Origin of the sequence: Streptomyces longispororuber (assembly GCF_024448165.1) — a bacterium.
GTDB lineage: Bacteria > Actinomycetota > Actinomycetes > Streptomycetales > Streptomycetaceae > Streptomyces > Streptomyces longispororuber_A.
Genome location: NZ_JAMOLN010000065.1, coordinates 1 through 44,223, shown reverse-complemented (window position 1 = coordinate 44,223; position 44,223 = coordinate 1). Strand labels below are relative to the sequence as shown.

The window sequence follows — 44,223 nt, the reverse complement described above, 5'->3', positions numbered from 1 at the left end:
CGCGCCCTCCCGATCGCCCCGGCCACGATCATCATGGCCCTGTTCCTCGCGGGCCCGATCGCCTACTGCGCCTACATCGCCTTCACCGACCTGCAGCTCACCGGCCAGGCCGAGTCGTCGTTCGTCGGCTTCGACAACTTCCGGGCCGCGTTCAAGGACGACGCGTTCCTGAACGCGGTCTGGCTGACGCTGGTCTTCACGTTCCTGTCGTCCATCGTCGGCCAGAACACCCTGGGCCTGGCTCTCGCGGCGCTGATGCAGCGCGCCTCGAAACCGGTGCGGACGGTCACCGGCGCGGTCGTCGTGACGGCCTGGGTGCTGCCGGAGGTGGTCGCCGGCTTCCTGCTGTACGCGTTCTTCCGCCGCGAGGGCACCTTGAACGCGATCCTCGACTGGCTCCATCTGCCGGGCCAGAACTGGCTGTTCACGCTGCCGATCCTCGCGGTGTCGTTCGCGAACGTGTGGCGCGGCACCGCCTTCTCGATGCTCGTCTACTCGGCGGCGCTCTCCGAGATCCCGAAGGAGATCACGGAGGCCGCCGAGGTGGACGGCACGAACGCCTGGCAGCGGCTGTGGCACGTGACGCTGCCGATGATCCGCCGCTCCATCGGCACGAACCTGATGCTCAACACCCTGCAGACGCTGTCGGTCTTCGGTCTGATCTGGGTGATGACCCGGGGCGGTCCCGGCAACCACAGCCAGACCCTCCCCCTGTTCATGTACGAGCAGGCCTTCCAGAAGAGCATGATCGGCTACGGCACGGCGGTGGCGCTGCTGCTCCTGGTGGTCGGCTCCCTGTTCTCGCTGGTCTACATGCGCCTGCTGCGCACGGAGGCATAAGTGACCCGCCGCCGCACCAGAAACCGGCTCACCGCCGACGCGACGCTGATCCTCGTCGGGATCACCTTCGCGCTCCCGCTCGCCTGGGTCGTGCTGTCGTCGCTGGACGCCGACGCGAACCTCAAGGTGAAGTTCCCGTCCCACGCCACGTTCGACAACTTCGACGCGGTCCTCAAGCCGGACATCACGTTCACTCCGCTGCTCAACTCGCTGATCCTGTGCGGCGGCGCGACGGCCCTGACGGTGGTGTGCGCGGCGCTGGCCGCGTATCCGCTGTCCCGCTACCGCTCGCGCCTGAACAACCCGTATCTGGCGACGATCCTGTTCGCGACGTGTCTGCCGATCACGGCGATCATGGTTCCGGTGTACGCGCTGTTCGTGCAGGTGAACCTGATCGACACGATGTCGGGCACGATCTACTTCTTCGCCGCGTCCCAACTCCCGTTCGCCATCTGGCTGATGAAGAACTTCATGGACGGGGTGCCGAAGGAGCTGGAGGAGGCGGCCTGGACGGACGGCGCGAACACCTTCCAGTCGCTGGTGCGGATCGTGCTGCCGCTGATGGGGCCCGGGGTCGCCGTCGTCACGGTGTTCTGCTTCGCCATGATGTGGGGCAACTTCTTCGTCCCGTTCATGCTGCTGCTCTCCCCCGACCAGATGCCGGCGTCGGTCAGCATCAACGACTTCTTCGGCAACCGCGGGACGGTCGTGTACGGCCAGCTCGCCGCCTTCTCGATCATCTACTCGACGCCGGTGATCCTGCTCTACGTCCTGGTGTCCCGGCGCTTCGGCGGCGGCTTCGCGCTGGGGGGTGCGGTGAAGGGCTGAGGGCGCGCGCCGGCCTGTACGTTCCTACGACATGTGACGCAAGACGAACGCACCGTAGCCAAGCGGCCCGTTCGCCCCTACTTTGTGCCCGTGCAGCACACCGCCGCGGCGAACCAGCCCACCCCGCCGTTCAACGCTCCCGCCGCCCGCCGCCTCCGTGAGGCGCTCGGGATGGCGCCGGGGCACGTCGCCTACGGCATGCGCGCCTCCTACGGGCTCGCGCACATCACGCCGGAGATCATCATCGCCTGGGAGCGCGGTGAGGCCGCCCCGACGGCGGCCGAACTCACCGCGCTCGCTGGGGCGCTGTGGTGCTCGCCGGGTGAACTCATCGGCGCGGCCCGCACGTTGCGCGAGCACCGGCTGGCGCACGGGATCGCCCCGGAGGACGTGGCGCGGGCCGTGGGCATGGAGATCCACTCGTACCTGCGCATGGAGGAGACGGGCGAGTGGCGGGGCAACGACCGCCAGTCGAGTGCGCTCGCCGAGATCCTGCGGCTGACGCCGCGCGCGTTCGCCACGGTCACCGGGCGGGACGGGCAGCTGGCGGACCTGCTGCGCAGCGCGGCGACGACGCGCTGGCAGGGGTACGTGCGTCCGCTGACCCGGCTCGTGCCGGTGCAGCGGCGGGAGGCGGACGACGTCCTCCACGAGATGCATCTGGAGTACCAGGCGCTGATGGCCGCGACGCTGAGCTGGGGCGGCGGTTCGTCGCCGGGCTCGGGGGACGCGGGGCGGGAGTTCCTGGAGCGGATCCTGGACGAGTTCTGGTCCAGGATCCGCAATCCGTAGGCGCCGTACGGGAGTCGGGCCGCGGCGGCCCGGGGGCCGGCTAGAAGACCGACTCGGCCTCGTCCATCCGGTCCTTGGGGACGGTCTTCAGCTCGGTGACCGCCTCGGCGAGCGGCACCATCGAGATGTCGGTGCCGCGCAGCGCCGTCATCCTGCCGTACTCGCCGCGGTGCGCGGCCTCCACGGCGTGCCAGCCGAAGCGGGTGGCGAGGACGCGGTCGTACGCGGTGGGGGTGCCGCCGCGCTGCACGTGGCCGAGGATGACGGGCCTGGCCTCCTTGCCGAGGCGGCTCTCCAGCTCGTAGGCGAGGGCGGTGCCGATGCCCTGGAACCGCTCGTGGCCGAACTGGTCGATGGCGCCCTTGCCGTAGTCCATGGTGCCGTCCTGCGGGTGCGCGCCCTCGGCGACGCAGATGACGGCGAACTTCTTGCCGCGCGAGAACCGCTCCTCGACCATCTTGACCAGGTCGGCCGGGTCGAAGGGGCGCTCGGGCAGGCAGATGCCGTGGGCACCGCCGGCCATGCCGGACTCCAGGGCGATCCAGCCGGCGTGCCGTCCCATGACCTCGACGACCATCACCCGCTGGTGGGACTCGGCGGTCGTCTTGAGGCGGTCCATCGCCTCCGTGGCGACACCGACGGCGGTGTCGAAGCCGAAGGTGCGGTCGGTCGCGGAGATGTCGTTGTCGATCGTCTTCGGGACGCCGACGACGGGCAGACCCGCGTCGGACAGCATGCGGGCCGCGGTCAGCGTGCCTTCGCCGCCGATCGGGATGAGGACGTCGAAGCCGATCTCCTCGGCGAGCTGCTTCGCGTTCTCGCAGGCCGCGCGGAACTTGTCGCGCTCCAGGCGGGACGATCCGAGGATGGTGCCGCCGCGGGCGAGGATGCCGCTGACCGCGTTCAGATCGAGCGGTCGGTAGCGTCCGTCGAGCAGCCCCGCGTAGCCGTCCTCGAAGCCGAGCACCTCGTCGCCGTAGTGCGTGACGGCGCGGTGCACGACCGACCGGATCACTGCGTTGAGGCCAGGACAGTCGCCGCCTGCGGTGAGAACTCCGATACGCATCGTGCTGTGTCTCCTGCTCGCTTCTGATTCGTCTGAGCCACTGCGATTCTTCCACGACGCGAGGGGCATCGCGTTCGGGCGAGGCCATCAGAGGCGCTTCGTCCCGTGCGGATCGGGCACTGGGGCCCTGCTGTACAGGCCTTTTGTCCGGCGGGCGACCTAGCCATGCCCAGAGGTATTGTCAAGAGGGCACAGCTTTCGTTACGGCCATTTTTTTCGGCCCTGAGCAGGGACTGCGGCCCTGCGCGGGGGACTCTACGCAGGAGGAGCACGCGTGACGCGCAGCGTGTACGTGACCGGGATCGACCGGGGCGACGGCCGCCAGGTCGTCGAGCTGGGAGTCATGGAACTCCTGACCCGTCAGGTCGACCGGGTGGGTGTCTTCCGCCCGCTCGTCCACGACGGTCCCGACCGGCTCTTCGATCTGCTGCGGGCGCGCTACCGCCTGTCGCAGGACCCGGCGACGGTGTACGGCCTCGACTACCACGAGGCGTCCGCGATCCAGGCCGAGCAGGGCACGGACGAACTGGTCTCGCAACTGGTCGACCGGTTCCACGAGGTGGCCAGGGACTACGACGTGGTGCTGGTGCTCGGCACGGACTTCGCGGACACCCAGCTCCCGGACGAGCTGGCGCTGAACGCGCGCCTGGCGAACGAGTTCGGCGCGTCCGTGGTGCCCGTGGTCGGCGGCAAGAAGCAGACCGCCGAGTCCGTGCGCGCCGAGGTCCGCAACGCCTACCGGGCCTATGACGGTCTGGGCTGCGACGTCCTCGCGATGGTCGTCAACCGGGTGGTGCCGGAGGACCGGGACGAGATACACGAGCGGTTGACCAACCGGCTGCCGGTGCCCTGTTACGTGCTGCCCGACGAGGCCGCCCTGTCCGCGCCGACCGTCGCCCAGATCGCCCACGCGCTGGGCGGCACGGTGCTGCTCGGCGACGACTCGGGGCTGGCCCGCGACGCCCTCGACTTCGTCTTCGGCGGCGCCATGCTGCCCAATCTCCTCAACGCCCTGACACCGGGCTGCGTCCTCGTCACCCCCGGCGACCGCGCGGACCTGGTGGTGGGCGCGATGGCCGCGCACAGTGCGGGCACCCCACCGATCGCGGGCGTCATCCTGACCCTGAACGAGCGGCCCGGGGAGGCGATCCTCAAGCTGGCCGACCGGCTCGCGCCCGGCACCCCGGTGATCGCGGTGACCGGCGGCTCCTTCCCCACGGCGGCCGAACTCTTCGCCATGGAAGGCAAGTTGAACGCGGCGACGCCCCGCAAGGCGGAGACCGCCCTGGGGCTCTTCGAGCGGTACGTCGACACGGCGGGCCTGCTGAAGACGATCCAGGCCCCGTCCTCCGACCGCGTCACCCCGATGATGTTCGAGCACAAGCTGCTGGAGCAGGCCCGCTCGGACAAGCGACGCGTGGTCCTCCCCGAGGGCACCGAGGAGCGCGTGCTGCGCGCCGCCGACGTGCTGCTGCGCCGCGGGGTCTGCGACCTGACGCTGCTCGGCCCGGTGGAGCAGATCCGCAAGAAGGCCGCGGACCTCGGCGTCGACCTCGCCGACTCGGAGCTCATCGACCCGCAGAGCTCGGAACTGCGGGACCGCTTCGCCGCCAAGTACGCGGAGCTGCGCGCCCACAAGGGCGTCACCGTGGAGCTGGCGTACGACGTGGTCGCCGACGTGAACTACTTCGGCACGCTGATGGTCCAGGAGGGCCTGGCCGACGGCATGGTGTCGGGCTCGGTGCACTCGACGGCCGCCACCATCCGGCCCGCCTTCGAGATCATCAAGACCAAGCCGGACGCCGCGATCGTCTCGTCGGTCTTCTTCATGTGCCTGGCCGACAAGGTCCTCGTCTACGGCGACTGCGCGGTGAACCCGGACCCGAACGCCCAGCAGCTCGCCGATATCGCCACCCAGTCCGCGGCCACCGCCGACCAGTTCGGCGTGGAGCCGCGGATCGCGATGCTGTCGTACTCGACCGGCACCTCGGGATCCGGCGCCGACGTCGACAAGGTCCGGGAGGCCACCGAGCTGGTCCGGGAGCGCCGCCCCGACCTGAAGATCGAGGGCCCGATCCAGTACGACGCCGCCGTCGAGCCGTCGGTCGCCGCCACCAAGCTGCCCGGCTCCGAGGTCGCGGGCCAGGCCAGCGTGCTGATCTTCCCCGACCTCAACACCGGCAACAACACGTACAAGGCCGTGCAGCGCTCGGCCGGCGCGATCGCCGTCGGCCCGGTCCTGCAGGGTCTGCGCAAGCCGGTCAACGACCTGTCGCGCGGCGCCCTCGTGCAGGACATCGTGAACACCGTGGTCATCACCGCGATCCAGGCCCAGACCCCCTCCGAAAGGGCATGACACCCGTGGCAGCGTCCCGCGTCCTCGTCCTCAACTCCGGCTCGTCGTCGGTGAAGTACCAGCTCCTCGACATGCGCGACGGCTCCCGGCTCGCCGCGGGCCTCGTCGAGCGCATCGGTGAGGAGACCTCCCGGCTCAAGCACACCCCGCTGCTCGGTGGCGGCAGTGAGGCGCGCGAGCAGAACCGGCCGATCGCCGACCACGAGGAGGCCCTCAAGGCGGTCGCCGCCGAGCTGGCGCAGGACGGGCTCGGCCTGGACTCCCCCGAGCTGGCCGCGATCGGCCACCGGGTGGTGCACGGCGGCAAGTTCTTCACGCAGCCGACCGTCATCGACGACGCGGTGCTCAAGGAGGTCGAGCGGCTGATCCCGGTGGCGCCGCTGCACAACCCGGCGAACCTGACGGGAATCCGCACGGCGATGACGCTGCGCCCGGACCTGCCGCAGGTCGCCGTCTTCGACACCGCGTTCCACACGACGATGCCGGAGTCGGCGTCGCGGTACGCGATCGACGTGAAGACCGCCGACGAGCACCGCGTCCAGCGCTACGGCTTCCACGGCACGTCGCACGCGTACGTGTCGCGGAAGACCGCCGAACTCCTCGGCAGGGCGCCGGAGGAGGTCAACGTCATCGTGCTGCATCTGGGCAACGGCGCCTCCGCGTCGGCGGTGCGCGGCGGGGTGTGCGTGGACACCTCGATGGGTCTGACCCCGCTTGAGGGCCTGGTGATGGGTACGCGTTCAGGAGACGTCGACCCGGCCGTCATCTTCCATCTGATGCGGGTGGGCAACATGTCGGCGGACGAGATCGACGTCCTGCTCAACAAGAAGTCGGGTCTGATCGGGCTCTGCGGTGACAACGACATGCGCGAGATCCGGCGGCGGATCGACGAGGGCGACCAGGAGGCGCAGCTCGCCTTCGACATCTACGTCCACCGCCTGAAGAAGTACATCGGCGCGTACTACGCGGTGCTCGGCCGGGTGGACGCGCTCGCGTTCACGGCCGGGGTCGGCGAGAACGCCGCGCCGGTGCGGGAAGCTGCGGTCGCGGGCCTGGAGGAACTGGGTCTCACGGTCGACGGCGAGCTCAATTCCGTACGTTCCGACGAGGCCCGGATCATCTCGCCCGAGTACGCCCGGGTGGCTGTCGCCGTGGTGCCGACCGACGAGGAGCTGGAGATCGCGCAGCAGACCTACGCGCTGGTGGCTCCCCCGGAGGTCCGCAACGCCTGAGCGCACGCCCGCCCATTTGTAGATTCCACCAGACGGAATATTCCGTAGCGAAACAAACCGATAGGATCGCCCCCATGCGCCGTTCCAAAATCGTCTGCACGCTGGGCCCCGCCGTCGACTCCGAAGAGCAGCTCGTCTCGCTGATCGAAGCCGGCATGAACGTGGCCCGCTTCAACTTCAGCCACGGCACCCACGCCGAGCACCAGGGCCGCTACGACCGCGTCCGCGCGGCCGCCGAGAAGACGGGCCGCGCGGTGGGCGTGCTCGCCGACCTCCAGGGGCCGAAGATCCGCCTGGAGACCTTCGCCGAGGGCCCCGTCGAGCTGGTGCGCGGTGACGAGTTCACCATCACCACCGAGGACGTCCCCGGTGACAAGTCGATCTGTGGCACGACGTACAAGGGGCTTCCCGGTGACGTCTCCAAGGGCGACCCGGTCCTGATCAACGACGGCAACGTCGAGCTCAAGGTGACCGACATCGACGGCCCCCGGGTCAAGACGATCGTCATCGAGGGCGGTGTCATCTCCGACCACAAGGGCATCAACCTGCCGGGCGCGGCCGTCAACGTGCCGGCCCTGTCCGAGAAGGACATCGAGGACCTGCGCTTCGCCCTGAGGATGGGCTGCGACATGGTCGCCCTGTCCTTCGTGCGCGACGCCAACGACGTCAAGGACGTCCACAAGGTGATGGACGAGGAGGGCCGCCGGGTCCCCGTCATCGCCAAGGTGGAGAAGCCGCAGGCCGTCGCCAACATGGAGGGCGTCGTCGCGGCGTTCGACGCGGTCATGGTGGCCCGTGGCGACCTCGCCGTCGAGTACCCGCTCGAGAAGGTCCCGATGGTGCAGAAGCGCCTCGTGGAGATGTGCCGCCGCAACGCCAAGCCGGTGATCGTCGCGACCCAGATGATGGAGTCGATGATCACCAACTCGCGCCCCACGCGCGCCGAGGCGTCCGACGTGGCCAACGCGATCCTGGACGGCGCCGACGCGGTCATGCTGTCCGCCGAGTCGTCCGTGGGCGCCTACCCGATCGAGACCGTCAAGACGATGTCGAAGATCGTCAAGGCGGCCGAGGAGGAGCTGCTCAGCAAGGGCCTGCAGCCGCTCGTGCCCGGCAAGAAGCCGCGTACGCAGGGTGGTTCGGTGGCCCGTGCCGCGTGCGAGATCGCGGACTTCCTGGACGGCAAGGCGCTGATCGCCTTCACGCAGTCCGGCGACACGGCCCGGCGGCTCTCCCGCTACCGCGCCTGCCAGCCGATCCTGGCGTTCACCACGGACGCGTCGACCCGCAACCAGCTGTCGCTGACCTGGGGCGTGGAGACGTACGTCGTGCCGCACGTGGACTCCACCGACGAGATGGTCGAGCTGGTCGACGCCGAGCTGGTGAAGCTGAACCGCTTCAACGACGGCGACACCGTGGTCATCACGGCCGGTTCGCCCCCCGGCGTCCCCGGCACCACCAACATGGTCCGGGTGCACCACCTGGGCGGCGGCGAGCGCGACTGACCCGCCTCCCCCGCACGAACGCCGAGGGCGCCCCCTGTACGAGACAGGGGGCGCCCTCGGCGTCTGTGGCGCGTACGGTCAGCTGTCCTCGACCGTGGTGTGCAGGCCCGGCACGTGCAGGGTGCCACCGAACTGCGCGGCCTGCGTGACCTTCACGTTGGTGAAGTACAGGATCGGCAGGTTGATCGGCGGCGGGTTCTTCGCGTTGAACGTCATCGGGATGAGCCCGAGCAGATTGCCCGAGAGCTCCTCCGTGTACATCGTCGTCTTCCCGTTGCGGATCGTGGACGTGGAGCCCTTGTCCGCGCGGATGTGGAAGTACTTGCCGTTCGGGCCCGCGGCGATCTGGTGCAGATCCCCGATGTCGGTCCCGTCCGAGATGATGTACTTCATGACGCGCTTGGTGCTGCCGTCGGCCATCCGGACGTCGACGAGGCCCTTGTAGTCCGCGCCCTTGAGCAGGAGCGAGCTGGCCTCCAACTTCCAGGTGGTGTCCGGCAGCTGGGCCGGGGTGTCCTCGTCGGCGCCGGCCGCGTCCGTGGCCACCGGACAGTCGTCCGGTATGCCGCTCGCGCTCGGCGACGGCGTGGCCGCGTCCTTGGCTTCCTCGGCGGCCTTCGCGGCCTCCTCGGTCGCCTTGTCCAGGCCGTCCTTGGTGTCCTTGACGGCGTCCCCGGCCTTGTCGGTCGTGTCCTTGACCGTGCCTTCGACCGTGTCGACCGTGTCCTTCACCGCGTCGCCCACGTCCTTCGACGCGGTGGACCCGGATGCGGACGGGGACGGAGTCGGCGTGGCCGTCTCCTTCTCGTCCGGCGTGAGCAGGTCCTTGAGGGCGTCGCCGACGCCCAGTGGATCGAGCGGGTTGGTGGTCTTGGACGGCGAGGGCGTCGGCGTGGCCGCGTCCTTGCCGTCGTCCGAGCCGGAGCCGGTCCCGCCGGTCGCGGACGGAGCGGGAGTCGGGGTGGCCGTCTCCTTGTCGTCCGAGCCGGAGTCCGAGCCGGAGCCCGTACCGGTGTCCTTGCCGCTGTCCTTGCTCGCCGAAGCCGACGGCGAAGGAGTCGGCGTGGCCGTCTCCTTCTCGTCCGGGGCGGTCTTGCCGTCCTTCTCCGCCTCGATCGCGTCGGCGCACGCCTTGTAGTCGTCCGCCGAGAACTTCGTCGGATTGTCCTTGGCCGACGCCAGCGTGGGCGTCAGACCGAGGCCCATCAGTACGGCCGTGGGCATGGCCGCGATGGCTATCGCCTTGCCCGCGGGCATGTGCAGCCTGGTGAACAGATGCTTCCTCGGTGCTGCATGCCGCGGCCCGGTTCTCGCACGGGACTCCATCACGGAGTCCTCGTGGTGCACCTCGTCAGCCGGCACGGTGCCTCCCGTTCGTCCCGTTGTCCGGGCTCGTCCCTGACACGTCGTCGTTTGCGCCCGCGACCTGGTAAGTGGCGCCCTCGATCGGCGGCACCGGAGCGGCGTCGTCCGACCCGGTCCCGACACCGCCGGGAGCGGCCGTCGCGGCCTGCGGCCTGCCCGGCGCCCAGGAGATGCCGAGGGCACCACCGAGCAGGGAGAGCAGGAAGCCGATGACGAAGCCACCGAAGTTGGAGACCACCAGGGAGACCAGGGCGAGAAGAATCGCCGCCACACCCGCGAACACCCGGGAGTGCGGCTGGAACCACATCGTCAGGCCGAGCACGACGAGCAGGACGCCGATGATGAGCGAACCGGCACCGGCCGTGGTGGCCATCCGGATCGTCATGCTGCCCAGCGTCAGGTTCGCGTACGGGAAGTACATGATGGGAATGCCGCCGAGGATCGACAGCAGACCACCCCAGAATGGGCGCTGACCGCGCCACCCTCGGAACGAGTGGCGCATGTGACCAAGCTTCGTGCCCAGTCCTGCGTGCGCTTCGGCGCTCATGTCGTACAGCTCCTCGGGAATGGCGTTGTTCTGTGGTGACGGTGGCTGTCCGGATACGGGCACGGGGACGGCCCGGGGTCTTCTCCCTTGCGCCCCCGCGCCCGGCCGTTCAGCGCATCAAATGCCAAGACCCGGGCCCGCGAGCGGACCCCGACGGCCTAGTAGCACTCGTGCTTGCCCTTCTTGACGCTCATCTTGAGGCCCGAGAGCTTGAAGGTGCCGGCCGTGGTGGCCCACGCCCGCTGCTGGACGTTCTCGAAGTGCACCGAGTCGGCCTGCTGGGCGAACGAGTTCGGGTCGGCCTTGTCACCCTTGGCGATGCCAGGGCCCTTGGCCGCGTCGCCCGCCGCCACACCGATGTCGATGTTCTCGAAGGTCGCATCGGCCTTCAGGTCATCGGCGTCGATGTAGAGGGTCTTGGCCTCCACGGGGTTGCTCTTGTCGGCACCGGCCGACAGCTTCATCGACACGTCGCCGAAGACCGGGACGGGCACAACCACGGACTGGCAGAGGTTGTTGATCGTCGCGGACTTCATGCCGACGACGGCGACGGGGTGAGTACCCGTCTTACCGGAGTCGATGGCCCCGTACTGGACGAAGCCCTTGCCATCGAGCGAGTCCGCCGTCACCTTGAACGACTGACCCGACACACTGAACGATGCCGCGAGCGCACCCTGGGACAGGGCCACGCCTATCGCGGCAGTCGCCGCGACGCTCGGCACCATGACTACGGCGAACCGCTTCCATCTGGTTCCGCCACGAGTCACGGAATTCATGACTGTTCCTCCTTCTCGGACGTACATCTCCGGCCCTGACTGCCCCTTGCGGCGGCTCAGCCGGGCAGGGATGGGAGAAGTGCTACGTCCTCGGGAAGGAGAGCGCCCGCATCGGAGGCGCATCCGCACCTTGATCACCGGCGATCACCCCCGAGCGACAACCACTGGTCGCACCTGAGCCATCACGCGCAACCTGCCGGACAGGCCCAGCCGGACGGCTGAGACCCCCCTGTCCTAGGCCGGCGGCGCTCCCCTTGGTTCGCCGTCGACCTGCCCGGTGGGGACCCAAGGACCCCACGTCCCGAATGGCTGTCGGACGGTGGGGAGTGGACCGAGCGTGCCCGATCGTGGTGCATTCCCGTCGCTCGCACAAGGGGGTTCGTTACTCACGGGTAACGGACGGATAACCGAACCACGACCGCCCGGCATCGGGCGGCAACGCTGGGTGCTGTCAAGGGAGTTTCGAAACCGGTTGAATCCGGCACAGAATCGGACAGAAGAAGGCCCTCGACTTACTCCAAGTAACAGCGGCCGCGATTACCAAGTTTTGGTAAAGCGCGGCCGCTGTGTGCCCCTGGGGGCAGAACTTTCACCCCGGCACCACAAGCCGTGGCGTTTAAGAACAGGTCACTGACGGCTCAGAAGAGAACCCGGGCCAGAGCCGTACGCGCCGTGGTCACGCGCGGGTCGTCGCCCCCCACGACCTCGAACAGTTCGAGCAGACGGACGCGCGCCGCCTCCCGGTCGTCGCCGGCCGAGCGGGCCACCGCGTCGACGAGCCGGCCGAAGGCGTCCGCGACGTGACCGCCCACCAGGTCCAGGTCGGCGGCCGCGATCTGCGCCGGTACGTCACCGGGCTTCTCGGCGGCGTCCTTGCGCACGGCCTGCGGGTCCAGGCCCTGCACGCGCTGGAGCAGTTCGGCCTGGCCGAGGCCGAGCTTGGCCTCGGTGTTGCCGGGGTCGTCCGAGAGCACGTTCTTGTACGCCTGGACGGCGCCCGCGAGGTCACCGGCGTCAAGGGCCTGCACGGCGGCTTCGAGCAGTGCGTCGTACGGGCCGGCCGGAGCCTCCACGACCGGTTCCGGACCCTCCGCATCGGTGTCGACCGCGATCCCGGTGAGGCCGAAGCGCTCCTCGGCGACCTGGATCAACTGGTCGAGCGTGCCGCGGATCTGGGCCTCGGGCGCGGCGCCCTGGAAGAGCGGCAGCGCCTGTCCGGCCACGACGGCGAAGACGGCCGGGATCCCCTGGACCCCGAACTGCTGCATCAGCATCTGATTGGCATCGACATCGATCTTGGCGAGCACGAAGCGGCCGCTGTACTCGGCGGCGAGCCGCTCAAGCAGCGGGCTCAACTGCTTGCAGGGCTCGCACCACTCGGCCCAGAAGTCGATGACGACGGGCACCTCGGTGGAGCGCTGCAGTACGTCGCGCTCAAAACCCGCTTCGTCTACGTCGATGACAAGGCTCGGCGGGGGCACGGCGGAAGGACCGCCGCCCTGCCGGGCCGCTTCGGCGCGCGCCTGCTCCGCCTTCGCCCTGGCCTCCTGGGCCGCCTTCACCGCGGCGAGGTCGACGACTCCGCTCATGGACATGTTCCGTGGCTGCATGCGTACAGTCTCCCCCTTCCGCGGACGGTTGTGGGCCGGGTCCGCCTCCGTGACCTCCCGCCGGATTGCGAGGTCTACGGAGCGGACTCGGCCGGGTGCTCGGCGCCGGGTCCCCACCCGGCACCTGTGGTTGCCGCTCGTCGTGGCCGGCCCGGGGTGCAGAACCGGGGCGGTCGTACGAGTTCGCGCTTTCGCTACGGGTCGTAGCGTAACTGTCGTGGGGTGGCCCGTGGGCCGCGAACCCGGTGATCTGCCTCACGCGGCGCGCGCGGAGGCCTTTCTTCCTACCGGCCGGTATGGTCGTCGACCATGCAGAGCCACACGCCCTCCCGTACAGGTCGCCCCCGGTCCGCCGCCGCGGACGAGGCGATCCTGGAGGCGACGCGTGCGGCCCTGGTCGACCTCGGCTGGTCGAAGCTGACGCTGGGGGACGTGGCGACGCGCGCAGGGGTCGCCAAGACGACCCTGTACCGCCGCTGGGCGGGCAAGAACGAGTTGGTCGTGGACGCGGTGGCGGTGCTCTTCGACGAGCTGGAGCTGCCCGACCGCGGCTCGCTCGCCGCCGACATCGAGGGCGTGGTGCTCCAGTTCGCGGCGATCCTGGACCGCCCGGAGACGAAGACGGCGCTGATGGCGGTCGTCGCGGAGTCGACCCGGGACGCGCCGCTGCGGGAGCGGATCCGTACGTCGATCGTCGACCGGCAGAAACGTCTTGTCCTGGAGGGGCGGGCGCGCGCCGAGCGGCGCGGCGAGCTGCCCGTGCCGGCGGATCCGTGTGTGGCCGCGGAGACGGCGGACCTCATCTTCGACGTGGCGGCCGGGGCCGTGGTGCACCGGACGCTGGTCAGCGCGGAGCCGGTGGACGCGGACTGGGTCCGCCGCTTCACGGCCCTCCTCCTGGGCGGCCTGGCGGCGGCGTCCGAGTAGGAGCCCGGCGCGAGGGGTCCGTGGGTCGGCTGCGGGCCGGTGGGGCTTCTCGCGCAGTTCCCCGCGCCCCTGGAGCATGCGGCTCCGCCGCAGCCCCAGGGGCGCCCCATGAGATGGCGCACGCAGTGCGCATCTCAGGGGCGCGGGGAACTGCGCGAGCAACCACGACGAGAGCCGCAGACAGCGAACAACCCGTCGCGACCACGGCGCGAAGCCGTGCCTTAGGGGGCGCGGGGAACTGCGCGAGAAGCCCCACGCACCCGCGCCCGGCGAACAACAGATGCGGCCACGGCGCGAAGCCGAGACCCGTACCGGGCGGGCGCTAGAACCCGGCCGGCTCCGTGTACACGCCCCATTCATCACGCAGCACACCACAGATCTCGCCGAGCGTCGCCTCCGCCCGCACCGCCTCCAGCATCGGCCCGATCATGTTGGACCCGTCACGCGCCGCACCGACCATCGCGCCCAGCGCGGCCCGCACCTTCGCGTCGTCCCGGCCCCCCTTCCGGTCCCCCAGGGCCCGCACCTGCTCCCGCTCGACCTCGTGGCTGACCCGCAGGATCTCCAGGTCGCCGGTGACGGAACCGTGGTGGACGTTGACCCCGACGACCCGCTTGTCGCCCTTCTCCAGGGACTGCTGGTACTGGAACGCCGACTCCGCGATCTCGCCGGTGAACCAGCCGTCCTCGATGCCGCGCAGGATGCCGGACGTGATCGGCCCGATGGGGTGCTGTCCGTCCGGGTGCGCCCGCAGGCCGCGCTCCTTGATCTGGTCGAAGATCTTCTCGGCGTCCGCCTCGATGCGGTCGGTGAGCTGCTCCACGTACCAGGAACCGCCCAGCGGGTCCGCGACGTTGGCGACGCCGGTCTCCTCCATGAGCACCTGCTGCGTGCGCAGCGCGATCTCCGCCGCCTGCTCGCTCGGCAGCGCGAGGGTCTCGTCGAGGGCGTTCGTGTGCAGGGAGTTGGTGCCGCCGAGCACGGCGGCGAGGGCCTCGACCGCGGTCCGTACGACGTTGTTGTACGGCTGCTGCGCGGTCAGCGAGACGCCCGCGGTCTGCGTGTGGAACCGCAGCCACTGCGCCTTCTCGCTCGTCGCCCCGTACACGTCCCGCATCCAGCGCGCCCAGATCCTGCGCGCCGCGCGGAACTTGGCGATCTCCTCGAAGAAGTCGACGTGCGCGTCGAAGAAGAAGGAGAGGCCGGGCGCGAACACGTCCACGTCGAGCCCGCGGCTCAACCCCAGCTCCACGTAACCGAATCCGTCGGCCAGCGTGTACGCCAGCTCCTGCGCGGCCGTCGAGCCCGCCTCGCGGATGTGGTAGCCGGAGACCGAGAGCGGCTTGTAGGCGGGGATGGCGGTGGCGCAGTGCTCCATCAGGTCGCCGATGAGGCGCAGGTGCGGCTCGGGCTGGAAGAGCCACTCCTTCTGCGCGATGTACTCCTTGAAGATGTCGGTCTGGAGCGTGCCGTTCAGGACGCCGGGGTCGACGCCCTGGCGCTCCGCCGCGACGAGGTACATGCAGAAGACGGGGACGGCCGGGCCGCTGATCGTCATGGACGTCGTGACGTCGCCCAGCGGGATGTCCTTGAACAGGACCTCCATGTCGGCCGCCGAGTCGATCGCGACGCCGCAGTGGCCGACCTCGCCGAGCGCGCGCGGGTCGTCCGAGTCGCGGCCCATCAGCGTCGGCATGTCGAAGGCGACGGAGAGTCCGCCGCCGCCGTTGGCCAGGATCATCTTGTAGCGCTCGTTCGTCTGCTCGGCGTTGCCGAACCCGGCGAACTGGCGGATGGTCCAGGTCCGGCCCCGGTACCCGGTCGGGTACAGACCGCGGGTGAACGGGTACTCGCCGGGCCAGCCGATCCGCTCGAAGCCTTCGTACGTGTCCCCGGGCCGCGGCCCGTAGGCGGGGTCGACCGGATCTCCGGAGAGCGTGGTGAAGTCCGCGTCACGCTTGCGGGCCTTGTCGTAACGGGCCTGCCAGCGTCGGCGGCCTTCCTCGATCGCGTCAGCGTCCATACCCTCGAATTTACTAGGACGTCCTAGTAAATGTCGATGGCCCACGGCGAAGGATCACCCCAGGGGGGCCGTCCTCAGCCCCGCAGCGCCGCCAGATGCGCGCCGCGCACGTCCGCCGTCTGCCCCTGCACCAGGAGGAACAGGCCCTCGCGGGCGAGCCGCTGAGCGGGCGCGGAGAGGCCGAGCGCGCGGCCGCCGCCGGCCACGACCGCGGCCGTGGTCGCCGCCCGCATGAGGTCGTACGCGCGCGTCTTCACGACCAGCCGGTCCGTCAGGCACTCCCCCGCCGGCACCTCGTCGACCAGGGCGTACGCGGCGCGGCGCACGGCGTCGAGTCGTCCGCGCAGGACGTCCGCGGTCTCCTCCGCCCCGTCGTCGCCGGACGCGTCGAGCAGGTCGAGGGCGGCCCGGGTGACGCCGAGGACGGCGGGGTTGGTGTTGGTGTTCTTGGGGCGGTCGGCCCGCGCCCACTCGTCGTACGGCTGCCGGATCACGACGGCGTCGGCCGGGACCGTGAACCCGTCGAGGGTCAGGCCGACGGTGCGGGTGCCGGTGAGCGCGGCCATCCGGAGCGGCTGGGTGGGGGTGAGGCCGGGCTGAGCGCGCGGTTCGGCGACCGCGAAGACGACCTCGCCGCCGTCCGTGGCGCCGCCGAGCAGGAACACGTCGTTCAGGCCCCAGCCGGTGTACCAGGGCACGCGCCCGTCGAAGCGCAGACCACCGCCGGGCAGCGGGGTCGCGCGGACCGGCAACTCCGGGAAGGCGCGCAGATGCGAGAAGGCGACACCGGCCAGGGCCGTGCCGTCGGAGAGCGGGCGCAGCCGGCGCTCGCGGGCCGCGTGCGCGCCGTCGGCGAGGAGGCGTACGGGGGTGTGGTGCTGCGCCTGCACGAAGAACGTGGAGCAGCACGCCCCCGCGAGGATCTCGGCGACCTCCCGGCCGACGGCGGCGGGGGCGTCCCAACCTCCGTACGCGGCGGGCGCGTTGACGCCGAGTACGCCGGACGCCTTGACGGCGTCGATCGCCGCGCGGGTGACACCGTCGCGGTCGTGCGCCTCGGCGGCAGGCGCGAGCACCCCCTCGGCGAGCCGGTGGGCGGCGTCGACGAGGGGGTGTCGCACGGCGTTCGGATCAGGCCTTGGCGAGGTTCGCGCCGTCGTCGGCGACCTTGGCCTCCAGCTCCGCGGAGACCTTGCGCTCCACGAAGAAGGCGGCGGTCGGGATGGTGCCGGCGATCAGCACCCACAGCTGCTTGCCGACCGGCCACTTCGCCTTGGAGCCCAGGTCGAAGGCGAAGACCAGGTAGACGACGTACAGCCAGCCGTGCGCGATCGCGATGACGCGCGTGAGGTCCGCGGCGCCGTCCATGCCGAGCGCGTACTTGGCGATCATGCCGAGACACAGGAGGACCAGGAGCACACCGGTGACGTAGGCCATGATCCGGTAGCGGGTCAGCACGCTCTTCTTCATGGGTCGAGCGTAACCGCCCGTTTTGCTCGATCTTGAAGCGGGCCCGGTGGCCCTCGTCACTCGTCGTCGAAGTCGCTCGCCGCCACCCGCAGCGGGCGCAGCATCGCGAAGATCTCGCCGCACTCGTCCGCGTCGTACACCCCGAGGCCGAAGTCCATCGCCATGAGGTCGCGGGTGGCGGCCTCGACGACCTCGCGGCCCTTGTCGGTGATGGTGGCGAGCGTGCCGCGGCCGTCGTTCGGGTTGGGCCGCTTGTCGACGAGGCCGGACCTGACCAGGCGGTCCACCGTGTTCGTCACGGACGTCGGGTGGACCATGAGGCGCTCGCCGATCTTCGACATCGGCAGCTCGCCCTCCTTGGAGAAGGTGAGCAGGACCAGGGCCTCGTAGCGCGCGAAGGTCAGTCCGTACGGCTTGACGACCGCGTCGACCTCGCCGAGCAGGATCTGGTGCGCGCGCATGATCGAGGTGATCGCGGCCATGGACGGCACGGATCCCCAGCGCTGCTTCCAGAGTTCGTCGGCGCGGGCGATCGGATCGAAGGCAAGACTGAGCGGCTTCGGCACGTCCCCGACCTTACCGGCCGGTCATATGGTGGTCAGCCCCGTCTCGCCCTTTGGCCGATCGTCGCACCGCTCCACCGGTGCGGTGCGACGGCAATCCCCGGGACCGGTGATCCCTTATGCAACGATTGCCGGAATTGCCCGCGCTCCGAACCAGGGGGCAGGATGCCCGTCCCGTCCGTCCGCACACCGGCCCGCACCACCCGCGCCCTCGCGTTCGCGGCCGCCGCACTCCTCCTGTCCGCCCTCGCCACCGGCTGCTCCGACGACACCGGCGGTGGCCGCGACTCCGCGGCCGAGCCCGCGGGCCAGACCGCCCCCACCGGCTCCGCCGACTCCTCCCCCTTCTGGGTCGACCCCGCATCGGACGCCGCCGTCCAGGCCGACCGGTGGCAGCGGCAGGGCCGCGCCTCGGACGCCGCGGTGATCCGCCGTATCGCCCAGCACCCGCAGGCCATGTGGGCGCCCGGCGACTTCCCCCGGCCCGCGATCGCCACGGCCGGCGCGCAGGCGAAGAAGACGGACAAGACGCTGGTCCTGGTCGCGTACAACATTCCGCACCGGGACTGCGGGCAGCACTCCGCGGGCGGGGCGCACACCCCGGACTTCTACTACCAGTGGATCGACGCGTTCGCGGCGGGCATCGGCGACGCGAAGGCGGTCGTCGTCCTGGAGCCCGACGCGCTCGGGCACATCGTCGACGGCTGCACCCCGGCCGAGTACCAGGACCAGCGCTACGAGCTGATGTCGGCGGCGATCGACCGGCTGAAGAAGCAGCCGCACACCAAGGTGTACGTCGACGCGGGCAACCCGGCGTGGATCCCGGACGCCGCCAAGCTCGTCGAACCGCTGCGCCGGGCCGGCGTCGCCCGGGCCGACGGGTTCTCCCTGAACGTCTCCAACTTCCAGACGGACCAGGCGAGCCGGACGTACGGCCGCCGGCTGTCGGAGCTGCTCGGCGGCGCGCACTTCGTGGTGGACACCAGCCGCAACGGCGCCGGCCCGTACGCCGACGGCGGCGCGGACGCCTGGTGCAACCCGCCGGGCCGTGCCCTCGGCTCCGCGCCGACCACCGAGACGGGAGACCCGCTGATCGACGCGTACCTCTGGGTCAAGCGGCCCGGCGAGTCGGACGGCACCTGCCGGGGCGGACCCGGCGCGGGCACCTGGTGGGCGGAGTACGCGCTGGGGCTCGCCCGCAACGCGCAGTCCTGAGGTCCCGCCCGGTCCCGCCCGGGACCGGCCTACTTCACCTGGACCCACTTGGCCTGGGACGAGACGCCGTCCGCGTCCGTCACGAACAGCATGTACCAGCCGGGCGGGACCAGCGCCGTGTCCGTCGGGACGTCCACGGTCACCTCGCCGTTCCCCTTCTTCAGGCCCAGGTCGATCGACCGCTGCTCCACGTCCGTCGTGTGCGTCACGGCGGACGGGCGCATCAGGCGCGCCTTGACGATCCGGTCGGCCTGGGCCGTCCGGTACGTGGCCCGGTGGTCGTCCGGCAGGGTCTCGGGACCCGCGCCGATGACCGGGCGTTTGTCGCCGCCCCGGTGCAGGGCGGGCGGCGTGAAGATCTCCATGCGCTGCTCGAAGTGGCCGAGCTTGGTGTTCTGCTCGTTGTCGAAGAGCGGATCGGAGCCGAAGGTGGCCACCCGGCCGTCGGGCAGCAGCAGCGCCTCCGAGTGGTAGTTGCGGCCGACCCGGGGGGACGCCGCCTCGTGGAAGGCGTTGTCCTTGGGGTCGTAGAACTGCGCCTTGAGGATGTTGCTGGCGCTGCGGCCGCGGTAGTCGGAGGAGCCGTTCGAGGTGAAGACGGAGTCGTCCGGCATGATCACGCTGTTCAGGTAGCGCGTGCCCTGCGGCAGCCGGGGACCGGTCTTGAAGGACGGGTTGTCCTCCTTGAGGTCGATGACCGCGGTGCGCGACGTGGCCTTCTCGGACTCGCCGACCCCGCCGCCGCCCATGATCATGACCTTCTGGTCCTGGGCCGGCGGCAGCAGCAGGGACGCCGACGTCTCCGTCTGGTCCATGTCGGCGAGGCCCGGGACCTTCTGGAACTTGTTGGTCTTCAGGTCCCACAGCCCCGGCTCGCGGCCCTTGTCCGCGGGTCCGTACCCGGCGTTGGACGCCGGGTAGAAGAGCTTGCCGCCCTTGGTGAGGAAGAGGGCGGGATACGTGGGGAAGTAGCGCTTGGGCCCCATCGTCCACTTCTTGGTCTTCGGGTCGTAGATCTCGTTGTCGCCGGGGTCGATGACGCCGACGTCGTCGAGGCCGGAGACCGCGAGGACCTTGCCGTCCTCCAGACCGACGAGCGTCGGGTACCAGCGGGCCTTCTCCATCGGGTCGACCGGCACGTACTTCTCGGCGACGGGATCGAACTCGTAGGCCGCCTTGATCCCCTGGAAGTCCTGCTTGTCCATGGTGATCTTCTCGGAGAGCCCGTACGTGTTGTCCGCGTCGTCGCCCTTGAGGCCCTCGATCTCGTACTGGGCCTGCTTGTCGGTGACGAACTGCTTGCCGCCCGTCGCCGCCTCGACGAAGACGCGGGCCTCGCTGGCCTTGATCTTCGTCTTCCACGGCTGCATGACGCCGGCCCGGTTGTACGTGATGTCGAAGCTGCGCTTGGCCTTGGGCACGGTGACGTCGAACTTCGAGACGTACTCGACGCCCGACGGCGAGCGGAACTTCGTCCCCTTCTTCAGGACGATCGGCTTGTCGGGGTTCTCGTTCTTGACCCGCATGCCGCCGCCGGCCTTCTTCACCTCGCCGTCGAGCAGCTCGTAGCGGGCGGTGCCGCCCGCCACCAGGAGCCGACCGTCGGGGAGCTGGGCGTGTCCGGAGCAGAAGAAGTCCACGGGCGTGGCGATCTTCTTGAACGTGTTCGCCGTCGGGTCCCACAGGATGGTGTCGAAGGACCCGGCGTCGAACTTCTTCTGCTCGTTGCCCGAGCCCGCGACGATCAGCACCTTGCCGGTGTGCAGCAGGGCCGCGTGGATGGCGTTGGTGCGGAACTCCTTCGGGATGCCGACCGACGACCACGAGCCGTACTTGGCCTTGTAGCCGGGCTGGGCGATCTTCCAGTCGTAGTACTGCTCCGACGCGAAGTTCCAGGCGGCCGGGGCGTTGAGACCGACGAGGAGGGCGATGCCGCCCGCTCCCAGGACCGTCTTCTTCATGCGTTTGGAAGGGCTGTACGCCTTGAACGCCATGGATCAGTTCCCTCCTGTGCTCGTCGTGCTGGAGACCCGGGTGGGGGCGGGCGGCGCGGGGGCCACGGCCCGGGCCTGGGCCGGTCCGGCCTGGGCGGCGCGGGCGGCGCGGCGCTGGGTGACGGCCCACACGGCGACCGGGGCGAGCGCGATGCACAGGGCGAGCACCGCCCAGGTGCGCATGGCGACGTGGGTGTGGACGAGGACGACGGACGCCGCGAGGGACGCGGCGAGCACGGCCGCCCAGAAGAGGTGGATGCGGAAGGTCAGCAGCCGGTCGGGGCTGGCGTCGCCGCCCTTGGGGGTGACCACGAAGCGGCTGGGGCGGCGCAGCAGGGCCGCACCGAACGACTTCAGGTAGATGGGCGCGGAGATCGCCGACATCGCCATCCCGGCGAGGCCGCCGGACCCCTCCGGCTCGTGCGGCGAGACGTTGTGCCGCCGGTTCCAGAGGTAGAGGCCGATCTGCAGGGCGGCGGCGTCGGAGTACAGCATCAGCCAGACGGACGCGGAGACCTCGGTGCCGGACGCGCCGAACCACAGGAACAGCACGCAACTCAGCACGCCGAGGAACCAGTTGACGGCCGTCATCGGGTAGTAGAAGAGCATCATCGTGTACGAGAACAGCCGGCCGGGCGGCATGCTGAAGGGCGCCTTCCAGTACTGCTTGAACAGCGTCTCGTACGTGCCGCGCGACCACCGCATCTGCTGCGTGAAGAAGTCGGTCCAGGACGCCGGGCCCTCGCCGACCGCGAGCACGTCCGGGGTGTAGACGGAGCGCCAGTTGTGGCCGGTGGCCGGGTTCTTGTGGCGGTGGATCTCGAAGCCGGTCGCCATGTCCTCGGTGATCGAGTCGACGAGGCCGCCGATCTGCTTCAGCGCGGAGATCCGTACGACGTTGTTGGTGCCGACGAACATGGGGGCCCGGTAGCGGTTGCCGGCCCGCTGGATCAGCGCGTGGAAGAGGAACTGCTGGGACTCGGCGGCCTTGGTGACCGGCGCCGTGTAGTTGCCGTAGACCTGCGGGCCGACGACGAAGGCGACGTCGGGGTCGCGGAAGTACCCCATCATCCGCTCAAGGAACTCGGGGAGCGGCACGTGGTCGGTGTCGACGGACGCGAAGAAGTCGTAGTCGGCGCCGTGCATCGCGAGCCACGCGTTGTAGTTGCCGTGCTTGGTGCGGGTCTTGTGGGGCCCCTTCTTCTGGTTCCACTCCGGGACGCCGCTGCGCGTGAAGTGGCGGACGCCGAGCTCGGCGCAGAGGGCCTTGGCCGCCGCGTCGTCGCCCTCGTCGAGGAGCCAGACGTCGAACGGTCCGTCGTGGGTGATCCGCACGGCCCCTTCGAGGGTGGCGCGCACCATCGCGAGGGGTTCCTTGCCGGGGACGTACGTCGTGAGGAACGCGACCCGGGTGCCCTGTTCGGGGACGACCGGTACGGGGTCCCTGGCGACCAGCGTCGCGTGGGCGATCGAGGTGACGTTGACGAGCATGAAGAGCCCGATGAGACCGATCGAGACGAGCATCACGATGTCGAGCTCGACGAGCCAGCGGTCCCCGCCCTCGCGCTCCACCCAGTGGGTGGGCCAGACGAGATAGGCGAGCAGCACTCCGGTGAGCAGAGGCGCGAGCGTCATCAGCAGGACGGCTCGTATTCGGTGCGGCTCACGAGAGAGGAGCGATATGTACTGCACCCGGTAACCACCGTCGCGGGGCGGCTCGGTGAGCGGCCCGGCGAGTCTGCTGTGGGTGTCGTAGTCGTAGCCCTCAGGCCGCACAGCGCCCTCCAGGTTCTGGTGATCGAGCGTATCGATACCCTCACAAAAGGTGACTTTCGTGGGCGTGTCGAACCAGAAGCGGCGTACGAGTGAGGTATGGGGGAACGCGGGTGAATCTGCGGGCCGGTGGGGGCTGATCGCGCAGTTCCCCGCACCCCTGACGGCATGCGCTGCGCGAGAAGCCCCACCGGCCGGCGGACCGGGAACGAGCCGAGATGAGCGGACGGAGCCGGAAAGACCCCGCCCTACGCGGAGAGGTGGCGCTCCACCGTCTCCACCTTCGAGGTCAGACCGTCCGTCACCCCAGGACGGACATCGGCCTTCAGCACCAGAGAAACCCGCGGCGCCCGCGCCTCCACCACGGCGACGGCACGCTTGACGACGTCCATGACCTCGTCCCACTCACCCTCGATCGAGGTGAACATCGCGTCGGTGCGGTTGGGGAGGCCCGACTCGCGGACGACCCGCACCGCGTCGGCGACGTACTCCCCCACGTCCTCACCGACCCCGAGCGGCGTCACGGAAAAGGCGACGATCATGCGTTCACGACCCCTTCCTTGCGCGCGCGGGACGCGATCACCGCGTCCTCGGCCTCCCGCTTGAGCTTGCGCTCGGCGAAGAAGCCGCCGGTGGGCAGCACGGACAGGACGAAGTAGAGCGCGGCCGTGCCGATGCCCCACTTCGCGCGGTTCCAGGCGTCCGCCCAGAAGATCACGTAAAGCACGAAGAGCACGCCGTGCACCATGCCCATCACCGGCACCGCGTTGAAGTCGGTGGTCCGCTTCAGGACCGAGCAGACGAGCAGCAGGATGAAGGAGACGGCCTCGGGCGCGGAGACCAGGCGGAGGCGGCGGAGGGCGGAGGCGGTCTTGATGTCCACGGGGCACCTTCGGCAGAAGCGGCGGCTAAGGGCGGTCAATGATCTTGTGAATGTGCGCACAAGCGTTTGCCCATTGTGGCACCCGTGGCTTCGGACCCTGTCGGCACCCTCCCCCGGGCGGCTACCTTCGACCTCGTGGCAACGTTCCGACTCCAGGGCAGCAAGATGCTGGCCGTCGACATGACGGGCGACAGCGTCAAGGCGAAGAACGGGTCGATGGTCGCGTACGACGGCCGGATGGCGTTCAAGAAGCTGAGCGGGGGTGGCGAGGGGATACGGGGGATGGTGACCCGCCGCATCACGGGCGAGCAGATGACCGTGATGGAGGTGAAGGGTCAGGGGACCTGCTGGTTCGCGGACCGGGCGAGCGAGATCAACCTGGTCGGGCTGACCGGCGACAAGCTGTACGTCGAGGCGAGCAATCTGCTGTGCACGGACGCCGGGCTGCGCACCGGCACGTCGTTCACGGGGATGCGCGGCGCCTCCCAGGGCAACGGCCTGTTCACGACGACCGTGGAGGGCCACGGCCAGGCCGCGATCATGAGCGACGGCCCGGCGGTCGTGCTGCGCGTCAGCCGCGACTACCCGCTGACGGTCGACCCGGGCGCGTACATCGCGCACCAGGGGAACCTGCACCAGTCGTTCCAGTCGGGCGTCACCTTCCGCACGATCATGGGGGAAGGCGGCGGCGAGGCGTTCCAGATCCGGTTCGAGGGCGACGGGCTCGTCTATGTGCAGCCCAGTGAGCGCAACACGATCGCCGGGGACGTGTGACATGACCTTCCGCGAGATCAACTCGAAGATGATCGAGGCGACCGTCGTCCCGGGGCAGCGCCTCTACAGCCAGCGCGGCGCGATGCTCGCGTACCGGGGCGAGGTCTCCTTCACCCCCAACGTGCAGGGCGGGCAAGGGGGGTTGATGTCCATGATCGGGCGGCGGGTCGCGAACGAGGCGACGCCGCTGATGACGGTCGAGGGCAGCGGGACCGTGCTGTTCGGGCACGGCGGCCACCACGTCCAGGTGATCACGCTGTCCGGCGACACCTTGTACGTGGAGGCCGACCGGCTGCTCGCCTTCGACGGGGCGCTGCAGCAGGGGACCATGTTCATGGGCGCGCAGGGCGGCGTCATGGGCATGGTGCGCGGCCAGGTGACCGGCCAGGGCCTGTTCACGACGACGCTCAAGGGGCACGGCGGGGTGGCCGTGATGGCGCACGGCGGGGTGATCGAGGTGCCCATCACTCCGAACAACCCGGTGCACGTCGACCCGCAGGCGTACGTCGCGCACCACGGCGACGTACGCAACAAGCTGTCCACGGCGCTCGGCTGGCGCGACATGGTGGGCCGGGGCAGCGGCGAGGCGTTCCAGCTGGAGCTGAGCGGGAGCGGTGCGGTGTACGTCCAGGCCTCGGAGGAGAAACTGTGACCGGCCCTGTGGTCTTCGACCCCATGACGTTGCCGGTGGACGACAACGTCAACGCGTACACCTTCTGCGTGGAACTCAAGAGCGGTCAGTGGTTCCTGCAGAAGGGCAAGATGATCGCCTACTACGGGCGGATCGACTTCAACGGCATCGGGCACGGCCGGCTCGACCGGCTCGTCCGTACGTCGTTCCACTCCCCGCTGCACGCGAGCGACTGGGTGGTGGCGGAGGGCAGCGGCAAGATGCTGCTCGCCGACCGGGCCTTCGACGTGAACTCGTACGACCTGGATGACGGCAATCTGACCATCCGGGCGGGCAATCTGCTCGCTTTTCAGCCAACTCTCGCGCTCAAGCAGTCGATCGTGCCGGGCTTTCTGACACTCATTGGCACCGGCAAATTCGTCGCGGCTTCAAATGGTCCCGTGGTCTTCATGGAGCCGCCTATCCGCGTAGATCCACAGGCCCTCGTCGGCTGGGCCGACTGTCCGTCACCTTGCCACCATTACGACCATGGCTATCTGACGGGCGTGATCGGCGGTCTACGTGCGATGACGGGCATCGGCGGGGTCTCCGGCGAGGAGCACCAGTTCGAGTTCGTGGGCGCGGGGACGGTACTGCTGCAGTCCAGCGAGGCACTGATGCCCGAGGTGGCGACGGGTGACGTACCTCACCAGGCAGGAGTCCCCGGCGGTCAAGGAGGGCCGGGCTCCGGTCAGTCACCGGCACCGCGCCTTCCCGGACAGCTCGGCGACCTCCAGCGTCGCTTCGGGCTGTGAGCGGTAGTCTGCGGAGTGTGACGTCGAACGCGTGACCCCATTGCGTGCTCCGCTTGGCGCCGCAAGGTGGGAGGCGTCACAGCCCCCACATTCGTTCGCCTTTCAACTTCTTAGGTAGAATCGATTCCATGGAGACCGAGACGGCCACCCCGTGGCTGACCGACGAGGAACAGTGCGCCTGGCGCACCCACCTGGAGGTCAACCGGCTGCTGAACTACCAGCTGGAGAAGGACCTCCAGCCGTTCGGCCTGACGATGAACGACTACGAGATCCTGGTGAACCTCTCCGAAGCGGAGGACCACCGGATGCGGATGAGCGACCTGGCTGCGGCGACCCTGCAGTCCAAGAGCCGGCTCTCGCACCAGATCACCCGGATGGAGAACGCGGGCCTCGTCCGCCGCGAGAACTGCGAGTCGGACCGGCGCGGACTGTACACCGTGCTCACCGACTTCGGTTTCGAGACCATGAAGAAGGTCGCCCCGCACCACGTGGCGTCCGTGCGTCAGCACTTCATGGACCTCGTCCCCGCGGAGTCGCTGAGTAGCCTCCGCGAGGCGCTCACACCCATCGCCGAGCACCTGCGTTCGCAGCGCGGCAAACCGTGACCATTGCGAAGACCTGAGCATCCGGAGGACCGCCGACCTCCTCCGTGACGCTCCCTACTAGAGGATGGGCAGCCCGAGTTCGAACAGGGCCCCGCCCCCCGGCGCGGTGCGCACCGTCAGCGTGCCGCCGTGCCGCTCGGCCACGTCCCGGGCGATGGCGAGTCCCAGACCGGCCCCGCCGCCGTCCCGGGACCGCGCGTCGTCGAGCCGTACGAACCGCTCGAAGACCCGCTCCCGCTCCCCCTCCGGTACGCCGCCACCGTCGTCGGCGACCGCGAGGGTCACCCACCGCCCGTCGGTGCCCACGGTGACGTCCACCGCGGTACGGGCGTGGCGCTGCGCGTTGTCCACCAGATTCCCCAGCACCCTCGCCAACTGGCCCCGTGATCCGGCGACTTGAGCGGATCCCCGCGCCGTCACGGCGACCGGGACCCGGTCGCCGACGCGCTGCGACAGCTCCTCGCGGACCAGGGCGACCAGATCGACATCGCCGCCGCCGGGCTGCTCGCCCGCGTCCAGCCGGGCCAGCAGGAGCAGATCGGCGGCGAGCTCCTGCAGCCGCACGGTGTCCTCGACGGCGCCGTCCACATCGAGCAACTCCGGGTGGGCGGCGCCGACTTCGAGCTGCGTGCGCAGACTGGCGATCGGGCTGCGCAGCTCGTGCGAGGCGTCCGCGACGAACCGCCGCTGACGGTCCACCGAGTCCTCCAGGGCCGCGAGCGTCTCGTTCGTGGTCCGGGCCAGCCGGGCGACCTCGTCGTGCGTGTCCGGCTCGGGCACCCGGCGGCCCAGGTCCTGGGAGGCGGTGATGGCGGCCATCTCGGTACGGATGCCCTCCACCGGCCGCAGCGCGCGCCGGGTCACCAGCCAGGTGACGCCGCCGACGACCACGAGCAGCACGGGGAAACCGATCAGCATCGACGTCAACGCCGTGGACACGGCGCTCTGTTCGGCCGCCAGCGGGGCGCCCGCGTACACGGTCAGCGTGCCGTACGCGGTGTCCTCGACCTCGACCGCGGCGAACCGGTAGTCGGCGCTGTCACCGTCGACGGTGGCGGTGCCGTCGGCGTACTCGGTCGTGTCCGAGACCTTGCCACGGCCGCCGTCGTCGTCACCCGCGTCGTCATCGTCGTCGCCGCGGCCGCCGTGGTCGTCGTCGGTGACGGCCGCCTCGGGGCGTACGGCACCGGTGCCGGTGCCGGTGATCCCCTCCAGGTCGTCGGACGCGGCCACCAGCCGTCCGTCCTCGTCGACGACCTGCACCGGCCGGTCGTCGGTGTCCAGGTCGAGGGCGTCCGGCGCGGTGCCGGTGGCCAGCTGCGTGGCGACCTTGCGCGCACCGGAGTCGGCGGCGCTGCCCGCCTGCCCGGTGAGGTTGGAGCGCAGCGCGAGCAGCACGGCCGTGCCGGCCGCGACCAGGGCGACCGCGACGACGAGGGTCGCGGCGAGGGCGGCGCGGGACCGTACGGAGCCGAAGACCCGTCTCATCGCGGGACCTCCAGGCGGTAGCCGGCGCCGCGCACGGTCCTGATCAGGGAGGCGCCGAGCTTGCGGCGCAGCGCGCTGACGTACACCTCGACGATGTTCGGGTCGCCCTCGTAGGCGAAGTCCCACACGTGCTCCAGGATGTCGCCCTTCGACACGACCTCCCCGGCGCGCACGACGAGCTGCTCCAGGACCGAGAACTCCTTCGCCGTCAGGGCGACCTCACCGTCGTCGGCGTGCGTGACCCGGCGGGCGGCGGTGTCCACCGCGTACGGCCCGACCGTGTGCACCGGTGACGCGCTGCCCGCGCTCCCCCGGCGCCGCAGCAGCGCCTTCACGCGCGCGACGAGCACCACGTACGAGAACGGCTTCGTCAGGTAGTCGTCCGCGCCGGTGTCGAGCCCCTCCGCCTCGTCGTACTCGCCGTCCTTCGCGGTCAGCATCAGGATCGGCACGTCGTGGCCGGCGGCGCGCAGGGCGGCGCAGACCCGGTAGCCGTTCATGCCGGGCAGCATGATGTCGAGGACGACCAGGTCGTACGCCCCCTCGCTCGCGCGGTGCAGCCCCTCCGAGCCGTCGTGGACCACGTCCACGGCGTAGCCCTCGGCGGTGAGCCCCTTGGCGAGCGACAGGGCGAGCCGCTTTTCGTCCTCGACAATCAGCAAGCGCATGCGGCCAGGGTGGCAGGTCGAACCTGAAGCCTTCTTCAGGCTCCTTCAGCGGGGCTTCAGGATCACTCGGGCAGGTTGGTTCCCGTCGGACACGAACTCCGCAGAACGACAGGGAGACCCTCATGAAGCGCCGTACGACCGTCATCTCCGCCATCGCCGCCGTCGCCCTGCTGGGCGCGGGCACCGCCACCGCGGTGGCCGTCTCGGACGACGACCAGCCGTCGAGGTCGACCGTGCGGGTCACCGACGACGGTGTCAGCGACGCCCGGGAGAACGCGAACGAGGCGAAGGGCGCGAAGATCAAGGCCGAGGACGCGATCGCCGCCGCCCTGAAGCACACGTCGGGCGTCGCGGCCGGCGCCGACCTCGACTCCGACGACGGCCGCCTGGTCTGGGACGTCGACGTCATCGGCTCCGGCTCCACCTGGCATCACGTCGAGGTCGACCCCGGCACGGGCAAGGTCCTCGGGTCGCACGTCGAGAAGGCCGATGACGACGGCGACGGCGACGACGCGGCCGAGGCGGCGCGGGTCGCCGACGCGCTCAAGAACGCGTCGACGTCCGCCTCGGACGCCGCCCGGGCCGGTGCCGCCAAGGGCACGGTGACCTCCGTGGACGCGGACGACGACGGGTCGGTCCGGGTCTGGGAGGTCGAGACGACCTCGGCGGACGGGACGCAGCACGACTGGCACGTGGACCTCCGGTCGGGTGCGGTGACCGCGGATCGGTCGTCGGACGATCACGGTGACGACGACTGACGGTTGCCCCGCACCGGGGTGCGGTCTCGGGGCTCCGCCCCGGGCCCCGCTCCTCAATCGGCGGAGCTGCTTGATCGGCTGCCCCTTGGGCGGGCTGCCGCCTGGGGTTGCAAGGCCGCCGCCGGTGCCGCGTCGCCCTTCGGGAGCAGCGCCGCCGCCAGGGGGGCCAGGGCCGCCGCCGCGAAGCAGAGCGGGAGCGGGGCGTGGCCCACCAGGAGGCCCACTCCCGCCGTGCCCGCCGAACTGCCCGCGTTCAGCGACGTGTTGACCCACGCCCCGGCCTGCGTACGGAAACCGTCGTCCACTGACTCGTCCGCGATCAGGTACGCCGTGGTCAGGGCCGGCGCGACGAAGAGGCCCACGCACGCCGCCGCCAGGGCCAGCGCGGGCAGCCCGGGCGCGAGCGCCGCACCCCCGAGCGCCGCCGCCAGACCCGCGGCCAGGAACGGCAGCCGGGCGCGGGCCGTCCCGCGCCAGTCGACGGCGCCGTTGAGCAGTCCGCCCACCGCGCTGCCCGCCGAGAGCGCCGCCAGGATCCACGCCGCCGAGCCGCCGCGCCCCCGCTCCTCCGCGAACGCGAGGACGAGCAGATCGGCCGCGCCGAGCGCGATCCCGACCCCGAGCGTCACGACCACGGGCTGGCGCAGGTCACGCGCGATCTTCCCGCGGGCCGTCCGCCGGCCCCCGGCCTTCGGCACCGGCGCCACCCCCGCCACCGCGGGCGAGGTGACGAACGCCAGCGTCCCGACGGCCACGAGCCCGGCGCTCAGGGCGACGCCGAAGGCGGCCGGCGCCCACAGCACCAGCACCCCCACGAGCAGCGGTCCGCACACCAGGAGCAGTTCCTCGGCGACCCCGTCGAGGCTGTAGGCCCGCTGCAGCAGCCGCCGGTCGGACAGCAGCCGGCCCCACACGGTGCGCATCGTGGGCCCGAGCGGCGGGGTGAGCGCCCCGGTCGGCAGGGCGAGCGCCACGAGCAGCCAGCCTGGCGCCCCGGGGCGCCAGGCGACGGTGGCGAGGACCGCGAGCAGCGCGGCGTACGACAGGGCCATCGGGGGCAGCGCGCGGCGCGGCCCGTACCGGTCGATGAGCAGGGCGCGCAGCGGTGACAGGAGCACGCTGGCGGCGCCGTAGAGCGCCATGACCGCGCCCGCGACGGCGTAGGAGCCGGTGGCGGCGGTCACGGCGAGCATCAGGGAGAGGGCGACGGTCCCGTACGAGAGGCGCCCGAGCAGGGCGGCGCCAAAGGTGCGCAGGGCGTACGGGGTCCGCAACACGGCGGCGTACATGGTGGGTTTCCTCCGGAACGAAGCATGCGGGGAGAGCTCAACGGGGCGTGGACGCACCGGAGTTCTCTATGCACGGAGGAAAGACATGGCCGCACCGTAACAGGGTGCGGCCGGAACGGACAGGGGGTCAGGAACCGGTGAGGCCCTCCACCAGCTCGTCCGCCGCCCGGTAGGGATCGAGCTCACCGGCCACGATTCGCTCGGCCAGCGCGCCGAGCCGCCGGTCGCCGGAGAGGTCGCCGATGCGCTCGCGCAGGGCGGTCACGGCGATCGTCTCGACCTCGCGGGCGGCCCGCGCCGCCCGGCGCTCGGCGAGCACCCCGCGCTCCTCCATCCACGCGCGGTGCTTCTCCAGCGCCTCGACGACCTCGTCGATGCCCTCGCCGCGCGCGGCGACGGTCTTCACGATCGGCGGCCGCCAGTCGCCGGGGCCGCGGGACTCGCCGAGCCCCAGCATGTGGTTGAGCTCGCGGGCGGTGGCGTCCGCGCCGTCCCGGTCCGCCTTGTTGACCACGTACACGTCGCCGATCTCCAGGATCCCGGCCTTCGCGGCCTGGATCCCGTCGCCCATGCCGGGCGCGAGGAGCACGACGCTGGTGTCCGCCTGCGAGGCGATCTCGACCTCGGACTGGCCGACGCCCACGGTCTCGACGAGGACGACGTCGCAGCCCGCCGCGTCGAGCACCCGGATCGCCTGCGGCGCGGCCCAGGCGAGGCCGCCGAGGTGGCCGCGGGTGGCCATCGAGCGGATGTAGACGCCCGGGTCGGAGGCGTGCTCCGACATCCGCACCCGGTCGCCGAGCAGGGCGCCGCCGCTGAACGGCGAGGACGGGTCGACGGCCAGCACGCCGACCCGCTTCCCGGCCCGCCGGTACGCGCTCACCAGGGCCGACGTCGACGTCGACTTGCCGACGCCGGGCGATCCGGTGAGCCCGACCACGTACGCGTTGCCCGTCAGTGGCGCCAGCGCGGCCATGACGTCACGCAGCTGCGGGGACGCCCCCTCCACGAGCGAGATCAGCCGGGCCACGGCCCGCGGCCTGCCCTCCCTCGCCTGGGCGACCAGCGTGGGGACGTCCTGCATCACAGCTCCGTTCGCTCAAGCCACAATCCACAACCACCGGGGACGGGGTCGGCTACGCCTTGGGTACCCGCACGACGAGCGCGTCACCCTGGCCGCCGCCGCCGCACAGCGCGGCCGCGCCGATGCCGCCGCCCCGCCGCTTCAGTTCGAGGGCGAGGTGCAGCACGATACGGGCGCCGGACATCCCGATCGGGTGACCCAGGGCAATGGCGCCGCCGTTGACGTTCACCTTTTCCGAGGACACCCCGAGGTCCTTCATTGACTGCACGGCGACCGCCGCGAAGGCCTCGTTGATCTCGATGAGGTCGAGGTCCTCGACGCCGATGCCCTCCTTCTTCAGGGCGTGCTGGATCGCGTTCGACGGCTGGGACTGGAGGGAGTTGTCCGGGCCCGCCACGTTGCCGTGCGCGCCGATCTCGGCGATCCAGTCGAGGCCGAGCTCCTGCGCCTTGGCCTTGCTCATCACGACCACGGCGGCGGCGCCGTCCGAGATCTGCGACGAGGTGCCGGCGGTGATCGTGCCGTCCTTGGCGAAGGCCGGGCGCAGCTTGCCGAGCGACTCGGCGGTCGTCTCGGCGCGGATGCCCTCGTCCTTGCTGAAGAGGACCGGCTCGCCCTTGCGCGGCGGGATCTCGACGGGCGTGATCTCGGCCTCGAACAGGCCGTTCTTCTGCGCGGCCGCGGCCCGCTGGTGGGAGAGGGCGGCGACCTCGTCCTGCTCGGGGCGGGCGATGCCGAGGCGGGTGTTGTGCTTCTCCGTCGAGGCGCCCATCGGGATGTTCTCGAAGGAGTCGGTCAGACCGTCGTACGCCATCGCGTCGAGCATCTCGACCGCGCCGTACTTGTAGCCCTCGCGGGACTTCGGCAGCAGGTGCGGGGCGTTGGTCATGGACTCCTGGCCACCGGCGACGACGACGTCGAACTCACCTGCACGGATGAGCTGGTCGGCGAGCGCGATGGCGTCGAGGCCGGACAGGCACACCTTGTTGATGGTGAGCGCCGGCACGTTCATCGGGATCCCGGCCTTGACGGCGGCCTGACGTGCCGGGATCTGCCCTGCCCCGGCCTGCAGCACCTGGCCCATGATCACGTACTGCACCTGGTCGCCACCGATCCCCGCACGGTCGATGGCGGCCTTGATCGCGAAGCCGCCGAGGTCGGCTCCGGAGAAGGACTTGAGCGAGCCGAGCAGACGGCCCATGGGCGTCCGCGCGCCCGCGACGATCACTGAGGTGGTACCGGTCGTTCCTGACATGAGGCACGGCCCCTTGGAGATGAGGAGTGAACGAGGGTTTACTCGAATGTACTGAGCGGTACCCCGCACGTCATCGGCGCGACGGTGTGATCGCGCGCACGTTGCGTAATCACCGTGGATCGCGCTGCACTTACAGCATGCTGACGCGAATCGACCACATCGGGATCGCCTGCTTCGACCTCGACAAGACCGTCGAGTTCTACCGGGCCACGTACGGCTTCGAGGTGTATCACTCCGAGGTCAACGAGGAGCAGGGCGTGCGCGAGGCCATGCTCAAGATCAATGAGACGAGCGACGGCGGCGCCTCCTACCTCCAGCTGCTCGAACCGACCCGCGAGGACTCCGCGGTCGGCAAGTGGCTCGCCAAGAACGGCGAGGGCGTGCACCACATCGCCTTCGGCACCGCGGACGTCGACGGGGACGCGGCCGACATCAAGGACAAGGGCGTACGCGTCCTGTACGAGGAGCCCCGCCGGGGCTCGATGGGGTCGCGCATCACGTTCCTGCATCCCAAGGACTGCCACGGCGTGCTGACCGAACTCGTCACCGCCGCACCCCAGGACTCGGCGGAGCACTGACCTCCACATACTCGGGCCGGTAGGGTTGGGGGGCGACTGCCGCCTCCAACGGGCAGTCGTGGGCCGGGGTCCGGGTATCGGGGGACGAGGTCGGGGCAGTCGGACGGCAAGGCGAAGGTCCGACAGCGCCGTCTTGTTCGATCTGACACCATTCCCCGGGGGCCCCGTTCGGCGGACGGACGGGGCTCGTAAGGAAGAACTTGCGACCAGGGGACGGATGGGACCGCGCAGTGCGGGGCTACGAGAGCCAGGACGGCCGGCGGCCGGCTGAGACCGACCATCTCTCGCGGTTCGAAGCCGAGATGGAGCGGCTGAAGACCGAGCGGGAGAAGGCCGTCCAGCACGCCGAGGACCTGGGCTACCAGGTGGAGGTGTTGCGCGCCAAGCTGCACGAGGCGCGCCGCAGCCTCGCGTCCCGGCCTGCCTATGACGGGGCTGACATCGGCTACCAGGCCGAGCAGCTGCTGCGGAACGCCCAGATCCAGGCCGACCAGCTGCGCGCCGATGCCGAGCGCGAGCTGCGCGAGGCCCGTGCGCAGACGCAGCGGATCCTCCAGGAGCACGCCGAGCAGCAGTCGCGGCTGCAGTCCGAGCTGCACACGGAGGCGGTCAACCGGCGCCAGCAGCTCGACCAGGAGCTGGCCGAGCGCCGCCGCACGGTCGAGACGCACGTGAACGAGAACGTGCAGTGGGCCGAGCAGCTGCGCGCCCGCACCGAGCAGCAGGCCCGCCGGCTGCTCGACGAGTCCCGCGCCGAGGCCGACCAGGCCCTCGCCGCCGCCCGCACGGAGGCCGAGCGGGTCGCCGCCGAGGCCAGTCGGCGGCTGACCGGCGAGGCGGAGAGCGCCCGCGCGGAGGCCCAGGCGATCCTGGCCCGCGCGCGGCAGGACGCCGAGCGCCTGCTGAACGCCGCGTCCACCCAGGCGCAGGAGGCCACGGACCACGCCGAGCAGCTGCGCACGTCGACGACGGCCGAGTCGGACGCCGCGCGCCGCCAGTCCAGCGAACTGAGCCGGGCCGCCGAGCAGAAGATCGCCGAGGCGGACACCGCGCTGCGCGAGGCGCGTGCCGAGGCCGACAAGGTGCTCGCGGAGGCCAAGGACGCCGCGGCCAAGCAGCTCGCGAGCGCCGAGTCCGCGAACGAGCAGCGCACCCGGACGGCCAAGGAGCAGGTCGCCCGCCTGGTGCAGGAGGCCACCAAGGAGGCCGAGGCCACCAAGTCGGAGGCCGAGCAGACCGTCGCCACCGCGCGCGCCGAGGCCGACAAGGTGATCGCGGAAGCCAAGGAGAAGGCCCGTACGGTCACGGCCGAGGAGACCGCGGGCGAGCTCGCGAAGGCCGCGCGCACCGCCGAGGACGTGCTGAACAAGGCCTCGGAGGAGGCCCAGTCGACGACGCGGGCGGCCGCCGAGGAGGCCGAGCGGATCCGCGCCGAGGCCGAGGCGGAGGCCGACCGGCTGCGCTCCGAGGCGCACGACATCGCCGAGCAGCTCAAGGGCACGGCGAAGGACGACACCAAGGAGTACCGGGCCAAGACGGTCGAGCTGCAGGAGGAGGCGCGCCGGCTGCGCGGCGAGGCCGAGCAGCTGCGGGCCGAGGCCGTCGAGGAGGGCGAGCGGATCCGGGCCGAGGCCCGCCGCGAGGCCGTCCAGCAGATCGAGGAGGCGGCCAGCACCGCCGAGCAGCTCCTCGCCAAGGCGAAGGCGGACGCCGACGAGCTGCGCGGCGCGGCGTCGACGGAGTCCGAGCGGGTCCGCACCGAGGCCATCGAGCGCGCCACGTCGCTGCGCAAGCAGGCCGAGGAGACCCTGGAGCGCACGCGTGCGGAGGCCGAGCGGCACCGCGCCGAGGCCGAGGAGCAGGCCGAGGCCACCAAGGCCGACGCGGAGCGCGCCGCGCAGTCCCTCAAGGAGGAGACCGAGCGGGCCATAAGCGCCCGGCAGGACGAGGCGGCCCGCGAGCTGACCCGGCTGCACACGGAGGCCGAGGAGCGGCTCACGGCGTCCGAGACGACGCTGAACGACGCGCGCGCCGAGGCCGAGCGGCAGCGCCGGGAGGCGGCCGACGAGGCCGACCGGCTGCGCGCCGAGGCCGCCGAGCGCGCCAGGACGCTGCAGGCGCAGGCCGAGACGGAGGCGGAGCGGCTGCGCACCGAGGCCGCGTCGGACGCGTCGACGACCCGTTCCGAGGCGGAGAACGTCGCGATCCGGCTGCGGACCGAGGCCGCCACCGAGGCGGAGCGGCTCAAGACGGAGGCGCAGGAGTCCGCCGACCGGATCCGCGCCGAGGCGCAGACCGCGGCCGAGCGGATCTCCGCGGAGGCCGCGGAGACGCTGGCCGCCGCGCAGGAGGAGGCCACCCGGCGCCGGCGCGAGGCCGAGGAGACGCTCGGCAGCGCGCGCCAGGAGGCCGACCAGGAGCGTGAGCGGGCCCGCGAGCAGAGCGAGGAGCTCCTCGCGGTGGCGCGCGCCCGGGTCGACGAGGCGCAGACCGAGGCGACGCGACTGGTCGAGGAGGCCGACCGGCGGGCGACCGAGATGGTCTCCACCGCCGAGCAGACCGCGCAGCAGGTCCGCGACTCCGTGTCCGGTCTCCAGGAGCAGGCCCAGGAGGAGATCGCCGGGCTGCGCTCGGCCGCCGAGCACGCGGCGGAGCGCACGAAGCAGGAGGCGCAGGAGGAGGCGGACCGGGTCCGCTCCGACGCGTACGCGGAGCGCGAGCGGGCGACCGAGGACGCCAATCGCGTACGGGGTGAGGCCGCCGCCGAGTCGGAGGCCGCCAAGTCCCTTGCGGAGCGCACCGTTTCGGAGGCGATCGCCGAGTCCGAGCGGCTGCGCACCGATGCGTCCGAGCACGCCCAGCGGGTCCGCACCGAGGTCGCCGACCTGCGCACGGGCGCCGACCAGGACGCCTCGCGCACCCGCGCCGAGGCCCGCGAGGACGCCAACCGGATCCGGTCCGACGCCGCGGCGCAGGCTGACACCCTGATCACCGAGGCGACGTCCGAGGCCGACCGGCTGACGACGGAGACGAACGCGGAGGCGGAGCGGGTCCGCGCCGAGTCGACCGCGAAGGCCGAGGAGCTGATCGGCACCGCGACCGCGGAGGCCGAGCGGCTGCGGGCCGAGTCGACGGCCGCCGCCGAGCAGTTGACGACCGACACCCGGACCGAGGCGGAGCGGGTCCGTGCCGAGTCCGTGGCCAAGGCCGAGAAGCTGATCTCGGACGCGACCGGGGACGCGGAGCGGCTGCGCGCCGAGGCCGCCGAGACGGTCGGTTCCGCGCAGCAGCACGCCGAGCGGATGCGCACGGAGTCCGAGCGGGTCAAGGCGGAGGCCGCCCAGGAGGCCGACCGGATCACGTCGGCCGCGCGGGACGAGGCGGAGCGCACGCTGGACGAGGCCCGCAAGGACGCCAACAAGCGGCGCACGGAGGCCGCCGAGCAGGTCGACAAGCTGATCACGGAGTCCGCGGCCGAGGCCGACAAGCTGACCCGCGAGGCGCTGGAGGCGGCGCAGAAGACGACGGCGGACGCGGAGGCGCAGGCCGACACCATGGTCGGTGCGGCCCGCAGCGAGGCGGACCGCCTGGTCGCCGAGGGCACCGTCGAGGGCAACGCGCGGGTGGAGAAGGCCCGGACGGACGCGGACGAGCTGCTCGTCGGCGCCCGCCGGGACGCGACGCAGATAAGGGAGCGGGCGGAGGAGCTGCGCGACCGGATCACCGGCGAGATCGACGAACTGCACGAGCGCGCGCGCCGCGAGTCGGCGGAGGCCATGAAGAACGCGGGCGAGCGGTGCGACGCGCTGGTCAAGGCCGCGGAGGAGCAGCTCACCGAGGCGCAGACCAAGGCCAAGGACCTGCTGAACGACGCCAATTCGGAGGCCGGCAAGGTCCGTATCGCCGCCGTGAAAAAGGCCGAGGGTCTGCTCAAGGAAGCCGAGCAGAAAAAGGCCGAGCTCACGCGCGAGGCGGAAAAGCTCAGGGCCGATGCGGAGGCCGAGGCCAGTTCCATGATCGAAAAGGGTCAGCGCGAGCTCGACGTGCTGGTCAGGCGCCGCGAGGACATCAACGCGGAGATCTCCCGTGTCCAGGACGTACTGGAGGCGTTGGAGTCTTTTGAGACACCGTCCGGTGGCGGGGGCAAGGACGGCGGCGTCAAGGCGGGCGCCACAGCGGGGGCCACACGTTCGGGTGGCAAGGGGTCAGAGGGCTAGCCAGGAGGACAACTGTCGTGCTTGGTAAGGACCTTCGGCCCTTCTTCTGGCAAGCACTCCGCCGTTACGCCACTCAAAAGGGGTGTCATTCTCCAGATCAAACGGGCATCTGCTCGATGACACGCCGCTTGGCCCCCTAGGATTCCCCCTATCACCTCACCGGTCTCATTCGACAGGAACCCCATGAGCGACACTTCCCCCTACGGCTTCGAGCTTGTGCGGCGTGGGTACGACCGCGCTCAGGTGGACGAACGAATCTCCAAGCTCGTCTCCGACCGTGACAGCGCTCTTGCTCGAATCACTGCTCTGGAAAAGCGCATCGAGGAACTCCACCTCGAGACGCAGAACGCCCAGGCCCAGGTGAACGACGCGGAGCCGTCGTACGCCGGCCTGGGCGCGCGCGTCGAGAAGATCCTCCGCCTCGCCGAGGAGGAGGCCAAGGACCTGCGCGAGGAGGCCCGCCGGGCCGCCGAGCAGCACCGGGAGCTCGCCGAGTCGGCGGCCCAGCAGGTGCGCAACGACGCGGAGTCGTTCGCCGCGGAGCGCAAGGCCAAGGCCGAGGACGAGGGCGTCCGGATCGTCGAGAAGGCCAAGGGCGAGGCGACCTCGCTGCGCACCGAGGCGCAGAAGGACGCGCAGTCCAAGCGCGAGGAGGCGGACGCGCTCTTCGAGGAGACGCGCGCCAAGGCCGCCCAGGCCGCCGCGGACTTCGAGACGAACCTGGCCAAGCGCCGCGAGCAGTCCGAGCGCGACCTGGCCTCGCGTCAGGCCAAGGCCGAGAAGCGTCTCGCGGAGATCGAGCACCGTGCGGAGCAGCTCCGCCTGGAGGCCGAGAAGCTGCGCACCGACGCCGAGCGCCGCGCGCGTCAGACGGTGGAGACGGCCCAGCGCCAGGCCGAGGACATCGTGGCCGACGCGAACGCCAAGGCCGACCGCATCCGCTCGGAGTCCGAGCGCGAGCTGGCGGCGCTGACCAACCGGCGCGACTCGATCAACGCCCAGCTCACGAACGTGCGCGAGATGCTGGCCACGCTCACCGGTGCGGCGGTCGCCGCCGCGGGTGCGCCGGCCGAGGACGAGCCGATCTCGCGCGGGGTGCCGGCTCAGCAGTCCCGCTGACACCCGTTCCCCGACGGCCCGAGGCCCCCTGCCCCAAGTGGCAGGGGGCTTTTGCCCGTTTTAGCGTTGCCGCATGATCGAGCTCGAGGGGCTGACCAAGCGGTACGGCGAGAAGACGGCCGTCAACCATCTGACGTTCACCGTGCAGCCGGGCATCGTGACCGGCTTCCTGGGCCCGAACGGCGCGGGCAAGTCCACCACGATGCGGATGATGCTGGGCCTCGACAACCCGACCGCGGGCACGGTGCGGATCGACGGCAAGCACTACGCCCAGCTGAAGGATCCCCTCCGTTACATCGGCGCGCTCCTCGACGCGAAGGCGATGCACGGCGGTCGCAGCGCCTACAACCACCTCCTCTGTCTGGCCCAGTCGAACGGGATCCCCAAGGGCCGGGTGACCGAGGTCCTGGACACGGTGGGGCTCACCGCGGTGTCCCGGAAGAAGGCCAAGGGCTTCTCGCTCGGCATGGGGCAGCGCCTCGGCATCGCGGGCGCGCTCCTCGGCGACCCGCGGATCCTGATGTTCGACGAGCCGGTCAACGGGCTCGACCCCGAGGGCATCCACTGGATCCGCAATCTGATGAAGTCCCTCGCGGCGGCCGGCCGCACGGTCTTCGTCTCCTCGCACCTGATGAGCGAGATGGCCCTCACCGCGGACCACCTGGTCGTCATCGGCCAGGGCCGGCTGCTCGCCGACACCTCGATGGCGGACTTCATCCGGCAGAACTCCCGGAGCTACGTACGGCTGCGCTCGCCCCAGCGCGAGCGGCTGCTCGACGTCCTGCACACGGCCGGGATCACGGTCGTCGAGGCCGGGAACGGCACGCTGGAGGTCGACGGCCACTCCCCCGAGGAACTGGGCGAGCTGGCCGCGGGACATCAGCTCGTCCTGCACGAGCTGAGCCCTCAGCAGGCGTCCCTGGAGGAGGCGTTCATGCAGCTGACGGCGGAGTCGGTCGAGTACCACGCGCACTCGGACCCCACCGCGCCGCCGACGGCGGCGGCGCCACCGGGGCAGCAGCCGCAACAGGGCTGGGGCGCCTCCTGGCAGCAGGGCAACGGCAGCAACGACGAGAGGGGGGCCTGAGATGGCCGCGGCCCAGGTCCTCCGGTCCGAGTGGACCAAGATCAAGTCGGTGAACTCGACGGCTCTCACGCTCAGCCTCGCCGTGATCGTCTCCGTCGGGCTCGGCATGCTGATCAGCGCCCTGTCCAAGAACGAGTTCAAGAACCTCTCCACCGCGGACAAGCTGACCTTCGACCCGACGTTCATCTCCTTCTCCGGCCTCACCCTCGGCCAGCTGGCGATGATCGTCTTCGGGGTCCTGGTCGTCGCCAGCGAGTACAGCACGGGCATGATCCGCACCTCGCTCGCCGCGGTCCCGCAGCGCGCCACGTTCCTCTTCTCCAAGGTCGCGGTCGCCGCGCTCCTCGCGCTCGTCGTGGCCCTGGTCACGAGCTTCGCGGCGTTCTTCCTCGGCCAGCTGATGCTCGGCGACCACCGGACGGACCTCGGCGCCCCGAACGTGCTGCGCGCGGTCCTCGGCGCCGCCGTCTACATGACGCTGATCGCGATGTTCTCCATGGGCGTCGCGGCGATGCTCCGCTCCCCGATGCTCTCGCTCGGCATCCTCATGCCGTTCTTCTTCCTCGTCTCACCGATCCTCGGCAGCGTCTCGGCGACGAAGAAGGTGGCCCAGTACTTCCCCGACCAGGCCGGCCTCAAGGTCATGCAGGTGGTCTCCCCACCCAACGACGACGCCCCCTACGGCCCGTGGGGCGGCCTCGCGATCCTGCTGGTGTGGGTGGCGGCGGCCCTGCTGGTCGGGTACGTCCTGCTGAAGAAGCGGGACGCCTGACGCCCGGTTCGGGCAGCAGGTCGTCGAAGCCGCGCCAGCCGTCCCACTCCCACACGTCACGGCCGAGGTCGGGCTCCAGGGGCACGAACCGGCCCAGTTCGAAGTCCTCGGGCCCGACCGTGAACCAGCGCTCGTCGGCGACCTCCGTGCCGAGCCCGACCGTGCGCGCCGTCAGCCGCACCATCAGCTCCACGCCGGTCGACCGCGTCAGGTCCTTGCCCTGGATGCGGTCGAAGGGCAGCTCGGTCACCGGTGCGTCGACCGGGATCCACACGGTGAAGGGCGCGCCGCGCTCGACGGCGAGCCAGCAGCGCTCGTCGGCCGCCTCGCCCTTCTCGTCGAGGACCTTGAGCCACTTCTTGTAGATGACGAGGCTGCCGTCGTGCGGTGAGCGTTCGAGGTAGCGCAGGTGAGCGCGGGCGTGCAGGTCGACGACCGAGAGGTTGTCGAAGCGGTTGTAGAAGCGGATCGCGATGATCGCGTCGTTGCTGTTCGCGTGGGCGCGCGAGTATCCGGGGAAGTCGGCGGACCAGGCGTGCGAGATGGAGGCGCGCCGCCGCCAGACGAAGGGGCGCAGCGCGAACATCTTGATCAGCACGAAGCCGAGGAGCACGGCGGGCGCGAGCGCGCCGGTCACCGAGGCGACCGTGGCCAGGACCTGGTGGGCGGTGCTGTCCGGCTCGGGGCTGAGGCTGTCCGTGCCGACGCAGGCGCGCAGCGTCGAGAGCCCCAGGTCGAGCAGCGCCTCCTGGTCCCCGAACCGCTCGCCGACCGAGCGCGGCGAGTGCTCGGTCAGCGTCCAGACCACCGCGATGACGGCGGACAGCGCCGCGAGGGCGGTCAGCGTCATCAGCAGCAGCGCGTGGACGGTGCGGCCCGCGATCCACCCGCGAACGGACGTCCGGTACCTGGGGTGCCCGCCCGCCCTCCGTCGCCACCTCACCATCGGCCCCAACTCCCCTCCCCCGCACCGGACTTGTCCGGCCTCCCCACGGGTGGAATGGCTACTTTCCCCCGATCCGCACCGATCAACCCGCCAGGAGATGGGCAACGAACGCGCCGCGCGGGTACCTGTTCCCGTGGAAGGCTGTCCCCGCACCGCGTGACCATCCCCGGAGGGCACCATCGTGAGGACTGAGGACCGAAGCCTGGCGGCGCTGGGCCTTGACGACGTACCGGCCAGGCAGCCCCTGACCTACCCCGGGCGTCCCGCACCCGTACCGTCCCTGCTCATCGACGACGAGCTCCTCGAACTGGACGTGCGCCCCCAGCGGCTCGGCGAGTGGTACGTCGAGGAGGCCGCCCAGCGCCGCCTCGACGAGGCTCTCGTGGACCGCGGGCAGGCCGCCACCGGCCGCCGCCACCCGGTGATCGCGGTCGGCTCGAACGCGTCCCCCGGCCAGGTCACGTACAAGCTGACCCGGCTCGGCATCCCGGCCGCGGTGCCGATGGTGCCGGTGCGGGTGCGCGGCATCGCGGTCGGCTGCTCCGGGCACATCAGCCCGGCCGGCTACGTCGCGGGCACCCCGTACGTGGATCGCGAGGCGGAGACGCAGCTGGTGGTGACGTGGCTGGACGCCACGCAGCTCAAGGCGGTCGACGACACGGAGTTCCCGGACTACCGGCGGGCGATACTGCCCGGCGGCGACTTCGAGATGACCATGCCGTCCGGGGAGCGGCTGGGCGGCGCGTACATCTACTTCAGCGCGCACGGCGTCCTCGCCGACCCGGTGACCGAGCGCCCGCGGCCCGGCGGGGGCGACCAGTCCGAGCTGCTCGAGTCCCTCCTGAAGGACTCGCCGCGGCTGATGGACCTGCTCGGTCCTGACGCGACGAGCTGGGTCGCCGCCGCGGGCGCCGACCGCCGGCTGCGCGAGCAGGGCACGCTGGTCTTCGGCGAGGAGGGCTGGGTGCTGCCGCAGACCGAGTTCCTGCCGTACGCCGACGACTCCGCGCAGCCGCGTCCGTACGACGACCTGCCGCCGCTGGACGACTCGCTGCCGCCGCCCCGGTAGGGCACCCGGAACCCTTTACTCACTCTTGGCCGGAACCGTCAGCGCTCGGATACCCTCCTAACCCTTACGGGGGCGTGTGCCCCGACGTCCTGAACCTTGTCGAACCCTTTCGAATCCGTTCAGAACTTCCGATGGGTGCGGAGAATGATCGAGGCAGTCGGCCTGACGAAGCGCTACGGCGCGAAGACGGCCGTGTACAACCTTTCCTTCCAGGTGCGGCCGGGGACCGTCACCGGCTTCCTCGGACCCAACGGTTCGGGCAAGTCGACGACGATGCGCATGATCCTCGGCCTCGACCAGCCGACCTCCGGTCACGTGACCATCGGTGGCTACCCGTACAGCAAGCTCCCGAACGCGCCGCGCCAGGTCGGCGCGCTGCTCGACGCGAAGGCCGTGCACGGCGGGCGGACCGCCCGCAGCCATCTGCTGAGCCTGGCCCAGCTCGCCGGCATCCCGGCCCGCCGGGTCGACGAGGTGCTCGGTGTGGTCGGTCTGCAGGAGGTCGCAAGACGCCGCTCGAAGGGCTTCTCGCTGGGCATGGGGCAGCGGCTCGGCATCGCCGCCGCGCTCCTCGGCGACCCGCAGGTGCTGCTCTTCGACGAGCCGGTCAACGGGCTCGACCCCGAGGGCATCCTCTGGGTCAGGAACCTGATGAAGTCGCTCGCGGCCGAGGGCCGGACGGTCTTCGTCTCCTCGCACCTGATGAGCGAGATGGCCCTCACCGCCGAGCACCTGATCGTCATCGGGCGCGGCCAGCTCCTCGCCGACATGAGCGTCGAGGACTTCATCGCGCACAACTCGGCGGGCTTCGCCCGGGTCCGCACCCCGGACACGGAGCCGCAGCAGCGCGAGAAGCTGAGCGTCGCGCTGACCGAGGCCGGCGGCCAGGTGCTGCCCGAGCAGGACGGCGCGCTGCGGGTGACCGGTCTGCCGCTGCCGCGGATCAGCGACCTCGCGCACGAGTCGGACGTCCGGCTCTGGGAGCTCTCCCCGCACCAGGCCTCGCTGGAGGAGGCGTACATGCGGATGACGCAGGGCGCGGTCGACTACCGCTCCACCATCGACCAGCGCGCGGGCCTGCACGAGCAACTGCCGCCGGGCGTGATGCCGCCGCAGCAGATGCCGGTGCCGGGTCAGGGCCAGCCGGGCTGGTACGCCCCGCCGCCGCCGCAGGTCCAGCCGCAGCCGATGCCGGCGCAGATGCCGCAGGCCGCGGACCAGAACCCGTACGCGACGCCGCCCGCCGCCGCCCCGGCCCCGGCCCCCACGACCATGGACAAGGACGCCCGATGACGATCAGGTGCTCGGCGGTGAGGGCCATCTC

38 protein-coding genes are annotated in these 44,223 nt (G+C 70.9%); 20 read left to right on the top strand and 18 right to left on the bottom strand.

The features are described 5' to 3' along the window. The 3 genes from M4J07_RS19690 to M4J07_RS19680 form a co-directional block, all read left to right on the top strand. Nucleotides 1-840, top strand: an 840-nt coding sequence (locus M4J07_RS19690; protein WP_255973681.1) for a carbohydrate ABC transporter permease, incomplete at its 5' end; no start/stop codon positions are given. Continuing rightward, complete coding sequence (locus M4J07_RS19685) at nt 841-1,668, top strand: carbohydrate ABC transporter permease (protein ID WP_255973679.1); 828 nt, start codon at nt 841-843, stop codon at nt 1,666-1,668. It abuts the gene before it with no gap. A 90-nt stretch (nt 1,669-1,758) separates the two neighbouring features. Next, a complete protein-coding gene (locus tag M4J07_RS19680; protein WP_255973677.1) occupies nt 1,759-2,460 on the top strand; it encodes a helix-turn-helix domain-containing protein in 702 nt (233 codons plus the stop codon). 40 nt (nt 2,461-2,500) lie between these two features. Here M4J07_RS19680 and M4J07_RS19675 read toward each other — a convergent pair whose 3' ends face one another. Further along, on the bottom strand, nt 2,501-3,526 hold the full coding sequence (locus M4J07_RS19675) for a 6-phosphofructokinase (protein WP_255973675.1): 1,026 nt from the start codon (nt 3,524-3,526) through the stop codon (nt 2,501-2,503). A 274-nt stretch (nt 3,527-3,800) separates the two neighbouring features. Here M4J07_RS19675 and pta point away from each other — a divergent pair, with 274 nt between their 5' ends. The 3 genes from pta to pyk all read left to right on the top strand — a co-directional run bounded on the left by pta (nt 3,801) and on the right by pyk (nt 8,619). Then, the gene (pta, locus tag M4J07_RS19670) at nt 3,801-5,882 is read left to right on the top strand and encodes a phosphate acetyltransferase (protein WP_255973673.1); all 2,082 of its coding nucleotides are present in this window, start codon (nt 3,801-3,803) and stop codon (nt 5,880-5,882) included. 5 nt (nt 5,883-5,887) lie between these two features. Next, nucleotides 5,888-7,114 carry an acetate kinase gene (locus M4J07_RS19665; protein WP_255973687.1) on the top strand — a complete coding sequence of 409 codons (1,227 nt, stop codon included), beginning with the start codon at nt 5,888-5,890 and terminating at the stop codon, nt 7,112-7,114. A gap of 74 nt (nt 7,115-7,188) precedes the next feature. Beyond that, on the top strand, nt 7,189-8,619 hold the full coding sequence (gene pyk, locus M4J07_RS19660) for a pyruvate kinase (RefSeq protein WP_255973671.1): 1,431 nt from the start codon (nt 7,189-7,191) through the stop codon (nt 8,617-8,619). A gap of 78 nt (nt 8,620-8,697) precedes the next feature. Here pyk and M4J07_RS19655 read toward each other — a convergent pair whose 3' ends face one another. From M4J07_RS19655 to M4J07_RS19640, 4 genes are all read right to left on the bottom strand, one after another. Beyond that, on the bottom strand, nt 8,698-9,876 hold the full coding sequence (locus M4J07_RS19655; protein ID WP_308284756.1) for a hypothetical protein: 1,179 nt from the start codon (nt 9,874-9,876) through the stop codon (nt 8,698-8,700). Between the two features lie 94 nt (nt 9,877-9,970). After that, on the bottom strand, nt 9,971-10,531 hold the full coding sequence (locus M4J07_RS19650) for a DUF6114 domain-containing protein (RefSeq protein ID WP_255973670.1): 561 nt from the start codon (nt 10,529-10,531) through the stop codon (nt 9,971-9,973). A 158-nt stretch (nt 10,532-10,689) separates the two neighbouring features. Next, nucleotides 10,690-11,307 carry a DUF6230 family protein gene (locus M4J07_RS19645; RefSeq protein WP_255973668.1) on the bottom strand — a complete coding sequence of 206 codons (618 nt, stop codon included), beginning with the start codon at nt 11,305-11,307 and terminating at the stop codon, nt 10,690-10,692. A 638-nt stretch (nt 11,308-11,945) separates the two neighbouring features. Continuing rightward, nucleotides 11,946-12,917 (bottom strand): tetratricopeptide repeat protein, encoded by a 972-nt coding sequence (locus M4J07_RS19640; protein WP_255973667.1) that lies wholly within the window; start codon nt 12,915-12,917, stop codon nt 11,946-11,948. 309 nt (nt 12,918-13,226) lie between these two features. On the opposite strand from M4J07_RS19640, the gene M4J07_RS19635 reads away from it, so the two are divergent. Beyond that, complete coding sequence (locus M4J07_RS19635; protein ID WP_255973666.1) at nt 13,227-13,844, top strand: TetR/AcrR family transcriptional regulator; 618 nt, start codon at nt 13,227-13,229, stop codon at nt 13,842-13,844. 322 nt (nt 13,845-14,166) lie between these two features. On the opposite strand, the gene M4J07_RS19630 is transcribed toward M4J07_RS19635, so the two are convergent. The 4 genes from M4J07_RS19630 to M4J07_RS19615 all read right to left on the bottom strand — a co-directional run bounded on the left by M4J07_RS19630 (nt 14,167) and on the right by M4J07_RS19615 (nt 17,903). After that, nucleotides 14,167-15,867, bottom strand: a complete 1,701-nt coding sequence (locus tag M4J07_RS19630; RefSeq protein ID WP_255973665.1) for an acyl-CoA mutase large subunit family protein — start codon at nt 15,865-15,867, stop codon at nt 14,167-14,169. A gap of 74 nt (nt 15,868-15,941) precedes the next feature. After that, a complete protein-coding gene (locus M4J07_RS19625) occupies nt 15,942-16,988 on the bottom strand; it encodes an acyl-CoA dehydrogenase family protein (RefSeq protein ID WP_255973664.1) in 1,047 nt (348 codons plus the stop codon). A gap of 10 nt (nt 16,989-16,998) precedes the next feature. After that, entirely contained in the window at nt 16,999-17,337 is a 339-nt protein-coding gene (locus M4J07_RS19620; RefSeq protein WP_255973662.1) for a DUF3817 domain-containing protein, read from the bottom strand. Nucleotides 17,338-17,393: 56 nt separating this feature from the next. Continuing rightward, nucleotides 17,394-17,903, bottom strand: coding sequence for a MarR family winged helix-turn-helix transcriptional regulator (locus M4J07_RS19615; RefSeq protein ID WP_255973661.1), 510 nt, complete (start codon nt 17,901-17,903; stop codon nt 17,394-17,396). Nucleotides 17,904-18,065: 162 nt separating this feature from the next. Between M4J07_RS19615 and M4J07_RS19610 the strand changes: the two genes are divergently transcribed. Continuing rightward, nucleotides 18,066-19,115, top strand: coding sequence for a glycoside hydrolase family 6 protein (locus tag M4J07_RS19610; RefSeq protein ID WP_255973659.1), 1,050 nt, complete (start codon nt 18,066-18,068; stop codon nt 19,113-19,115). A 29-nt stretch (nt 19,116-19,144) separates the two neighbouring features. On the opposite strand, the gene M4J07_RS19605 is transcribed toward M4J07_RS19610, so the two are convergent. From M4J07_RS19605 to M4J07_RS19590, 4 genes are all read right to left on the bottom strand, one after another. Next, nucleotides 19,145-21,109, bottom strand: coding sequence for a kelch motif-containing protein (locus M4J07_RS19605; RefSeq protein WP_255973658.1), 1,965 nt, complete (start codon nt 21,107-21,109; stop codon nt 19,145-19,147). A gap of 3 nt (nt 21,110-21,112) precedes the next feature. Next, nucleotides 21,113-22,885 carry a glycosyltransferase family 2 protein gene (locus M4J07_RS19600; protein WP_255973656.1) on the bottom strand — a complete coding sequence of 591 codons (1,773 nt, stop codon included), beginning with the start codon at nt 22,883-22,885 and terminating at the stop codon, nt 21,113-21,115. Nucleotides 22,886-23,130: 245 nt separating this feature from the next. Further along, nucleotides 23,131-23,424, bottom strand: a complete 294-nt coding sequence (locus tag M4J07_RS19595; RefSeq protein WP_255973654.1) for an MTH1187 family thiamine-binding protein — start codon at nt 23,422-23,424, stop codon at nt 23,131-23,133. Further along, nucleotides 23,421-23,765, bottom strand: coding sequence for a DUF3817 domain-containing protein (locus tag M4J07_RS19590; RefSeq protein WP_255973652.1), 345 nt, complete (start codon nt 23,763-23,765; stop codon nt 23,421-23,423). The genes M4J07_RS19595 and M4J07_RS19590 overlap by 4 nt, the downstream gene beginning before the upstream one ends. Before the next feature lie 135 nt (nt 23,766-23,900). Here M4J07_RS19590 and M4J07_RS19585 point away from each other — a divergent pair, with 135 nt between their 5' ends. The 4 genes from M4J07_RS19585 (at nt 23,901) to M4J07_RS19570 (ending at nt 26,569) form a co-directional block, all read left to right on the top strand. Continuing rightward, entirely contained in the window at nt 23,901-24,539 is a 639-nt protein-coding gene (locus M4J07_RS19585) for an AIM24 family protein (RefSeq protein WP_255973650.1), read from the top strand. Between the two features lies 1 nt (nt 24,540). Then, the gene (locus M4J07_RS19580; RefSeq protein WP_255973648.1) at nt 24,541-25,191 is read left to right on the top strand and encodes an AIM24 family protein; all 651 of its coding nucleotides are present in this window, start codon (nt 24,541-24,543) and stop codon (nt 25,189-25,191) included. Nucleotides 25,192-25,214: 23 nt separating this feature from the next. Continuing rightward, nucleotides 25,215-25,964 carry an AIM24 family protein gene (locus M4J07_RS19575; protein ID WP_255973683.1) on the top strand — a complete coding sequence of 250 codons (750 nt, stop codon included), beginning with the start codon at nt 25,215-25,217 and terminating at the stop codon, nt 25,962-25,964. 128 nt (nt 25,965-26,092) lie between these two features. Next, complete coding sequence (locus M4J07_RS19570; RefSeq protein WP_255973646.1) at nt 26,093-26,569, top strand: MarR family winged helix-turn-helix transcriptional regulator; 477 nt, start codon at nt 26,093-26,095, stop codon at nt 26,567-26,569. A gap of 57 nt (nt 26,570-26,626) precedes the next feature. On the opposite strand, the gene M4J07_RS19565 is transcribed toward M4J07_RS19570, so the two are convergent. Continuing rightward, nucleotides 26,627-28,057 carry a sensor histidine kinase gene (locus tag M4J07_RS19565; RefSeq protein WP_255973644.1) on the bottom strand — a complete coding sequence of 477 codons (1,431 nt, stop codon included), beginning with the start codon at nt 28,055-28,057 and terminating at the stop codon, nt 26,627-26,629. Then, a complete protein-coding gene (locus M4J07_RS19560; RefSeq protein ID WP_255973642.1) occupies nt 28,054-28,725 on the bottom strand; it encodes a response regulator transcription factor in 672 nt (223 codons plus the stop codon). Before M4J07_RS19560 ends, M4J07_RS19565 begins: the two co-directional genes overlap by 4 nt. Nucleotides 28,726-28,847: 122 nt before the next feature. On the opposite strand from M4J07_RS19560, the gene M4J07_RS19555 reads away from it, so the two are divergent. Next, nucleotides 28,848-29,483 carry a PepSY domain-containing protein gene (locus M4J07_RS19555; RefSeq protein WP_255973640.1) on the top strand — a complete coding sequence of 212 codons (636 nt, stop codon included), beginning with the start codon at nt 28,848-28,850 and terminating at the stop codon, nt 29,481-29,483. A 53-nt stretch (nt 29,484-29,536) separates the two neighbouring features. On the opposite strand, the gene M4J07_RS19550 is transcribed toward M4J07_RS19555, so the two are convergent. The 3 genes from M4J07_RS19550 to M4J07_RS19540 all read right to left on the bottom strand — a co-directional run bounded on the left by M4J07_RS19550 (nt 29,537) and on the right by M4J07_RS19540 (nt 33,111). Beyond that, nucleotides 29,537-30,772, bottom strand: coding sequence for an MFS transporter (locus tag M4J07_RS19550; protein ID WP_255973639.1), 1,236 nt, complete (start codon nt 30,770-30,772; stop codon nt 29,537-29,539). A 127-nt stretch (nt 30,773-30,899) separates the two neighbouring features. Further along, nucleotides 30,900-31,856 carry a methylmalonyl Co-A mutase-associated GTPase MeaB gene (gene meaB, locus M4J07_RS19545; protein ID WP_255973637.1) on the bottom strand — a complete coding sequence of 319 codons (957 nt, stop codon included), beginning with the start codon at nt 31,854-31,856 and terminating at the stop codon, nt 30,900-30,902. 52 nt (nt 31,857-31,908) lie between these two features. After that, a complete protein-coding gene (locus M4J07_RS19540; RefSeq protein ID WP_255973635.1) occupies nt 31,909-33,111 on the bottom strand; it encodes an acetyl-CoA C-acetyltransferase in 1,203 nt (400 codons plus the stop codon). Nucleotides 33,112-33,248: 137 nt separating this feature from the next. On the opposite strand from M4J07_RS19540, the gene mce reads away from it, so the two are divergent. The 7 genes from mce to M4J07_RS19505 all read left to right on the top strand — a co-directional run bounded on the left by mce (nt 33,249) and on the right by M4J07_RS19505 (nt 44,192). Continuing rightward, nucleotides 33,249-33,689 carry a methylmalonyl-CoA epimerase gene (gene mce, locus M4J07_RS19535; protein ID WP_255973634.1) on the top strand — a complete coding sequence of 147 codons (441 nt, stop codon included), beginning with the start codon at nt 33,249-33,251 and terminating at the stop codon, nt 33,687-33,689. Between the two features lie 230 nt (nt 33,690-33,919). Continuing rightward, nucleotides 33,920-37,906, top strand: a complete 3,987-nt coding sequence (gene scy, locus M4J07_RS19530; RefSeq protein ID WP_255973632.1) for a polarized growth protein Scy — start codon at nt 33,920-33,922, stop codon at nt 37,904-37,906. Nucleotides 37,907-38,089: 183 nt separating this feature from the next. Continuing rightward, nucleotides 38,090-39,025 (top strand): cellulose-binding protein, encoded by a 936-nt coding sequence (locus M4J07_RS19525; RefSeq protein ID WP_255973630.1) that lies wholly within the window; start codon nt 38,090-38,092, stop codon nt 39,023-39,025. Between the two features lie 73 nt (nt 39,026-39,098). Continuing rightward, nucleotides 39,099-40,112 (top strand): ABC transporter ATP-binding protein, encoded by a 1,014-nt coding sequence (locus M4J07_RS19520; protein ID WP_255973629.1) that lies wholly within the window; start codon nt 39,099-39,101, stop codon nt 40,110-40,112. 1 nt (nt 40,113) lies between these two features. After that, on the top strand, nt 40,114-40,884 hold the full coding sequence (locus M4J07_RS19515) for an ABC transporter permease subunit (protein ID WP_255973627.1): 771 nt from the start codon (nt 40,114-40,116) through the stop codon (nt 40,882-40,884). Nucleotides 40,885-42,011: 1,127 nt separating this feature from the next. Beyond that, nucleotides 42,012-42,899, top strand: a complete 888-nt coding sequence (locus M4J07_RS19510) for a hypothetical protein (RefSeq protein ID WP_255973625.1) — start codon at nt 42,012-42,014, stop codon at nt 42,897-42,899. 144 nt (nt 42,900-43,043) lie between these two features. Then, nucleotides 43,044-44,192: an ABC transporter ATP-binding protein gene (locus M4J07_RS19505; protein ID WP_255973623.1), complete on the top strand. Its 1,149-nt coding sequence runs from the start codon at nt 43,044-43,046 to the stop codon at nt 44,190-44,192. Nucleotides 44,193-44,223: the final 31 nt, after the last annotated feature.

What these genes read in the sequence shown, in the direction of transcription:
- M4J07_RS19675 (WP_255973675.1), bottom strand. Translation starts at nt 3,526, where the DNA reads ATGCGTATCGGAGTTCTCACCGCAGGCGGCGACTGTCCTGGCCTCAAC.
- pyk (WP_255973671.1), top strand. Translation starts at nt 7,189, where the DNA reads ATGCGCCGTTCCAAAATCGTCTGCACGCTGGGCCCCGCCGTCGACTCC.
- M4J07_RS19655 (WP_308284756.1), bottom strand. Translation starts at nt 9,876, where the DNA reads ATGCCCGCGGGCAAGGCGATAGCCATCGCGGCCATGCCCACGGCCGTA.
- M4J07_RS19650 (WP_255973670.1), bottom strand. Translation starts at nt 10,531, where the DNA reads ATGAGCGCCGAAGCGCACGCAGGACTGGGCACGAAGCTTGGTCACATG.
- M4J07_RS19645 (WP_255973668.1), bottom strand. Translation starts at nt 11,307, where the DNA reads ATGAATTCCGTGACTCGTGGCGGAACCAGATGGAAGCGGTTCGCCGTA.
- M4J07_RS19640 (WP_255973667.1), bottom strand. Translation starts at nt 12,917, where the DNA reads ATGCAGCCACGGAACATGTCCATGAGCGGAGTCGTCGACCTCGCCGCG.
- M4J07_RS19635 (WP_255973666.1), top strand. Translation starts at nt 13,227, where the DNA reads ATGCAGAGCCACACGCCCTCCCGTACAGGTCGCCCCCGGTCCGCCGCC.
- M4J07_RS19630 (WP_255973665.1), bottom strand. Translation starts at nt 15,867, where the DNA reads ATGGACGCTGACGCGATCGAGGAAGGCCGCCGACGCTGGCAGGCCCGT.
- M4J07_RS19620 (WP_255973662.1), bottom strand. Translation starts at nt 17,337, where the DNA reads ATGAAGAAGAGCGTGCTGACCCGCTACCGGATCATGGCCTACGTCACC.
- M4J07_RS19610 (WP_255973659.1), top strand. Translation starts at nt 18,066, where the DNA reads ATGCCCGTCCCGTCCGTCCGCACACCGGCCCGCACCACCCGCGCCCTC.
- M4J07_RS19605 (WP_255973658.1), bottom strand. Translation starts at nt 21,109, where the DNA reads ATGGCGTTCAAGGCGTACAGCCCTTCCAAACGCATGAAGAAGACGGTC.
- M4J07_RS19595 (WP_255973654.1), bottom strand. Translation starts at nt 23,424, where the DNA reads ATGATCGTCGCCTTTTCCGTGACGCCGCTCGGGGTCGGTGAGGACGTG.
- M4J07_RS19580 (WP_255973648.1), top strand. Translation starts at nt 24,541, where the DNA reads ATGACCTTCCGCGAGATCAACTCGAAGATGATCGAGGCGACCGTCGTC.
- M4J07_RS19575 (WP_255973683.1), top strand. Translation starts at nt 25,215, where the DNA reads ATGACGTTGCCGGTGGACGACAACGTCAACGCGTACACCTTCTGCGTG.
- M4J07_RS19570 (WP_255973646.1), top strand. Translation starts at nt 26,093, where the DNA reads ATGGAGACCGAGACGGCCACCCCGTGGCTGACCGACGAGGAACAGTGC.
- M4J07_RS19565 (WP_255973644.1), bottom strand. Translation starts at nt 28,057, where the DNA reads ATGAGACGGGTCTTCGGCTCCGTACGGTCCCGCGCCGCCCTCGCCGCG.
- M4J07_RS19560 (WP_255973642.1), bottom strand. Translation starts at nt 28,725, where the DNA reads ATGCGCTTGCTGATTGTCGAGGACGAAAAGCGGCTCGCCCTGTCGCTC.
- M4J07_RS19555 (WP_255973640.1), top strand. Translation starts at nt 28,848, where the DNA reads ATGAAGCGCCGTACGACCGTCATCTCCGCCATCGCCGCCGTCGCCCTG.
- M4J07_RS19550 (WP_255973639.1), bottom strand. Translation starts at nt 30,772, where the DNA reads ATGTACGCCGCCGTGTTGCGGACCCCGTACGCCCTGCGCACCTTTGGC.
- meaB (WP_255973637.1), bottom strand. Translation starts at nt 31,856, where the DNA reads ATGCAGGACGTCCCCACGCTGGTCGCCCAGGCGAGGGAGGGCAGGCCG.
- M4J07_RS19540 (WP_255973635.1), bottom strand. Translation starts at nt 33,111, where the DNA reads ATGTCAGGAACGACCGGTACCACCTCAGTGATCGTCGCGGGCGCGCGG.
- mce (WP_255973634.1), top strand. Translation starts at nt 33,249, where the DNA reads ATGCTGACGCGAATCGACCACATCGGGATCGCCTGCTTCGACCTCGAC.
- M4J07_RS19525 (WP_255973630.1), top strand. Translation starts at nt 38,090, where the DNA reads ATGAGCGACACTTCCCCCTACGGCTTCGAGCTTGTGCGGCGTGGGTAC.
- M4J07_RS19520 (WP_255973629.1), top strand. Translation starts at nt 39,099, where the DNA reads ATGATCGAGCTCGAGGGGCTGACCAAGCGGTACGGCGAGAAGACGGCC.
- M4J07_RS19515 (WP_255973627.1), top strand. Translation starts at nt 40,114, where the DNA reads ATGGCCGCGGCCCAGGTCCTCCGGTCCGAGTGGACCAAGATCAAGTCG.
- M4J07_RS19505 (WP_255973623.1), top strand. Translation starts at nt 43,044, where the DNA reads ATGATCGAGGCAGTCGGCCTGACGAAGCGCTACGGCGCGAAGACGGCC.